Below are 57,299 nucleotides of genomic sequence, written 5' to 3' on the forward strand. Positions count from 1 at the left end.
ACAAAAAGCCAAACCAGAAGATTTTTTAGGCGTAACCGTGCAGCAAATGGTCAAAACTAGCGGTTATGAATTGATAATTGGTAGTAGTTTAGATCCGCAGTTTGGACCAGTATTATTATTTGGTGCTGGGGGAGAATTAGTCGAGGTTTTCCAAGATAGCGCCATAGCTTTACCACCTTTAAATACTACCCTAGCACGGCGAATGATGGAACAAACTAAAATCTACAAAGCTTTAAAAGGAGTGCGGGGTAGACAAAGTATAGATATGGCAGCTTTGGAGGAATTGTTAGTAGTATTTAGTCATTTGGTAGTAGAACAACCAGCGATTAAAGAAATAGATATTAATCCTTTATTAGCTATTCCTCCCTCTCCTGATCATCCGGGTGGTTTAATAGCATTAGATGGGAGAATAGTTTTACATTCTCCTAAAATAGAACCAACGGAATTACCCAAATTAGCAATTTGTCCCTATCCTCACCAATATGTTAGTGATTGGACATTAAAAAATGGTACACCAATTACTATCCGTCCGATCCGTCCAGAAGATGAACCATTAATGGTAAAATTCCATAAAACACTATCAGAGGAAAGTGTTTATTTGCGGTATTTTCACATGGTTAAATTAAGTCAAAGAATAGCTCATGAAAGACTGACAAGAATTTGTTTTATTGACTATGATCGAGAAATGGCATTAGTCGCAGAACATCACAACCCAGAAACTCAAGCAACGGAAATTTTAGCCGTAGGAAGATTGAGTAAATTACATGGTAATGATGGGGCAGAATTTGCTATGCTGGTGAGCGATCGCTATCAATGTAATGGTTTAGGTACAGAGTTACTCAAGAGATTAATAGAAGTAGGTAAAAACGAGAAAATATCCTCTATTTCTGCTGATATCTTAGCTGATAATTTAGGAATGCAAAGAGTATGTGAAAGACTCGGTTTTAAGGTGTCACATAGCAATGATGCAACGGTGTTAAAAGCTGAAATTGATTTGTAATCAGTCAGTATACTGTAGGGGTTTAGCATTGCTAAACCCTTACTATTTTTACTTCCTTAACACTCAAAGCTTACTAATATTTTTTTCTGTATCCTCTGTGTCTCTGTAGTTCGTTATTAAAAAAATATGCTGCAAAACAACATTAATCAAATTTGGCAAAATCTGGAAAATACCAAAACAGAAAAACAGCCATTTACCCAAGATGTAATTAATAACTTACCAGAACCAGTACAACGTTATTTCTTACACGCTATTACTCTGGGAACACCCTTAGCAACTGGTGTGAAGTTAAAAATGCAAGGTTATTTTCAACCTAGTAAAGATAAAAAATTACCCATGCAAGCTACAGAAATTTTAACTACTAAAGGATTTGTTTGGCAAGCAGTAATGGGTAATAAATTTTTTAATATTAAAGGAGCAGATTATTATTATAATAATTCAGCAAAAGTAGAGTTTAAAATTTGGGGGTTAATCCCATTAGTCAAAGAAGAAAATCCTGATATTAACCGTTCTAGTATTGGTAGATTTGCAGGTGAATTATTCTGGTTGCCATCTACTTTATTACCACAAAATCAGGTAAGTTTGCAAGCTATTGATCACAATACAATTCAAGCAACTTTCAATATTGAGGGTGAAACAGTTAATCTCACTTTTATCATTGATGAAAATGGTAGAGTTTTAGAAGTAAAATTACCACGTTGGGGAAATCAAACCATAGATAAAACCTGGCAATATATACCCTTTGGGGGTAAATTTGCACAAGAAACTAGTTTTCAAGGTTATACTATTCCTTCCCAAATAAATGCGGGATGGTGGTTAGGAAGCGAACAGTATAATGGTTTTTTTCAAGCAAGTATTGAGGAAGCGGAATTTTTTTTAAGTTGTTTTTAAGCATTTGGGAAAGTTTAGATGTTAAAATATTATCAAAGAGCCAAATTTATGGAAATGTAAATACTCAACTATGACTAAGATTATTTTAGAAGATTTAGATCCCATGATCATCGAGACTTTAAAAACTCGCGCCGAAAAACATGGTAACTCTTTACAGGCAGAAATAAAGACAATTTTACAACAGGTAATTCAAGCAGAAGCGGAAAAAATAAAAAGTTCCGAAGATGAGATAATTCAGCAAAAATCTGTTTTAATGCTGCAACAAATTGAAAATCATGCTCGTCTAAATGGTAAAGAAATTAATTCATTTAGCAATGTTGCCACCATCATAAATGAACCTGAATTACTAGAAATTAAAAATCAATTAAAAGAATTAAAACAAGAAATGTCTCTGGGGGAATTATCCATTAGAGAAGCAAGAGAAGAAGGAAGAAGATATTAATGTTATTTGTTTTAGATTGATCCGAATGTATAATAATTTTGATTTTAGATGTTTTTTTAAGAGCTTATTGGGGTAATTTCTCTCAAATCTCCCTCGTAATATTCGCCCGATATTCATCTTTATATTCAATAAATATATCTAATGCTGTTTGTAAATTTACCCTCGCTTCTTGATCATTTTCCTGTAAGTGTGCCAATATACCTAAATTTTGATAAGTTAAGGCTTGAGAATAGCGATCGCCATATTCGATTTTGATAGCTAAAGCTTGTTGATAAAATTCCCGTGCTTGGGCATATTCTCGCATTTCTTGGGCTACTCTTCCCAACTGGTGGTAAGTTCCAGCTGTTTCATATCTATCCTCATATTCGATATAGATAGCTAAAGCTTGTTGATAAAATTCCCGTGCTTGGGCATATTCTCGCATTTCTTGGGCTACTCTTCCTAACTGGTGGTAGGTACTAGCTTGAGAATAGCGATCGCCATATTCGATAAGCATAGCTAAAGCTTGTTGATAAAATTCCCGTGCTTGGGCATATTCTCGCATTTCTTGGGCTACAATTCCCAACTGGTGGTAGGTTCTAGCTTCGTTATCGTGATCATCTAATTCTTGATCAATTGTTAGACAGAGTTGATAATACTTTCTAGCTGCTGAAAAATGCCGTAAATTCAAATAAGCATTACCTAATTTAAATAAAACATAACCTTCACCATTACGGTTTTCTAATTCTTGGGCAATATCTAACCCTTGTTGATAAAAATCAATCGCTGTTTCACACTTCCTTTCCTCACTATAAGCATCACCAATTTTATTTAAAACCTGACTTTTAAAATTTACATCTGCTAATTTTTCCGCAATTTGTAAAGCTTCCTCTAAATATTCCCTCGCTGTTTCCGGTTGATGCTGACTAATATAAGCTGTTCCCAACTCCAATAAAATATTCCCATACCTGCGTAAATTACCATCATTTACTTGCTCACAGGTAGGCTTATATTCCATCAATAACCGTTGTAAAATCCCAATCCTTTCTTGCTTTTCCGGTGGTTCTACTCTGTCAATTTTGATTTCAGCTTGCAAAGTTTGAGCAATGGCATTTTCTCTGGTTTTTTCTAAAGTTTTAAATCTAAACACACCAGAACGCCAAGCCCAAAAGTCAGGGGCAAATTTAGCTAATCTATTAATAGCGTAATCAGGTAAAATAAATAAAATAGGATGAGGTACGGTTTTTTTATAAGCATCCCGGACAAAATTTAAATCTTGTAAAACTGGCGGATATTCCCCAGAAAGACCAATAGATTTTTCTAAACCTTGAATAATTAATACTAACTTTTTATTTGCTTCTTTTTCAACTTTTGGCAATTCCTGAATAATTACATCTCGCAAAAATCGCAAATTCGGATCAGGAAAATTGAGAGTTACAAATTGAACTTCCTGACATTTATAATCGGTTTTTAAAGCATTAATTAATAACTCTGCATCGGGAGGAAAGTTAATTTCAATAAATCCCAAAGTTAACTTTTCGGAAAAGTCCACGAAAGTCAACAATTCCGCAAAAATATCCTCATTCAAAGCGATAAATTGCCCCAATTCAAAATTAAAATCAGGTTGTGATTTCTGCCAGTGCTTGTTTGAAGAATTCATTTTGCATTACCACTGGGTTAGGATAATTCCATCGGTTATCACCGTTATATTCTAAAACCGAAGTATTAAACAGCATTAACTGTCCAATATCATCTTTACTCACATCTTTATTAATACAAACTTGCACTAACAATGGATAATGGTCATTGGGAATAAATCTTTCAAAACTAAATTGTTGTTGTTTGACAGCATAAACAATATCTTGAGCTTGAATTTTATCATGATCATTAGTGCTGGCACGTAAACAAGCAGCCCTCATGATTTGCATAAGTTGACGTACATGGCCACCACTAGCCTTTGCTAATTCTAGCAATTCATTACGGGAATTAAACACAGCATCAATATCTACTCTTTTTTCAATTAAACTAGCTACTGCCTCCAGTCCTGTTTGATTATCTTGTAAATGGGAACTTTGCCGATCAAATTGGTAAATATTCACCATTGGTACAATATGAGGATTACCATCAAACAAAGATAGGGGATTTTTTGGCGAACACAAAACCGAAATAGGAACTGTATAAATAATTGTACAATGCAGTTCTTGTAATTGTGCCGCATATTCAAAAAATAAATGATCTGCAACTCCAGGAGGAACACGATCTAAGTTATCAAAAATAATCAATAAACCTTTATAGTCTGGATATTTTTTCCGCAATTTAGCATAAGCGTCATCTAGCAAAAGGTTAATATCTGCTTTGAGTCGAGAAATATCTTTTTCTAAAGTTTGCCGAATAGAAGTTTTTTGTTTATCAGATGCTTTAATCTGTGCCAACAATTTAACCATTAATTTAGCAATAAATGGCGCATCTGCGCCTAAGCTGGCTTCTGATTCTACACTTACAGATTTTTCTACACTTTCTTCATTTTCTTCGGTAATTTCTTTAAACCAATTTTCAAAACTTTTTAATAATCTTTCATCAAATTTTAAACCTAATTTCCGCAAAGCAAATTCAACTTGTTTAATGACTATTAAATATAAATCTGTGAAGTTAGCATCATTAATATCTGTTTCTTCATTCACTTCTAAATAAATCACATGATAATTTTCCTCCCAGATATTTTGAATCCTTTTTAACTCTGTACTTTTTCCTGAACCACGATGACCGGTAAATAAAATAGTAGTGTAATTTCCTGCTTCCTGAAAATCCAAAATTGTACTTACACCCTTAACGGCTGAAGATTTTCGCACTGCTGATAAATCAACATAGTATTTTTCTATATCTGGACCTTCTAGCGGTTCTAAACTACAAGCATTATAAGCAGCTTTGAGAGTATTAGCACGTTGAAAATTAAGCTGATTCATAGATATTTTTATTGATTTTATCATATCAATATAATTTTACAAGCCTAATATCTTAGCCTATTTTTAAAATAAAAGCAATATAGCAATCTTGAATTAAGCTGTTGGACATTTAACTTGCATATTATCTAAAATTGAAACTCTTGTGGGGTGGGCATCCTGCCCGCCTTGGTGCAAATTAAAGGTTTAAGCTGATGTGCAGCTAAACTGTATAATTAAAAAACCTGAAGTTACAGTAGCACAAGCATCTTGCTTGTATTAATTATTCAAGTTAAAGGCACAACAAACAGCTTATTTATAAACACGAAAATACCCAACTTATTCAAGAAGTCAGAGATTTAAAAATATCATCATTTGTTATCCCTTAACTGAAAGGTATAGAAATATTGCCTTCTGCCGGATTTTGTCTATTTACGGGATATTTCATCCACTGATAAGCCACAAAAATCAACAATAACCCAATCAAAAATAAAAACACCATCAAAGCAATTTGATACCAAATAACTTGGGGTAAAAGTAAATCTAAAACTAGGTGGATTAAATTCATTACACCATAAAAAATAGTTAAGCCAAAATGAATAACTCGATAACGTTTATTTTCTGTAAATGTATTCCCAATAATTGCTAACATCGGCAATATAAAGAAGCCTAACATTAACCAAAAAATACCCGATACTTCATTAAGTGATGTTGCTGGTTGGGATTCTACTACATCTAACCCGTGAAATAATGGCATTAAACCCAACTGTGTATGAAACAACGTACCTAATAAAAAAACTATCCATAGATTAATAATTTTTTGTCTATAATTAATTGCCATTTTTCTTGCAAAATTACTACATTTTATAACCAAATTTACGCAGTAAATCATGACGTGATTTTATCTCCTCATTTCCTTCTACACCCTTGGGTAAAAATCCATCAATCACACCAATAATACCCCTTCCTTGTTCGGTTTCTGCTAAAATTACTTGTACAGGATTAGCAGTAGCACAATAAATATTGCAAACTTCTGGACATTGTTTAATAGCATTAAGAAAGTTTATCGGATAAGCATCTTTTAACACAATTAAAAAACAGTGTCCAGCACTTATAGATTTGGCATTTTTAGTAGCTACTGCTTGCAAAGTATGATCATTGCCAGCCATTCTAATTAAACAAGCGGCGGATGCTTCACAGAAAGCAATACCAAATTTAACCTGTGAGGATATTCCTACCATGATTTCATATAAATCCTCTACGGTTTTGATAAAGTGAGTTTGTCCTAAAATCAGGTTACAACCTACAGGAATTTCTAAAGTTACGGTTTTTAGTTCCATTTTGGGTTACAATTTGATTTGTTAAGTGTAGCAAAGTATCAGTTTATGGAACGTCAAGCATTGAAAGAAAAATTACAAGTATTAATTAAGGAACTTAAAAAACAGGATGATGGTTCTCCTATTACTAATTTAAAGATTGACCCAAAGAAAGCCGCAGAAATAGAAAGTTTAACAGTTGAATTAGAATATCTCAATCCCCATCCTCAACCACTCCAGAATGCTATTAATTTATTAAATGGAGTCTGGCAATTACAATACTCTACAGCTAGAGAAATTCGCGCTTTGGATTCTCTCCCATTAGGATTAAGAATAGGTAAAGTATTTCAAGTAATTAATGTTGCTGATGCACAATTTTTTAACCTTGCTTATGTCAAACATCCCCTAAAATTTATTTCAGGATATGTAAAAGTAACAGCTAGATTTGAACCTGATTTACCTCAATCTAACTTACCAGATAAGAGAATTAATGTTTATTTTGATAAACGTTATTTAGCGATTGATAAAATTATAGGTGTTAACACTCCTCAACTAAATCCTTTTAAAGTTGTAGATGCTAAAGGTCCAAAAGGTAGAGTTGCAACTCTGGATATTACTTACTTAGATGAAACATTAAGGATTGGTAGAGGAGGTGATGAAAGTTTATTTATTCTCCAGAAAGCTAATGATTTACCTGATTTACAGCAGATTTTTTGACAATCTGCGCCCTCAAGGGACGCAGATTGTGGGTTCAAAGAGTCTACTTAGATTAGATTCCCAATTTTTCTAACACTGGTTTTGTGGAAACAATGTGACGCTCTAAACCCAGTAATTCAGGACTAACTCCTAAAGCCAAAGCAATTAATTGTGGTAAATGTAAAATAGGTAAACCTAATTTTTTACCAATCACCTTTTCTACCTCTGGTTGACGAGAATCTAAATTAAGATGACACAGGGGACAAGGTGTAACAATACAATCAGCACCACTTGACAAAGCTTCTTGAATGTGCATACCTGCCATTTGGAAAGATTCGGTAGTAGCATAGCTAGAGAGAGGCCAACCGCAACATTGGGTGCTGCCACGATAATATATGGGTGTTGCTCCTATAGCCCGAAACACATTTTCCATTGCTTCTGGTTGGAATGGATCATCATAGGGCATGGATTTTTGAGCGCGGAGGAGATAACAGCCATAAAAAGCTGCACACTTGAGTCCGCTTAACTTGCGGGTGACACGCTGGCTGATTTTGTCTAAACCATAATCTGTAACCAAAGCGTAAAGTAAATGTTTGACTTCTGTACTACCCCGATAAGGAGAACAACCTTCTTTTTCTAGTAAGCCATTAACTTGATTAATATAAGCAGGGTTAGTTCCTTGGCATTGCTTGAGACGTTCATCAACATGACCAATCACACCTTGACAGGTGCTGCAATGAGTAAGAAGAGGTAGATTTAATTCTTCTGCTAAAGCTATATTCCGAGCGTTAACTGTATCTTCTAACAATTGAGAATCTTCTTTAAATGTACCAGAACCGCAACAAGCAGCTTTTTTAAGTTCAATGAGTTCAATACCCAAAGCTTGGGTAAGTGATTGAGTAGACAGATAAAGCTCCCGACAAGCTCCTTGAGCAACACAACCGGGGTAGTAAGCGTATTTTAAGGTTTGAGATAGCATAAAATTAAGTTTTGTTTACAGGCGTAGCGATCGCCCTGGTAAGACAAATTTAGCAGTTTCATTATCTCCCAACATAAGGCAGGGGAGCAGGGGAGCAGGGGAAGCAGGGGGAAATATTTGTATTTTCCCAATCACCAATCACCTTTTTCTGATAACTGTACTCAGGAACACCCTTTCCGATAAGATGTATATGCTCAAAGCAAGATTGCCCATAAAGAGCAGATCATAGCAACTGGTTAAGGACTTTTATATATGAGTGAAACAAAAACTACTTTTGACCGGGTTAAAAAAGTTATCGTCGATCAACTAGAGGTTGATGAGGAGAAAGTTGTACCAAACGCCTCATTTACAGATGATTTAGGGGCTGACTCTCTAGATATCGTGGAACTGGTAATGGCTTTTGAAGAAGAATTTGATATTGAAATTCCCGATGAAGCCGCCGAAAAGATTTTAACGGTTCAAGAGGTAGTAGATTACATCGAGAAAAACGCTCCTTCTGACTGAAAAATTTCTGAGTCCTGATGAGCCAGTGCATTGATCAGGTAACGCAGTCCTGGGAAACTCTCCTGTCAGGGACTGCCTAGCCATCACCCTCAGCCAAATTGTAGCAACTAAATTTGCTCTGTGCTGAGTATGTATATTTCTGTGAAAAGCACTAAGCATAAATGTAATGCTGGCTCAGGACTCAAAACTCAACACTCTATAAATTGTTCTGCTTGCTGCTTTTTCGTCACCTTTAACTGAATCATGACAGACTATAAACGTAAACGCGTTGTTGTAACAGGTGTAGGCGCGATTACACCTCTTGGTAACAATCCATCTAAATATTGGGAAGGACTGTTAAGCGGACGTAATGGCATAGACTACATCACAGCTTTTGATGCTTCTAAGCATGATTGCCGCATTGCGGGGGAAGTGAAGAACTTCGATCCGCATGAATACATGGAGCGCAAAGAAGCCAAGCGCGCTGATCGTTTTGCCCAATTTGCGATCGCATCTGCTAAACAGGCTATATCAGACGCACAATTAGTTATCAATGACCTCAACGCCGAGCAAATAGGTGTCATGATCGGTTCAGGCGTTGGTGGCATTAAAGTATTAGAAGACCAGCAAACAGTCTATCTAAACAAAGGGCCAGACCGCTGTAGTCCATTCATGATACCGATGATGATTGCCAACATGGCAGCAGGATTAACAGCAATTCATACTGGTGCAAAAGGTCCAAACTCCTGTTCTGTGACAGCTTGTGCCGCTGGTTCTAACGCTATCGGTGATGCCTTTCGCTTAATTCAAAATGGATATGCCCAAGCAATGATTTGTGGCGGAACGGAAGCAGCCGTTACACCATTGTCTGTAGCTGGATTTGCCGCAGCCAGGGCGCTATCCACAAAAAATGATCCAGAAAAAGCTTGTCGTCCCTTTGACAAAGATCGGGATGGCTTTGTCATGGGTGAAGGTTCAGGAATTTTAATTCTGGAAGAATTGGAACACGCAATCAGTCGTGGTGCGAGAATTTATGCAGAAATGGTCGGCTATGGGATGACCTGTGACGCTTATCATATTACTTCCCCCGTACCTGGTGGTTTAGGTGCAGCTAGAGCAATGGAACTGGCACTCAAAGATGGTCAGCTGACACCAGAAATGATTACCTATATTAATGCTCATGGAACCAGCACCCCAGCCAATGATGTCACAGAAACGGCAGCTATCAAAAAGGCTTTAGGCGATTATGCCTATAAGATAGCAATTAGTTCTACCAAATCCATGACAGGTCATTTGTTAGGTGGTTCAGGAGGAATAGAAGCAGTAGCTACAGTTTTGGCGATCGCTAATGACCACATCCCTCCCACCATCCACTTGGATAATCCTGATGAGGGTTGTGATTTAGATTATGTACCCCATACCAGCCGCGCTCAAATCGTAGAGGTGGCTTTATCCAACTCCTTTGGGTTCGGTGGTCATAATGTCACTTTGGCGTTTAAGAAATATCGCTAATGGTGACTGGTGATTGGGGATTGGTGACTGGGAAAATACAAATAATTTCCCCCTGCTCCCTGCTCCCTGCCTCCTGCCTCCTGCCTCCTGCCTCCTGCTCCCTGCTCCCCTGCCTCCTGCCTCCTGAAGTGACCCTGTGGAACATATTATATATATCATTCCCAGCTAAACCAAGGGTTTGGCATGACCAAATTATTAGCTCTATTCATCACCTAAAACTCAGAAGATCCCGCTTGTCCTTATGCTAGTAGGAATGGGATGATGTAAATTGTGGGATCACTTGATAATGAACCCAAAAACAGAAAGCTACAAAGAGTCCTAACCCATCGTTAACAATAAAAAATTATGGCTGTTGCAACCAAATCCATCGAAGAACTTTGTATTAACTCAATCCGTTTTTTGGCTGTTGATGCCATAGAAAAATCCAAGTCGGGACACCCCGGACTACCTATGGGCGCTGCTCCTATGGCGTTTGTCCTGTGGAACTCCTTCATGCGGTATAACCCCAAAAATCCTAAATGGTTTAACCGCGATCGCTTTGTTCTCTCTGCTGGTCATGGCTCAATGTTGCAGTATGCCTTGCTGTATCTGATGGGCTACGATAGCGTTACCATAGACGACATCAAGCAATTTCGTCAATGGGGGTCTAAGACCCCAGGCCACCCAGAAAACTTTGTGACAGATGGTGTGGAAGTAACTACTGGTCCCTTGGGTCAAGGTATTGCTAACGCAGTTGGTTTAGCTTTAGCAGAAGCACATCTAGCAGCTAAGTTTAACAAACCCGGTGCGACAATTGTAGACCATTACACCTATGTAATTCTGGGTGATGGTTGCAACATGGAAGGTATTTCTGGTGAAGCTGCTTCGATCGCTGGACACTGGGGATTAGGTAAATTAATCGCCCTGTACGATGATAACCACATCTCTATTGATGGTTCTACCGATGTAGCTTTTACAGAGGATGTTTCTAAGAGATTTGAAGCCTACGGTTGGCACGTACTTCACGTTAAAGATGGTAACACCGATTTAGAAGGAATTGCCAAAGCGATCGAAGCAGCAAAAGCTGTCATCGACAAACCCACCATGATCAAGGTGACAACCACCATTGGTTATGGTTCTCCCAACAAAGCAAATACCGCAGGTATTCACGGTGCTGCTTTAGGTGCAGATGAAACAGCATTAACCCGGAAAAACTTAGGTTGGGATTATGCACCCTTTGAAATTCCTCAAGACGTTCTTGATCACACCCGCAAAGCAGTAGAACGCGGTGCTGCTTACGAAGCAGACTGGAAAAAAACCTTAACTGAATACAAAGCTAAATATCCCCAAGAAGCGGCAGAATTTGAACGTTTCCTCAGTGGTGAATTACCAGAAGGTTGGGATCAAGTTCTTCCCACCTATACCGCCGAAGACAAAGCACAACCCACCCGCAAACACTCAGAAATCTGCCTCAACAAACTAGGGGTTGTTTTACCTGAATTAATTGGTGGTTCTGCTGACTTAACCCACTCCAACCTCACCGAACTCAAAGGTGCTGGAGACTTCCAAAAAGGACAATTCCAAAACCGTAACATTCACTTTGGTGTACGGGAACACGCAATGGGCGCGATCTGTAACGGTATAGCCTTACATCGCTCTGGTTTAATACCCTACGGTGCAACTTTCTTAATTTTCACAGACTATATGCGGGCTGCTATTCGTTTAGCTGCGCTCTCTGAAGCTGGTTCAATTTGGGTAATGACTCACGACTCCATCGGCCAAGGTGAAGACGGTCCTACTCACCAACCCATTGAAACTTTAGCTTCTCTGCGTGCTATTCCTGATTTAACAGTAATTCGTCCCGCAGATGGAAATGAAACTTCTGGTGCTTACAAAGTAGCGATCCAAAAGTCTAAAGAAAATGCTTCCACTCTCTTAGCTTTCACCCGTCAGAACGTCCCCAACTTAGGTGGTACATCTGTTGATGGTGTGGCTAAAGGTGCATACACCATTGTAGATTGTGCTGGTACACCAGAAATCATTTTAATTGGTACTGGTTCAGAAGTGAGCCTCTGTGTAACTGCTGCTGAGAAACTAACCGCCGAAGGTAAGAAAGTCCGCGTTGTTTCTATGCCTTCTACAGAATTATTTGATGCTCAAGATGCAGCTTACAAAGAATCTGTACTACCAAAATCTGTTACAAAGCGTTTAGCGGTAGAAGCTGGTTGCAGTTTTGGCTGGCATAAATATGTTGGTACTGAAGGCGATACCGTCAGTATTGATAGCTTTGGTGCTTCTGCTCCTGGTGGTACTTGTATGGAGAAATTTGGCTTTACCGTTGATAATGTGTTAGCTAAAGCTAAGGCATTGTTAGGTTAATTAACAAAAGAATATTTCTCTTATTTTCTGGGGTGGGATGAAAATCCTGCCCTTTTTTTGTTTTTGTGATTTGCAATACGAATTGACACTCTGCGTCCTAAAGGAGCGCAGATTCTTGATTCAACGTTTTCATATTCATTATTGCCAAAATTACCAAAAAAATAGTCGGCTTCAGCCGACTTTTGTTATGAGACTGGGAATTCATTCCCAGACGGTTATTCATTTTCAAACAGTTAGATTAGGAAGATTGGCGATCGCAGAGAAAACACTTTTTCCTTGGTTTTTAGCTCTTTCTAAAGCTGCTTCTCGATAACCTTCTTGTCCTGGTTTAATACTAATACCATCATCTCTCCTAATAGTACCTTCGTTATCATCTGTAGAAAAAATACCCAGTTCATTAACAACATTGAAGGTGTTGGAAACAAGAATTACTTTGAGTTTGACGGTTTCGCCAACTCCTCTAATAGTAAAAATGTTGTTGTTGATATTAGGAGCTAGTGCGATTTTACCGTATTGAGGGACAATGTTTTTTGATAATTCTAAAATCCCTAATTTTATAGGAATTGTTGTACCACCGACACTGAAATCATTATCATTAAGTAAAGCTAAAGTATTGCGATCAACTAAAGCTAAACCCTCTAACTTTTCAACTCCTGTATAACCTACCTCAGCAGCATTAACAATCAGTTGTTTACTAACAACAGAAATCCCCGCAGCAATTAATTCTGCTTCTGTTAACTGCTCAATTGTTTTACCATCAGGTAAGTTAAAGTTAGCAGGATTATTAATATTTGTCGCCCCTGCTAAATCAATTTGATAGATGAGTTTGTTAGAATTTTCATTACTTAAATCATCTCTTTCGACAACAGCAAATTTGCCACCACCCAAGGAAACAGCATCACCAATTTTATCAGTTCTGGCGTTACCAGTTCCAGTAATATCATCAAGTAAATAGAGATATTCACCAGTTACCTGTTGAGTAGCTACATCAAATTCTAAAATTCTTAAATTTCGAGAATTTCTAGAATTTGCATCATTAGTAACATCCGGATTATCAATTGCACTTTGAATAAAAGCATAAAGCTTATTACCTGCCAAAGCTACAGCTTCAAAACCCCCTACTTATATCAATTTGTAGGTTGGGTTGACGTAAGGAAACCCAACATCAACTAATAATAAATGTGTTGGGTTGCATTTGATTTAACCCAACCTACAAATTACTATTAATTTTCAAAGATACCAGTATCAATAATAGCTTTGCACAATTTATCAATGACGGGGACTGAAACACTATTTCCAATTAGTTTCATCCATCTTGATCTAGACTCTGGTAATTTAAAATCATGGGGAAATCCCTGTATTAAACAGGCTTCGCTTTTAGTAATTTTTCTAAATTCTCTTGGTTCATAAACTTCTTTGATGAATTTGTTTTTAAAATCATCATGATTTATAGCTGCAATTGTTTTTAAGGTGATAAAATCATTTGTATCACTGGCCACTAAAGTGGGGAAAATATCAGAAGTTGGCAAAAAAATACGACTAACACCAAATAATCCTGTACTGATTTTCGTATTTTTAAAATCATAGCGAATTTCCACACACTCAATAATATGCTTTTGTTTGAGAGAATCAATTGTTTTTTGGATTGATATTTTTTCTAATTTAAACACTTTTTGGATTTTTAAATTATCAATTATTATTTCTCCATTAGTAGTAAATGAAAGCAGTATTTCTTCAGCTTGAGTCAAATTCTTAATATTATCTTTAATATTAGACCGTTTGATCATAAAACGATATTCTTCTGATTTAAAAATTTCTAATGCTACCAGTTCATCAATTTCTGGTTGTGTAATTGATGAATCTAGACTTTGAAAATGTGCTAATGATAATGGGTTTCCGTCTAATTGTCCGTAATTACTTTTGCGTCTGTTTTTAAGTAGTAATAAACAAATATTTTTCTGTCTTTCAGTAGTTTCAATAATATCCCATGAGTGTATTGTGGTATGACCATTTCTCAGGTCATTAAATAAAAAGTAATCATTAAATCCGAAGCATTTTACTAAAAATGTTGTATGGATCTGTTTTTGCTCCCTCTTTCCGCAACGTATTTTCATCATTTATCCAAGCATAAATAATGACTTTTTCCGTACTACTATAACGAAAAAATAAACGAAATCTTCTATTAAATTTCGCTCGAAACCAATGCTTTTTATCTGTTCCTAATGTTTTACCTTGCCTAAATTCTGGTGCGCTGGGATCTTCAGGTATTCTCCTAAAAATAAGCTCATTAATGTTGTTGAGAAACTTTGTAACTGGATTTTGCTGATATCCTTCAGGGTCTTTTTCTTTAAGTTGCTCAACCTTAATGATCAATTTATTATATTTCTCACCAAAGGCAGGATGAATTTTTAATGTCCACCCATTAACATTCATACAAACATGAAATCCTCTGGTAATTCTTCATCCAGATCAGTTTCCATTCCTTCTGTAAGCATAGATGCACGATGATATATTTCTTCTGTAAGTGGTTCAATATTACTGGGATTTTTTTTGATATCTCTAGCAAGGAAATTTAAAAACGCCTTGACAAAATAATGCTTTGCCATAGTTGGTGACAATATTCTATTCATTCCTGGTGTTTCTCCTTTTTTCTGATGAATAATTATGTACTTACTGGAACGATTTACACCAGTGCGAGAAGCGCGTATATTTTTGCGAACCCTCAGTTTCATGATTCTAATTCGTTTGTGTTGAGGTAATGATATTGATACATATATTCTTAATGATACCATATTTTTTAAAGACTGGGAATTAATTATGTAGGTTGGGTTGACGCAAAGAAACCCAACATCAACTAATAATAATCAATCTGTTGAGTTGCATTTCATTTAACCCAACCTACAAACTAATATTTTCAGAATCTTCATCTGAAAGCAAATATTTTTCAATTTTTTTACGTTCTTCTTCCAGCGATTCAGAATAAATAGGTTTTTTCCATTCTTGTCTAGAAGTCATTACATAAAGAATTTTTTTACCCTTGTATTTAATTTTTCTAATTAATCCTAAATCACAAAGATTTTTAACTGAATATTGAGCCTTACGAATACTCATTTTGCATATATTTTTAATGTTTTCAAAATTTGATTCACAAGAACCTCCACAAGCTGCTATATGAGCATAAATTCTAAAATCATAAGGATTTAGCCCATATAAGTCTAGTATTGCATGAACGAAAATTGGTTGTGATTTTTCAGTTTCTATTTTCTCCATTTCTTCTAATTTTAATGGTGTTGTATTTTCAGTTTCTATTTTCTCTATTTCTTCTAATTCTAATGGTTTTATGCTTTCAGGTTGTTTCCATTTATCTGGTGATTCTATGACATAAATATCAGTGGTTAATTTACGTTTTGTTTTTTTAATTAATCCTAATTCACAAAGATTTTTGAGCGAATACTGCGCTTTTCTTACGCTCATTTGGCATATTGTAGCTATTGTATCTAGTCTTGAGTAACATTCACCTCTATGAGATATATGAGCGTATAATCTAAACTCATAGGGATTTAAGCTATATACGTCAAGTTCTTCTGATACTAGAATAATTGGTAGTTTTTGTCTTTTTTCCATTCTCTTCTTGGGAAAACAACATTATGCACATTATACATCTAAAGTAAAAATCATAAATTATAATTTACTTCTAAATAGTAAACATTTTACTTTATATGCAGGAAATGCTTTTTATAAAATTTTTTTGCACAAATACCTTGACACCTCAAAGTAACTCTGTTAACCTAAAATTCAGAGACACCAGAAAGCCACTGGTTGCCTATCACAGATGAAGCCATTATTCAATGTAATTCGTTAAGCTTAAATGCTTTTAAATCTCTGACTTTTGCTTTCAGATAAAATTTAACTTGTTACATGGAGTGGGGAATTACTGCAAAAAATAGTCGTATGAGTGGCTTGACAAAAATCGTATAGTGATTTAGTCTCAAATAAGACAAGATAGCAAAAAGGCTACCTGGTCTCAACAGGTAGTCCTTCACGAGAAGCAGAGCTTCTAGCTAATTGTTTGAAAATAAAAAATTAAACTTCCAATATAAGGAGTCTAACTGCTATGAATTATAGCATTAACTTTGAAGATAATCAATATCAAAATCAAGATATTGAAAGACTTCGCTTGGTTAATCAATACCTGGAAAAAATCACTGAAATTGATCCCAGTAACAAACTCAGAAGTTTGCAAAGATTAGATCATTTGATTGGTCTTAATAATGCAAATCAAGATTTATCCGAGTCAGTTGAATCACAGAAATTAACTAATCTGTTGCATCAAGCAAAAGAAGCAGGATTAGACATTAACGAAGATTTGATAACAACAATCAAAAATGCACATCCTGATGATGTCTTATTTGCAATCAAGTCTCTAAAGCGTAAAAGCCAAAAAGAACCAGTCAATTATCCGAACCTCTATTTTGAGAAAGTTCTAGAAGACAGACAATCAAAAAGATTTCCGGGTAATATGGCTGCATAAGTAGTTTTTGGTTTTGCGCTTTAGTAGTAAGTAAGTTGGGTTTAGTTTTTGAACCCAACCTACAATTTTTTAATTCATACCTTTGTGATTACTCAAAAAAGTAGTCACAACCAAAAAATAAAAGGTGGGTTAAACTTTCGCCAACCCACCTCAAAAAACTCTCCGCGCCTCTGCGTCTCTGCGTGAGAAAACCTAACCCAAAACGAAATTCACCAACTTACCAGGAACAACGATCGCCTTCTTAATTTCCTTCCCTTCAATATAACGCTTCGCCACCTCAGACTCCCGCGCATACTTCTCCATCTCAACCTTATCTAACTGCGAAGGAACTTGAATAGCACCGCGAGTTTTACCCATAATTTGAATTACCAAAGTAATTTCATCAGCTATCAAAGCAGCAGGATCAAAACTCGGCCAAACTTGAGTATGTACCGTTCCCTTATTCCCCAACAAATGCCATAATTCATCAGCAATATGGGGCGCAAAAGGCGCTAACATAATCACCAAAGTTAGAATACCTTCCGCATAAATTGGCGAATTATTACACTTAGCATCAGTCAACGCATTACTTAACTTCATCAATTCGGAAATTGCGGTATTAAATTGATATTCTTCCTCCACATCTTCCGTAATTGCTTGAATCGCTAAATGAATCGCTCTCCTTAAATCTTTTTCCTCTTTACTTAACTGATCCAAATCAGCTTGTTTCTTACAAACTCCCGCCGCAGCGTAATCAGTAACCAACCGCCAAACACGGTTTAAAAATCTAAATTGTCCCTCAACATCAGCTTCATCCCATTCTAAATCTTTTTCTGGAGGTGCTTTAAATAAAATGAACATCCGCGCTGTATCAATGCCATATTTATTAATCACATATTCCGGTGCAACACCATTTCCTTTTGATTTAGACATGGTAGCATAAACCCTTTCTAAAGGTTCTCCAGTTTGCGGATCTACAGGATTATTTGCATCAACTAAATTTGAAGGAATCCATTTATCTTTACCGCTTTTTTTCGGGTTCATGTATGTTAAACCCTGTACCATTCCCTGAGTTAATAACTTTTGAAATGGTTCATCAAAATTCAACAAACCTCTATCTCTTAATACTTTGGTAAAGAAACGAGAATACAACAAATGTAAAATCGCGTGTTCAATACCGCCCACATATTGATCAACCGGCATCCAATCATTTACTCTACCACCATCAAAAATTTTCTCTGCATTTGTGGCATCAGTAAACCGCAAGAAATACCAAGAAGAATCAATAAAAGTATCCATTGTGTCGGTTTCTCTTTTTGCTGGATTACCGCAACTTGGACAAGGAACATTTACCCAACTTTCTAACTGTGCTAAAGGTGAACCACCACGGCCACTTAATTCAATTTCTTCTGGTAATTGTACAGGTAAATCTTTTTCTGGCACTGGGACAATTCCACATTCAGGACAATGAATAACAGGGATAGGTGCGCCCCAATAACGTTGACGAGAAATTAACCAATCTCGCAAGCGATATTGTACTCTTAATTTACCAATGTTTTGTTTTTCTGCATATTCAGTAATTGCCTTTTTAGCATCTATTGAATTAATGCCATTAAATTCACCTGAATTAACTAAAATTCCCGGTTCTGTATAAGCTGATTTTAAATTTTCATCCGCTCCAATTTCGGGAACAATTACCACTTTAATAGGTAAATTTTGCTCCTTTGCAAATTTGAAATCTCGCACATCATGGGCGGGTACACCCATCACCGCACCTGTACCATATTCATAGAGTACATAATCTGCAATCCAAATCGGTACTTCTTCCCCAGTGAAGGGGTTGATAGCTTTCCCCCCGGTAGGAATACCCCGTTTTGGTTTGTCTTCTGCGGTTCTTTCTAATTCGCTTTGGTTGCTTACTTCTTTGATAAAAGCTTCTACCGCTGTTTTTTGGTCTGAAGTGGTGACAAGTTGAGTTAAAGGGTGTTCTGGAGCTAATACGACGTAGCTAACGCCATAAACGGTGTCGGGACGGGTAGTATAAACAGCGATTTTTTCATCTAAACCGACTATGGGAAATTCTAAATATGCACCAGTGGATTTTCCGATCCAGTTAGCTTGCATTACTTTAACTCGTTCTGGCCAACCAGGTAATTTATCCAAATCATTTAATAATTCTTCGGCATAATCGGTAATCTTTAAAAACCACTGACGTAATAATTTACGTTCTACAATTGCTCCGCTACGCCAAGAACGTCCTTCACTGTCTACCTGTTCGTTAGCTAGTACGGTTTGATCAATGGGGTCCCAATTTACAGCCGCTTCTTTTTGATAAGCTAAACCCGCTTCTAAAAATTGTAGAAAAATCCACTGTGTCCACTTATAATAATCGGGGGAACAGGTAGCCAATTCTGCATCCCAATCTAAGGATAAACCCAGACGCTTTAGTTGCTGTTTCATCTGGTCTATATTTTTATATGTCCATTGGGCAGGAGGTACACCTCTATCAATGGCGGCGTTTTCTGCGGGTAATCCAAAGGCATCCCAACCCATAGGATGTAATACTCTATACCCTTGCATTTTTTTGAGGCGGGCGATTACATCTGTAATGGTGTAGTTACGGACGTGACCCATGTGTAAGCTACCAGATGGGTAGGGAAACATGGAAAGCGCGTAAAATTTAGGTTTGGTTGGGTCTTGATTGGTTTTATCTAATCCCAATTCTAACCATGTTTGCTGCCATTTTTCTTCAATTGCGGCCGGGGTGTATGATGCTTTTGGGGTGGACTCCACAATTAAAAACTCCTAATATTTTTCCTAGTTTCGCTATTGTGGCATAATCCTAGATATCAAGTCCGGCTAATTTATGCAGTAGTTATAGTTGTTCTAGACTTTTGATTAAGTCTTCCTTCTCCAAAACACGATCATACATCTCTGGTCTGATCTCTCGGCTGTGAATGTCTTTCTTTACAGACAAAATGAACTTTACACTACAGCAATTATTTTTATACTACAGCATAGTGACTTTTTGGCTGAAGTGCTAAATGTATAAAAATTTTCTTAATCCCTCATCTACCTGTGCTTGTAAATGATTTGATAGCTGAAACTGTCACCTGTCACCTACTTCAATTTCCCATAGGCATAACGAGTTAAACTACCCTCATTCAGATTATTCCACGCATAGATACCATCTCTAAAGGGTTTCCAAATTTCATAAACCGCTTTAAAATCTGCATCCTTCGCCGCAAACTCATCATACAAAGCAAAAGATTCTTTTTCCGCTGCTTCTAATATTTCCTGACTGTAAGCACGCACTTGTACCCCTGCTTTTAATAGTTTATCTAAAGCTTCACTATTACGTGCATCATAACGAGCTAACATTGTGGTATTTGATTGATAGGCGGCTGTTTCTAAAGCTGCTTGATATTGAGGAGGTAGCTTTTTCCACTCATCTAAATTAATTTGTACTTCTAAGGTTGGACCCGGTTCCCACCAACCAGGATAATAGTAATATTTAGCAACTTTATTTAAGCCTAATTTCTCATCGTCGTAGGGTCCTACCCACTCAGCAGCATCAATAGCGCCGGTTTGTAAAGCTTGGAATATCTCTCCCCCTGGAAGTGTCTGTACTGTTACCCCTAGTTTGGACATGACTTGTCCGCCTAAACCGGGAATACGCATTTTTAGTCCCTTGAGGTCATTCAGTGTTTTCACTTCCTTGCGAAACCATCCCCCCATCTGTGTACCCGTATTTCCCGCAGGAAATTGAATCACATTAAATTTACGGGCGTAAATTTCCTGAAGTTTGGCTAAACCGCCTCCTTCATATAACCAAGCGTTTTGCTGTTGGGCATTCAATCCAAATGGTACGGATGTTCCAAAAGCTAAAGCCTGACTTTTCCCAATGTAGTAATAAGCTGCTGTGTGTCCTGCTTGGACTGCACCTTGAGAAACTACATTCAGAACTTCTAAACCAGGGGCTATTTCTCCTGCTGCACGGGGTTCGATGATAAATTTACCATTGGTTAGGGCTTTGACCCGTTCTGCCAAAACCTGCGCTCCGCCAAAAATTGTTTCTAAGGATACTGGCCAACTGGTGGCCATTTGCCATCTAATGGTGGGTAGGTTGCTAGTGTCTGCTTGTCCTTTTGTAGCTGGGTTTGTGGCTTTTTGACAACCACCAACTATTGCCACTCCTGTAGCAGCGATCGCACTTTGAGATAATCTGTTAACAATAGCTCGACGTTTCATAACAGTTAATACTATTGACCTAAAATTAAGATGTTCCCACAATATCATAATGATGCAACAATATGATGCAACAATTCAGAAATTCCGATCAGATTTATTATTTCTGATAATTTTGTCAATTTCCCATCATTTCATATTAGTATAAAAATATTAAGTAATTTCTAACTAATATTTAACAGCTATGTTAGAAACTGTTTTGGCCAAGCCTAGCATTAAACTGCCACCCACCCAGGCAGAACTTCCTTGTGATGATGGTATCCCGATGGAGACACAAAGACATAAATTACAAATGGATATTTTAATTGATACGATTCAGCCTTGGTTAGATCAAAGGGCTGATGGATATGTAGGAGGCAATATGTTTGTTTACTACAGTTTAGCACAATTAAAAAATCAAGATTTTCGCGGTCCAGATTTCTTTGCTGTTTTAGGTGTGCCGAAAACAGAAAGATTATCTTGGGTGGTTTGGGAAGAGGGAAAACCGCCAGATGTTGTAATTGAATTACTGTCAGAAAGTACAGCTAATAATGATAAAAATGCGAAAAAATTGATTTATCAAAATCAAATGCGGGTATCTGAATATTTTTGGTATGACCCTTTTAAACCAGATGATTTTGCAGGTTTTGATCTAAATAGTGGTGTATATCAACAAATACCATTAAATGATCAAAAGCAACTGGTAAGCAAAGTCTTAAATTTGGCTTTAGTGCGTTGGCAAGGTAAGTATAGAGGTGTTGAAACAACATGGTTACGCTGGGCAACTTTGGATGGTGAGTTATTTCCTACTTCTCAGGAAATCGCAGAAATTGCAAAACAAAAAGCAGATGAAGTAGAACAAATTGCAGAACAAGAAAAACAACGTGCAGAACAAGAAAAACAACGTGCAGAACAAGAAAAACAACGTGCAGAACAAGAAAAACAACGTGCAGAACAAGCTGAACTGCAATTAAGACAAGTTGCGATGAATTTATTACAGAATGGAATGTCTGTAGAACAAGTATCACAGTTAACAAATTTGGATATTTTCGATGTGGAAAGATTGATTAATTAAATAGTAGGGGTTTAGCAGTGCTAGACCCCTACAGGACTGATAAATAGATTAAATATTGTGAAATATCATCTTGTAAAAAATTTTTTATAACTGAATTTTGAACAATATTTAAAGGAGGCAGGAGTTGAAAGGCAGGAGGCAGGAGGCTGTCTTAGTGGGGGATTTAAACCCACCTCTAATCGTAGACCGCCCTTGCGGGTTCGCTAGTCACCTACAGAAGAAAACCTTCTTGCAGTGCTGGCTCACCAAATCACCAGATTATGGCGGTGGACTTAAACCCAAATGGGCGAGTCAAAAAGGCTTTATTCTTAATTCAAAAATTTTCCTTCTGCCTCCTGCCCTCTGCCTTCTGCCTCGCCCGATAGCGCAGCGTGGCGTTAGCCATAGGGCAGTTAAAGTATTATTGAGACTTAATCCTGCATTCTCAATTCTTACCCTGAATTTATTATGTTCTATGCGTAACTCAAGAAGATTCACCTTCATCAGCAAGCTGTTAAAAGTATCCCAGTTTATTGACAAATGTGCTGATAAATTGGGATGGTTATCCAATTGGCTAGTTTTACTCACCATTGGCGTTGGTTTCTTTAATGTTGTCGCCCGTTATCTAGGGCGCTTCATCGGAGTGCAATTATCTTCTAATACCTTATTAGAGCTACAATGGTATCTATTTTCTCTCACTTTCTTACTAGGCTTTGCGTACATTTTACGTCATGGCGAAAATGTGCGGGTTGATTTTCTCTATACTAATATGAGTGAAAAAAGACGCGCCTTAGTTGATTTTTTAGGAACAATTTTATTTTTAATTCCCTTTTGTTTAATTGGTATTTGGGTGACATTTAACCCAGTTTTACAGTCTTGGGGAAGACTAAGTGATGGTACTTGGGGAAATTGGGAAGTATCTTCTGATGCTAATGGTTTACCCCGCGCTCCCATTAAAACAATGGTTCCCATAGGTTTATTATTTCTGCTTTTACAAAGTATTTCTCAAACAATTAAATATGTAGCCGTACTATTAGGCTATGAAGAAGTAGCAGAAAAAATTCGTTTAGAAACTTCAGAAAATATCAATATTGAGTAGGTAAAATTATGGGTTTTCAATGGTTATCCATTTTCATGTTTGTTGGCTTTTTCGTTATCTTAATGAGTGGCTATCCTGTAGCTTTTTCCTTTGCCGGTACAGCCATTGTTTTTGGAATCATTGGTACAGCATTAGGGGCTTTTAATCCTGCCCGTCTCCTACTATTACCCAATAGTTGGTTTGGAACAATGTCCAATTTTACTCTACTAGCTATTCCGTTTTTTGTGTTTCTGGGTGCAGTATTAGAAAAATCAGGATTAGCGGAAGAATTATTAGAAACTATTGGTATTCTTTTTAGTCGTGTCAGGGGTGGTTTAGCCTTAGCAGTCGTTTTAGTAGGAACTGTTTTAGCCGCCACAACTGGAGTTGTAGCAGCTACGGTAATTGTTATGGGAATGTTATCTTTACCTGTAATGATTCGCTATGGCTATGATAAAAAATTAGCTGCTGGGGTGATAGTTGCTTCTGGTACTTTAGCCCAGTTAATTCCTCCAAGTTTGGTATTAGTAATTCTCAGTGATCAAATTGGTGTTTCTGTAGGAGATTTATTTTTAGGGGCATTAATTCCTGGTTTAATGTTATCTGGTTCTTATATTCTTTATATATTAGGATTAGCTGTTTTTAATCCAGAAAAAGTTCCCTTGATTCCTGCGGATGTGGAAATTCCTCAAGGTAGTCAATTAATTAAAAAAGTTTTTAAAGCAGTTATTCCCCCTATTTTCTTAATTCTTGCAGTATTAGGAAGTATTTTCTTTGGTGTTGCTACTCCCACGGAAGCAGGGGCAGTAGGTGCAGTTGGAGCTACTATCCTCGCAGCTTTTAATAAACGTTTGACTCCCCAATTAATTCGTGATGCGGCTCATTCTACAGCGGTAATTACTGCTTTAGTGGTAATGATTTTATTTTCTTCTTCAATGTTTAGTTTGGTGTTTGATGCTTTGGGCGGAAAAACTCTGATTACTGAATTATTAACTGGTTTACCAGGAGGATATTGGGGGTTTATAATTGTTAGTAATTTAGCAATTTTCGCTCTGGGTGTTTTTCTAGAGTTTATGGAAATATGCTTTATTGCTATGCCTTTATTTGTACCTGCTGCCCAAGCTTTAGATATTGATATGGTCTGGTTTGGTGTGGTAATGGCAATTAATTTACAAACTGCTTTTATTTCGCCACCAGTAGGATTTTCTTTGTTTTATTTACAAAGTGTTGCCCCTAAAGAGGTGAGTACATTTGATATTCATAAAAGTGCAATTCCTTTTATGATTTTACAGTTTATTGTTTTGTTAATTGTGATTAATTTCCCCCAAACTGTTCGCTGGTTAATTGATGTTTCCGCAACTACGGGAACTTGAAAAAATAGAAGCGGGGTGCGGGATGGGTAACAGAGGTAGGTATTTTACTTTGTCGTGAGGGCAATACAAGGAAGGACGGTGGACAAGGGGGTAAAAATGTGATTAAAAATTCAATTCTGGAAACTGTTCCCTGTTTCCTGTTCCCTAGCCTCTAACGATCACTTTTTCGGCAAGCCCTAACTAAGCAACCACAGTAATGAATGTTTTTGTATACGGTACTCTAAAACCATTTGAAGCTAATTATCACCTGTGTGAACATAAAGTATTAACATCAAAAAAAGCGATCGCGTTCGGTAAAATATATGCTTTACCAATGGGATATCCGGCGATGACACTCGGAGATGAGAAAGTTTACGGTTATTTGTTGTCTTTTGCTGACTCCCAGATTTTACCCGCATTGGATGATCTAGAAGATTACCAGCCCACAAAACCAGTGTCAGAAAATCTTTACACTAGGGAATATATCGAAATTTTTGATTTAGACCGCTTGTCTTTAGGTTGGGCTTGGGTGTACTTGATGACGATAGAAAAGGTTTACCAACTCCGTGGTATTCCTCAACTTGATGGTTGTTGGAATAGTTAACTTCACAGCTTTGAAGCTGTAATCTGTTACCTGTTGCCTGTTCTGTAATCTGTCAACTCATTAGTTAATGTTTAACTCTGAATCTTTTTTGAGAGTTTTTGACTCAGTAACTGGTTTTCTTGGAGAAGCTACTGCTGTTTTGGGAATTTCAATGACTGGGTTATTCAAAGCTACCATTAACGGTGAGGTAGGAACTGCTGGCTGACTTGTTACCGTTATTGGCTGTATTTTCTGTTGTGCCAGTTGCAACTTGGATGTATTACCGGGAATAAAGCCAGAGATTGAGCCGATGATACAAGCCGCTACAGCAGCACCTCCAAACATCCAACCTAGTTGGTAACGGTAGCTCAAGCGTTTCCAGACTTGTTGGAATGTCGCTTCTGGAGACTGTGCAGATGCTGGTATGGGCATCGTTTTTACACCCTGCCGCAGTTTTAAAAGTCGTGCATACAGACACTTAACTGATTCATCTGTGGACAGCCATTGTTCCACTTGCTTACGTTCGGCAGCGGTAACTTCGCCATCTAGGTAAGCACTTAATAACTCAAAGCAGTCAGTTTCGTTGTGTTGTCGGCAATCACGTTTCTCCATATCCTTAGTACCCGTTGATTCATTGGTATATTTAGCCATTCCATTTGCTATATCACTAGGGAATTGGGAGGGGGAACGGTCATCAAACTGAGAATCAGTATTCATTTTAACGTTTTTACCAAGTCATACACGGGTAAACACAGCGGATAAATTTGAGAATTTAAGCAATTTTACTGCCAAATGGTAGAAAAAAATTGAGATTTCACCACAGTTCTTGTTCTTTTAAAATTCTACCATTGAATTAAGGAAAGATGTTGTAAATTTACTTAACCATCTAGATAACTTTGCAACTGGGTTTGCAATCTGGATCTAGCCCTAGCTATTCTCGATTTTACAGTTCCTAGAGAAACGCCAGTAATTTCGGCAATTTCTTCATAGGGTAATCCTTCGATTTCTCTCAGGACAATAGTAGTACGGAACACCTCTGGTAAATCGGCGATCGCATCTCGCAGTTGTTCGTAAAATTCTCTAGTTGTGAGTTCTTCCTCTGGTCCTGGTGTATCACCAGCAATTTCCCAATCCATCTCGCCGTCGTCTACCGAGCGGGGAGCATCCAATGACAGGGGGCTGACAACCCGTTTGCGTTTACGCAACTCGTCATAAAACAAGTTAGTGGCAATACGGCTTAACCAACCCCGAAATTTAGCAGGTTCTTGTAAACGGTTAATATTCCGATAGACTCGAATCCACACTTCCTGAGCCAAGTCGGCTCTGTCAGACCAATCAGGAGCCAGATGGTATAAAACCCTATCGACCTGAGTCTGATAGCGCCGCAACAGTTCTGCAAAGGCAGCTTTATCTGGGCGCAGTCCTGCTTGACAGCGTAAAATAAGATCGTGGTTTGAGAGTTTGTCAACTTGCACCGATGCTTGTGAATAATTGGCATCAACAGTTGACCAGGATACAGTAATCGATTGACTCATAGATCGTACTGGCTGTAAATCATCCCCTCCTATTAGACTAGATAATTAGATAGATGTTCCTGGGTTAAGTGACGGATTTATGAGATCAACACGGAAATATAAATCAGGAATTATAAAAAAAGTGTTGAGTCTACAATGCCGAGTCTTGAGTATAGGGAAAAAAATCAGTAGGATGTATTCACTTGAACAACTGACTACTACCCCATTGACAATTGGGACTGGTAACTGGTGACTGGTGACTGGGAAGAAATATTTACCCTCTTCTTCCTGACTCCTGCACAGGCGTTCGCGAAGCGTGCTGGAAGCATCAGCATTCGGGCGACCAATTATCAATTTTATGAAAAAGCTATTTTCCTTTAAGGGCGAAGCATTCGGGCGATAAATTATCAATTTTTATCACAGGTTATTTTCCGAATGCTTCGCCCCTACTTCGCCCCTACGACTCCTGACTCCTAAAACTTCTAAATTATAAAGATATTGTCAGGGTAATGAGATAACTGATAATTATTGATAAATTCTTTGCTAATTGGCTGCTGTTGGCAGTCCATAATTAATTTTAATGAGCCAGATATGTCAGGGATACACAATAAGCAATGGCAATGGCAAGAAATGAATCTGTAGCACGGATGGTAATGTTCCTCTGTTTTGGCACAGCAATTTTATCTCTGGCTGTCCATTGGCACAGTATGAGAACAACAGCCCAGTTAAATCCGTCGGTATCCACTACATTAAGGAAAAATTCTACTTCCCCGACTGACTCTAGTAAAAATATTTCTCCAGGTATTAGCATTGGGGAAACCGCTTTCGGCGCGTCTTTTCCCTCTTCTCCATCAAATTCTACTGCTGGGAAAAAATATGTAGCTAGTGCTGCGGATACACCAAAAAATACAAAGTTGGTGTTTCCAGAACAGATCGAGAAGCAGAAGACAAACAGCAAACCAAAGGGCTTTTTCTTTCGCGGTGTGGATGATTCCACGTCTGTTCAAGGTTCTCAATCTACTCAGACAGAAGTGGTAGTTGATTTAAGCGATCGCCGGGTTTATGTTTACCGCTATGACCAAGTTATAGCTAGTTACCCCATTGCTATTGGTAAAAAAGGCTGGGAAACACCCACAGGTAGTTTTCAAGTCATACATAAGGAGCATCATCCCATTTGGAAACATCCAATTACAGGGAAAATATATGAAGCTGGTACTGATAGTCCTTTAGGAGACAGATGGATTGGTTTTTGGTCAGATGGCAGAAACGAAATTGGCTTTCATGGTACACCTGATACTGATTTAATAGGTGCAGCCGTGTCTCATGGTTGCTTGAGAATGCGTAACCCTGATGTGCGAATGTTATACCAGCAAGTAGATTTAGGCACACCAGTATTAGTGCGCGACTAAAATAGCAGTGGTCAGGAGGCAGGAGACAGGATTCAGAATAATTTTAGATTTTAGATTTTAGATTGAGTTGACAGAAACAATCCAAAATCCTAAATCCTAAATAGGGCTTGCTGAATAAACCCAAAATACTCGTAAATCAAAGGTTTGAGGCTGATCAGGAGGAAAGAAAGTGCAAGATTTTTGAAGGGCATACCTTAAAAACTGTGCATTTTGGGTCTGATAAATTAGAAAATCTGGGGATAACAGATAGCTAAAACTATTCCCTATTCCCTATTCCCTATTCCCTGCCTCAACGAAGGGACTTTTTCAGCAAACCCTAATTATGAATTATGAATTAGTAATTCTTAATTACTAATCAATTATCTTTGTTTTCCAAGATGAAGGATCAATAGATTTTCCATTGACATATAAACCCCAGTGTAGATGAGGTCCTGTAGAAGCACCTGTAGAACCTACTGCACCAATTAGTTGACCAGCTTTGACCATATCACCTTCTTTAACATTAATCCGACTGAGGTGCATGAAAATGCTGGTTACTCCTTGACCGTGGTCAATGCCAACTACATTACCATGAACTATGAAACCTTGGGATACTGTGCCTACTAAAGCCACTCTTCCTGCTGCTGGGGCAACTACAGCTGAACCTGCTGCACCAGCGTAGTCCAGTCCTCGATGGTAGTAATCCTTGGCAAAGTTACCATTATAGTAGCGCCTTACACCATAGGTTGTGGTCATCCGTCCTTGATTTGGTCTCAGGAAAACACCGTCCCAATATTTGTCAGGTGTTTGTAGGGCTTTAAACTCTTTAACTCGTTCTAGTTCATATTCTGTTGCTTTAACTCCGGCTTTTCCTGGGGGTAAATTAATACGTTGGATGGGAAATTTGCGATCGCCTACGTACACAGCCAAATTTCTTTGTCGCTGTCCCTCTCCTGACACAGTAACTTGTCTTACTCCTGGTTCTTCTAATGGAGTGGTAGGAATAAAAGCACGGTATTTATTGGGGGCAATTTCAAAGGCTGGATAGGTTTGTTCTCCAACTGTTACCGTAGGAATACCACGCTGTTCTCCACTTTCTGGTTCAATTAATACGGAAATTGTATCTCCCAATTGCACTTTTTCCGGTAAAATCTGTACTTCTAAAGCCTCTGCTGGCAAGCTTAGTGCTATGGGAACAGCCGCAAAAATTCCCATTAACATCTTAGTGACACTGCTGACACCAACACGCTGTAACTTATCCTGAAAATTAATAACTTGAGCTTTGGTAGTCATAGGTTATAAAGAAATTGAGTGAGCCAAAACCACGCCCGATAAAGTATCATAGCAAGGCGTTGATACTTTATCGTACTAAGGAACAGTGGATGTAGGCGAACGGATTGCCCATGCGTGGGGCAGTCATGATATATTGTTTTCAACAGGAACGGTAATTAACCTGTATAAAAACCTAACTGCCTAACGGCAATCTGTACCTTGACAACTAAATCTATGGGGTTCTACTTCTTAGTTCTAGTATTACCTGGAAGTAGGTAAAAGATTTACAGGTACTAGACTTGTGTTGAGCGCACTTGTACTGAGCGCAGTCGAAGTAAGTCGAAGTAGTCGAAACACGACAGAGAATTTAAACTCAAACAAAATTTGGAGTAATCCAAACTACCTCGCCCGCAGGGGGAAAGTAACGCTTGGGGAGAGAACCACCTCTGGTTTATAAACTGCAAGGGATCTAAGCTAAGTGGACTCGCTGAACCAAGAATCTGCTCTCCTTTAGGACGCAGAGTGTCAAAAAAATCCTCGCTTACCATTAGGGCGCACTGTCAACCAATTAATTTTTGCTAATGCCAATTGCTCATCTGTCACCTTAGCACCAGTGAGATTAGCACCACACAAATTAGCACCTCTAAGATTAGCATGACTCATATAAGCATAACTCAGGTCTGCACCTCTCAGGTCTGCTCCTTCTAAATCTGCATGACTCAAGTAAGCTTTGCTTAAATTCGCATCCTTAAGATTTGCTTCTTTGAGATTAGCTCTACCAAAGTCACTATTTTCCAGATTTGCTTCTTTAAGATTAGTTTTTGTGAGTTGGGCGCTGTGGAAATTAGTTCCCGATAAATCTGCACTTTGTAGGTTCAACAAACTGATGTTGTATGAGGCAAAATCCCGCCTTCCCTTCATATAAGCTGTAAGCAAAGTTTGGGAACTTAATTTGCGTTCAGCTTGAGAACCAGTGCTGTTACTATTAAGCAGATTGGGAGATTGGGACATCAACTGCTTACGCTCTCTTCGTCCAGCCTGTAATGCTGAATTTTCTCCTAACTTAGCTCGTCTAGCACGAATCGCATCTGCAACCTGAGATAGACCATTACCATTATTGCTATTATTGCTACTGGAAACCGAATCATTAAATAAAACCGCAGAATTGTCTGGGGTGTTATAGGTTCGCTCTTTAATATCAGTATCAGACTTTACATCTGGTTTAACTATTAATCCCTTGGCTAAACTTTCCAGATATGGTTCCATCTCCAACGCTCTCAGTACATCTGGGGCTGACTGGTAGCGATTGCGAACGGAAACTTCCAACATTTTTTTTAACACGCTGGCGAAATGCCCACTCACATTTACAAGCTGTTCCCACAACATTTCTCCCGTTGTGGGATTATATGGCAAATCTTTAGGAGTTTTCCCTGTTAATAAATAAATGCAAGTAACACCTAGCGCATAAATATCACTGGCGTACACTGGACGCATAGCCATTTGTTCAGGAGGCGCAAAACCAGGAGTACCAATGGCATAGGCTGTTAACGCTGTCTGTCCTGATGGGTTAGACGCAACTTGCCCAACTTGGTTTTTTACAGCACCAAAGTCAATCAGTACCAGCCTAGCATCTTGAGAGCGACGAATTAAATTAGCTGGTTTAATATCACGATGAATTACTTTTAACTCATGAATGTATTGCAGTAGTGGCAGAATCTCACTTAAAAACTGTTTCACTCCCACTTCGCTATAGCATCCAGTTTTTTTCACTTCCTGTTGGAGAGTAGCACCACTGATATATTCCTGAACCAAGTAAAATTGGTTTTCCTGTTCAAAATAGTCTAGTAGTCTTGGTATCTGTGGATGATTGCCAATCTTACCCAGGGTTTTAGCTTCTCTTTCAAATAAGTCCCGTGCCATTTCCAAGATATGTGGGGCTGTTCCTGATGGACGTAGTTGCTTGATGACACAACTCGGTTCTCCTGGTAAGACTTCATTCTGGGCTAAAAACGTTGCTCCGAAGCCTCCCAAACCTAACTGTTTGATTGCTCGATATTGACCACATTTACCGATCAACAATAATTGATCGCCACAAGATAGACACCTTTGGCTAGATGCCGAATTTTTGGGCTGGGGACAGGTAGGATTGAAGCAGTAGCTCATGCACTCTTAACTCGCTGCACGAAGAATAGGTAAGAAAATTTGACTCTTATTACATTAATGTTAGCAAATGGTAAATTATCAAAAGCTATTGCCGATATGGGCTTTTATGAATTATTTAGAAGGCAGCTAGAATAGTAAGACTTGCTCCAGATGTGGTGAGAAGAAAACTTCACTGTCATTGGTTGTGGACATAAAGGATGTGGTTGTTAAAAAATAGGGAATAGGGAACAGGGAATAGGTACAAGGCAAAAGTAAGAATTTAGTTTTTACCCAATCACCAATCACCAATCCCCAGTCCCCAGAAATTAGAGACTAGAAAGCACGTCCTTTGCAGCGGCTAAAGTTTGCTCAATATCTTCATCTGTGTGGGCTAAAGAAGTAAACCCAGCTTCAAACTGAGATGGTGCTAAGTAAATACCACGCTCTAACATCCCACGATGGAATCTTCCAAACTTGGTTGTATCAGACTTTTTCGCATCTTCGTAGTTGTGAACTGGACCACTGGTGAAAAATAAGCCAAACATGGCGCTGATATGACTACCACAAGCAGCATGTCCTGTTTCTTGAGCAACTTTGAGCAAACCATCAGCTAGTTTTTTGGTGATGCGCTCTAGCTGTTCATAAGTCCCTGGTTTTTGTAATAATTTTAGTGTTTTAATTCCCGCAGTCATCGCTAAGGGATTTCCAGAAAGAGTACCAGCTTGATATACAGGACCGGCGGGGGCAATCATTGACATGATATCCCGACGACCACCATAAGCGCCTACGGGTAAACCACCACCGATGACTTTACCCATTGTGGTTAAATCGGGAGTGATGCCAAACTTCTCTTGAGCGCCACCGTAAGCAATACGGAAGCCTGTCATCACTTCGTCAAATACTAATAAAGCTCCATGTTCGTGGGTAAGTTCCCGTAAACCTTCCAAGAAACCAGCATCGGGAGGAATAAAACCTGCATTACCAACAACAGGTTCAAGAATTACACCAGCTATTTGATCACGGTTTTCTTCAAATAAAGCTTTGACAGCTTCTAAATCGTTGTAAGGCGCAGTTAAGGTACTGCTGGTTGCAGATTTAGGTACTCCTGGGGAGTCGGGTAAACCGAGTGTAGCTACACCAGAACCGGCTTTAACCAGGAACATATCAGCGTGGCCGTGATAGCAACCTTCAAATTTAATGATTTTTTCGCGGTTGGTAAAAGCTCGCATCAACCGGAGGACGGCCATACAGGCTTCAGTTCCAGAGTTGACAAATCTTACCATTTCGATGCTAGGAACTGCATCTATTACCATTTCTGCTAAGACATTTTCTAGCACGGAGGGAGCGCCAAAGCTAGTGCCTTTTTCTAAAGCTGCGTGTAATGCGCTGATTACTTCTGGATGGGCATGGCCACAAATCGCAGGACCCCAAGTACCAACGTAGTCGATGTATTTGTTGCCGTCTACATCCCAAATATATGCTCCGTTAACACGATCAAATACTATGGGTTGTCCACCAACAGATTTAAAAGCACGCACGGGAGAACTAACGCCTCCTGGCATGAGGTTTTGAGCAGCAGTAAAGATTTCTTGTGATTTTGTGGTTTTAATTGTGGTGTTTACCAAGGTTATCTCCTATAGGTGGTAATTAAATTGAGCTTCTTTAATTAGGATAGGACTAAATGGGTAATGGGTAATTGCTAATAGCTAATGGGTAATATTTTTCCCAATCATCAATCATCAATCACCAATTACCAATTACCACTTTCTGCTAAACTCCTGTTAGCATCTGCAATTGATTAATAATTGTTAACTTACTCTAGTTTTTGTATGTCTTCTCCTGAACTACTAACGCTCCAATCTGCCATCCCTGTGGAAAAAATTCGTTACGATGACAAAGGTTTAGTACCTGCGATTATCCAAGATTATCTAGATGGTACTGTATTGATGATGGCCTGGATGAATCAGGAGTCTCTGCAAAAGACTTTGGAAACTGGAGAAACTTGGTTTTGGAGTCGTTCCCGTCAGGAGTTTTGGCATAAGGGCGCTACTTCTGGACATATTCAGAAGGTGCAAAGTATTCGTTATGATTGTGATAGTGATGCTTTACTGATTGGTGTTGAGCAGTTGGGAGATATTGCTTGTCACACTGGGGAACGCAGTTGTTTTCATCAGGTTGATGGCAAGGTTCAACCACCTCCAGCAGATATGTTATCTCAGCTTTTTCAGGTAATTTGCGATCGCCGTGATCATCCTCATGAAAATTCCTATACCTGCAAATTATTGGCTGGTGGTGATAATAAGATTTTGAAAAAGATCGGTGAGGAAAGCGCCGAGGTTGTCATGGCTTGCAAAGATGATGATGCTGAGGCGATCGCCGGAGAAGTTGCAGATTTGTTTTATCATACCCTGGTGGCTCTAGCACATCATCAAGTTGATTTAAAAGCTGTTTATCGGAAATTACAAGAACGCCGGAAATAGGGACTGGGGACACTTCGACAAGCTCAGTGCATCGCTGGGGACTGGGGACACTTCGACAAGCTCAGTGCATCGCTGGGGACTGGGGACTGGGTAAGAGTTTTTACCAATTACCAATTACCAATGACCCATTTATTAACGTAAGTTGCTAGTTCTGCAAGAAAGGCTCTCAAATCTAAGTCACACTGAGCTAAATTGTTACTAAACCTTGATATTTTTGTAATTCTTATTATTTGCAGCTATTATCCTCTTTAGTTCCACAGAATTTCCACAGGAAGTTTGCCAGTTTTCCACAGATGCTTGACGAACTAACAAAGCCTTGCTGGCTTACTGGGGATTTTATGCTTTGATGACTGAACTACATCACCAACTGAGTTTTTATTAAATTAAGTAACAAAAATATAGCTCTAGCCCTGATTATTTCGTGAGTATTTATTTTTTAACTACCGATTTTTAACATTTCGCAGCATTGACAAACCCACCCCCTCTGAGCGGACAATGATTCGGCTTGCTTTTTTATTCCGTTCCGACATGAGCATCAATTTTGCACAGTGAACTCAGGTATGAGTGGGGATTTTATGGCTGGTGACAATACTTGACCAATAATTCCTTGATGGTATGCCCCTGATTTATTTGTGGGTCGATCCAAAATCCAAAATTCGGATAAATGCAAGCAAAATTTCTTGATAGACCGTATAGAAGGGAAATCTTATGAACACAACAGTTAGTATCTTTACAGTGATTCCCGAAGCACTCCACGAATCCCTCAAAAACTATTTAGAAACCCATCCTGAGTGGGATCAAAACCGAGTATTAACTGCGGCGTTATCGTTGTTTTTGCTGCAAAATGGAGAGAGCGATCGCTATGCTGCTCGTATTTATTTAGAAACTTTGTTTCATCAAGAACAAAAATTTCTTTGATCCAACTCTTGAAACTATTCCCTGTTCCCTGTCTCTAAGAAAAGACTTTTTCAGCAAACCCTAAGTATTAGCACTGTGAGAGGTTGGTGATAGGGTGATAGGGTGATGTAATACAGCAGACACCCTACACGCAATACCCTTAGAGTTATTCGTTTTGTGGATTGGTAGTAGATTCAAATTTGTAACCTACACCACGTACGGTCTGAATTAATGCTGGTTGACTAGCATCAATTTCAATTTTCTTGCGAATTTGACCGATGTGAACATCGACAACTCGCGGATCTCCTACATATTCATAGTCCCAAACCTCTTGTATAAGTTCTGATCGCCGCCAAACTCGACCTGGATGACTGGCTAAAAAATGCAATAAATCAAACTCTAAAGCGGTCAAGGGTACTGGTTCGTCATTAAGTGTTACTTCTCTCCGCACCGGGTCAATCATGAGTTTGTCAAAAATAAGGCGTTTTTGTTCTGCGGTGGTAACAACCCGCTGTCGCCTCAAAATTGCTGCTACTCTGACCTCTAGCTCTCCCAGTCCAAAGGGTTTGGTGAGATAGTCATCAGCACCTTTGGAAAAACCGCGAATTTTGTCAGTTTCATCTGTGCGACTGGTGAGCATAAGGACAAAAACGCCATTTCGGCTTTGCATCTCTTGGCACAGGTTAAAACCAATCGTATCTGGTAGGTTTACATCTAGAATTACCAAGTCTGGGTTAAATTGCTCAAATAAGGTGAGGGCAGTCTTACCATCTTCGGCAGCTTCTACTTGATAATTCTGTTGGATCAAAAAGCGTTGAATTAAATTCCGAACGGCAGGGTCGTCATCAACTACAAGAATCTTGGCAGGAGCCATGACCATTACTTTGCACAAAAATTCATTATGATTAACAGAGATATTACGTAAAAACGCATTTTCCCCTTTGGCTGTACTGAAAAATCTACAAGGAGTAGATACGAGTATCCTGATTGTTCCAATAAACTGTGATGACAATTATGAAAGATGTAGACACTAATTTTACGAGTATCAGGTCTGCATTTCAGAATATGTACTATATCTACCGTATGGTTTTCTTGACCCTATTTGTAGCTTTCTGTTTCAGTTTGCATAGTGTGTACTTAGCTTAGTGAAACAGCAATTTCAAACGATTTCATTTTAAATCAATATGCGATTTTATATCATTAATCAATATGGTTATCAGAAAATAGGTTGAAAACCTTTGATGGATGTCTGTGATGGCAATATGTTAAAGTAAATATGGTTTAAATTCTTGAGTCGAATAAACTCAGCTGTGCTAATATCCTGATTATGAGGATAAAAATCGGCCGAAAGCACTGTTTCGATTATCATAGAACTTAAGGTTGTTTTTTCTTCAACAAAAGACTGCTGCTGACTAGGCCTGAAGTAACACACTGCCATGAGCGATCAAAATCCCTACCAAAAACTTGGGGTATCAGAAGATGCTAGTTTTGATGAAGTTCAGGACGCTCGCAATCGCCTGTTGGAGCAACATGGTGGTGATAGCAAGGGTCGGGAATTAATTGAAGCAGCTTATGATGCGATTCTAATGGATCGCTTACGAATGCGCCAAGAAGGTAAAATTAAAGTACCAGAGCGTATCCGCTTTCCAGAAATGCGAGTTCCATCTCCACAAAAAGAAAGTCCGGTTACTCGTGATCAGTCACCTGCATGGCTGCAACGAATATTGGATCAACCGAGTCTATCAGATGTACTCGCACCAGGAGCTTGGTTCCTGGGTTTAAGTGCTATTAGTTTATTTGTTCCTGCTGCCAGTGATCAGGTTTTGCAACTGGGATTGGTGGTTGGGGTTGGAGTCAGTATTTATTTTCTCAACCGCAAGGAAAATAAATTTGGTCGAGCAGTTTTGTTTACCCTGGCAAGTCTTATTATTGGCTTAATAGCTGGGGGATTGATTGCAGTACCTGTATTACAGCAACTAGCTTTGATCAATATTACAGCAAATCAGTTTTCTACGGTTCTGACGTTTATTTTAATGTGGTTAATTAGCAGCTTTCTGCGTTGATAAGGCAAGAGGCAAGAGGCGAGAGGCAAGAGGCAAGAAAAAATAAATTAATTCTCAACTCCTGACCCTTTGATCTCCTGACTCCTGCTATATATTTTACCCTATAGGATAAACTAATTCTCTAACACTGGTGGCTGAATCTTGTTGTAATGCCACAGATGCGATCGCTTGGGCTTCTGAGATGGTTAAGTGGGCAATAGCTTGTTTTAATGATGCTATAGCTTGGGGATTGACACTTAATTCATCTAATCCCAAACCTAATAAAATGGGTGCTACTAAGGTTTCTGCGGCCACTTCTCCACATAACCCCACCCAAATATTAGCAGCATGGGCAGCTTGTACTGTTTGCTGAATCATACGTAATACCGCAGGTTGCAAAGCATTGGCTAAAGTTGCTACTTTGGGATTAGTGCGATCGCCTGCCATCACATACTGACTTAAATCATTTGTACCTATACTAAAAAAGTCCACTTCCTGAGCTAACTGATCAGCTATAGCTACTGCTGCGGGTGTCTCTATCATCATTCCTACTGCCATTTTTTCATCAAAAGCTATTCCCTCTGCTCGCAGTTCTGCCTGCACTTCGGTTAAAATTGCTTTAGCGGCTCGTAATTCTGTTAAAATGGCAATCATTGGCCACATAATTTTGATATTATTACCGTAACTGGCGCGTAAAATTGCCCTTAATTGAGTTTTCAAGAATTGAGGATTTTCTAAACAGAAACGTATTCCCCGCACACCTAAGAAGGGGTTGGTTTCTTCACTCAAGGAACTCAGATAAGGAAGTGGTTTATCTCCACCTACATCCAGGGTACGAATAATTAAGGGACGCTGGTCTAAAACCTGAGCTATAGCCTGATAAACTTCTAATTGTTCCTCTTCTGTGGGTGCTTTTGTCTTTTCCAGATACAAGAACTCTGTACGCAGTAAACCCACACCTTCTGCACCATGACTGACAGAGGTTTTGGCATCGGCAATACTACCAATATTAGCAAAAATTTGTATTCTCCGACCATCACGGGTAATTGCCGGCTGATGTGCTTTAGCTTTCGCTTCGGCTTGGGCAGTTTGCCATGTTTGACGTTTGGCTTCTAGGGCTGTTAATGTTTCTGCTGGTGGTGCTACCCAAACTTTGCCGCTTTCGCCATCAATTGCCATCAAAGTGCCACTTTCTAAGGTTAACACTTGAGGAGCTACACCCACAACCGCTGGAATGCCTAATGTGCGGGCAATAATAGCACTATGGGAAGTTGCACTCCCAGAAGTCATACAAATGCCCATTACCTTAGCTGGATCGAGTTTAGCGGTATCTGAAGGACTTAAATCTGTACCGACAATAATTGATGGTTCTGTGATGTGCAAGTCAGTGGGCAGACTACCAAGTAAAATTCTTAACACCCTACGCCCGACATCAACTACATCGTCTACTCGTTCTTGTAAATAAGCATCTTCTAGTTTACGGTAAGATTTTGCTACTTCATCGACTACAGCTTGCCAAGCTACTTCTGCATTAAGGCGTTTTTCCACAATATGTTGACGTGCGGCTTCTAGCATGACTGGATCTGCTAAAAATAACAGATGGGCATCAAAAATAGCCGCTTCCGCATCACCAATTTGTATTGATGTATGGGAAAGTAAAGAAGCAATTTCCTGTTTAGCTATTTGGATAGCAGATTGTAATCTATGCCACTCGATTTCAACGTTTTCTATGTGATATTCTGTAATTGGGATGGTGACAGATTGATAATAAATTAATGGGGCGATCGCTATTCCAGAAGAAGCAGCAATTCCTATGAGTTCTCCTTCCGTTGGTGATGTAACTTCCTCACGGGGGGCTGGTATTGCGATAATGCTATCATCTTCACCAAAGTTGTTAATAATCAATCCTTGTAAAGCTCTTAGCGCCTCTTGGGCATCCGTACCAGTGGCAGTTATCAGCAATTCATGTCCTTGACGTACTCCCAAAGTAGCAACTTGGTTAATACTGTCACCTCTGACCGCTTCTGTATTTCTAGTTAAATTTTGTACTTTAATTTGGGATTTAAACCGGGATGCCGTGGCTACAAACTGAGCAGCAGGACGAGCGTGTAAACCTAAGCGGTTAGTAATTTTGAGGCGAATTTCCTGGGTTGGAATTGCTGCTGTATTACCAGTTGGTGTACTGAAGTCTGATAATGGACTGGTGACTAAATTTAACTGAGTTGCTTTTGCTATTAATGCCCCTTGTGCTTCCGTGATCACTTGCTGGATGTTGTTGCCAGCAGCAGCAGCAACAACAGCAGCAATAGCGCCTTCTACTAATGGGGCTGCACATAAATATATTTTTTCTCGCTGTTCTGGGGGTAGAAACTCCAGAGCCATTTCCGCACTCATTAAAGCACTACCCAAATCCATCAGCACGAGAACACCATCATCTGAGAATACAGAGGCGATCGCTTCATAAACCTTGATCGCATCTGTACCTAGTGGGTGTTCTGGATCATCAACACCTGCAGCTACAGCGAGGGGAATTTTTCCTTGAACCATCTGTGCAGCTAGTTCCTGTACTCCCAGAGCCAATTGTTTACTGTGCGAAACAATAACAATACCAACCACTGTAATACCTTAGCCAGTTACCCATCCTATTATGAATTGTGAAATTGGAAAGACTGTATTTATTTAGGTTCTATTTAGGTTTGAGAGGAAAAAATTAATATTTCGTAACATTTTGCTAACTTGAAGATTTGAAAATATTTGATTATTCCTCAGAAGTTTGAGATTGTATTTGTGCTAATGCTATTTTAGCAGCTTTGCTGATTGTTTTATTTTTATCCGTTGAAGTAGAAAGCATTTCAACAGTTATAAAGTATGACCCAAGTAACAACAGATTGTACACCAAAACAGTTCAAATTCGAAAGAGAAAAAACCCGCCCAGTAGTAGTAAATTTCCAGGGTGGCAAAGTAACATTAGATGCAGGACTAAGTTTAATTGCTGAGATAGACAGAAAACTGCAAATCACATCAAGACTAGCAAAATGTGGCGTTGCTGAATCATGGGATGATTTCGCCCAATTTAGAACGAATTTTCAACGGTTTCAAACGCCAATTCATCCCGCATTTATGCAACGCGCTTGAAACTTACAGTAGTTGGATCTGATCAAAGTGTTCTACCCAGGGAAACCCTTGTGGATTGGTAGTTGCATTTCCAGGTCGCAGGGAAAAACAAGTTTGTAGCCCGGCAGTCTGGGCAGCCTGCAACTCCTCCACCACATCAGAAACAAACAAAACTTGACTAGGAGTCTCCCCTAATTCAGCTACAATAGTTTGATAACTTTTTGTAACTCGCTTTGCACCTACCTGAGTGTCAAAATAGCCGTGAATCCAAGGAGTTAAATCTCCCTCTTGACTGTGGCGAAAAATCAGAACTTGCGCCTGTACACTGCCAGAAGAAAAAATAAATACCCGCTTACCACCTTGATGCCAAACCTCTAGGGCGTGAGGAACATCGGCAAAAACCTGGGATTGCAGACTACCCGATTGATAGCCCTGATCCCAAATCTTACCCTGGAGGGACTTGAGACCTGTGGATTTGCGATCACAGTCCATAAGTGCCAAAAGATAGGGGATCGCACTCCTGGGGTCTGACGGCGACCAGGGATCTAGCCCCAGGGACTGCTCTTGTGCAAATTCTTGAGATAACTTATATAGATCCGCTTGTACATCTGGATCTAGAGCATGAGTAGCTAGGAAGGTTTCTAGGTGCTGTCGGGCAAAGGGAAATAGAACTCCAAACACATAGGAAACTGGTGTTGTTGTTCCCTCAATGTCCAGCAGGATACTCGTAATATTTCTAAAGGTAACCGTCATAAACTTTCTCAGAATCGCATTAGTAAAATTTGCACCGCGAATATCGGCCTTAATAAAGTCTGCACCTGTAAGGTTTTGACCACTAAAGTCATGATCTTGAAGATTTTTACCTGCAAAGTTAATCAACATCATTAATCAGTAATCAGTAAACCAAAAAGTTTTTCTCCGAAGAGCGATCGCTAAGTATTGTGCAGTGGATAGTAACTTAAAACAGAGAGATAGGCAACCGTATATATTAAAAATACTTATACACTACTAATTAACAAAAAAAAGATACTAACCGGAAGGAATAAAAATACCATCAACCACTTGATATTTACGCTCAATAGCTTGAGATAAAAAGGCTAACATCTGTTTGAGTGTAAAAAGTGTACGATAAATTAATCGGCTACCTTTCATCTTTCGACTAATTTTGAGCCATAGAAGATTAACCCAAATATTAACTAGAAGAAAGGATATACCAACAAATAATAACCTCAATACTGGATTTTTATTATTGGTTCATTCCTCCGTTGTAGGCTGACCATAGTAGCAGATTAAATTTAAATCACTAGCTATTTTTAGAGAATTGTTTTTTAACCCCAGAGGGATTCGGCTTTTTAATGCTTGATTTATTTGTGTTTCTAATTCACAGAAATTATCAATTTTTTTCAGATGGTATCTAATATCATTTGCTGTCGGTACATTTTTTAACTTTTTCGCTGTGTTCTCAATGCTATCCCCACTACTTGCTGCTTTTACTAAAATTTCAAATAACGTTTGTTGGTCAAATCCACCTTGAGTTTTAATTGAGAAGTTCTCTGCTAAACATTCAAGAACTTCTTCCAGGGTTTCCGAATCCGTTAAAGCCAAATGTTCTGATGGAAAAATCAATTAATTTCAACCAATATGTGACACACTACTTTCATTATCTCATCTTTGGATAACCCTGATAGCACTATAAGCATTATTTATGTTTAATGTACTTTATCTGACAACATATACGTGGATAGCCATTAGCGATCGCTCTTCGGAGAAAAACTTTTTGGTTTACTGATTCTGGTCATAGAGATTCCCAAGGAAAATTTTCCCATCTGTACACAACCGCTAGGCAGGGTTGCTACCATAAGTAAAGGTTAAGGAATAAATCAAATCATATCTAAAATGTCAACAGCTTTAATTACCGGTGGGTCAGGTGGAATAGGAAAAGCTTTTGCCGAGGGACTTGCTGCACGTAAAACTAATCTTGTTCTTGTTTCTCGTTCAGAGGAAAAACTTAACCAAATAGCCGAAAAATTAGAACAACAACATCAAGTAAAAGTCGAAGTTATACCCAAAGATTTGACAGAAACTAATGCTACTAATGAGGTTTTTGATTTTATTAAAAACAAAGAAATAACAATTGATTTGTTAGTTAACAATGCTGGTTTTGGTGACTATGGAGATTTTGCCGAAAGAGATGGAGAACGGCAACAAAAAATTATTCAATTAAATATTATGGCATTGGTAGATTTAACTCACAAATTTCTACCTTTAATGCGTCAACGTCGTTCTGGTAGCATTATTAATGTATCCTCAATTGCTGGTTTTCAACCAATGCCTTATATTTCTGTTTATGGGGCAACTAAGGCATTTGTTATGAGTTTTAGTGAAGCTTTATGGGCTGAAAATAAAGATTATGGAGTGAAGGTTTTAGTAGTTTGTCCAGGTCCTACAGAAACAGATTTTTTCATTGAAGCTCAGTTTCCTGAAACTTTAGCCAGTGCAAATAATAAACTAGCTACTCCTGAAGAAGTTGTTAAAGATGCTTTACAAGGTTTAGAAAAAGGTGATTTAAATGTAGTTAGCGGTGGTTTAGCAAATAAAATCATTGTCAATATGCACCGCTTTTTACCAAGAGAATCTTTGGTAAGTGCAATAGCTAAACAGTTTAAACATGGGTAATTGGTAATTGGTAATTGGTAATTAGGTTATTCATATTCCCTATTCCCTCTTTGCTGTCACCTGTCACCTGTCACCTCATCCTACATATATCTGGTTAATTGTACGCGGTAACGTTCTTTTTTAGTCACGGCAATTTCGCCAACTTCTAAACGTCCTTTACCGCGAATTGCTATTAAATCTCCGGTTTTGACTTGCGAACTCGCTTGAGTAATTTCTTTCCAATTTACCCGCACATCACCAGAGTCAATTAAATCAACCATTTTATTACGAGACATCCCAAAACCAGCAGAGGCGATCGCATCTAATCTTAATGAAGCTTCTACTGTGGTTAATTCTTTCTTTTTCGGTTCTCTAATTTTTAATTCATTAATATCAATAGGTTGAGTTTTCACAGGAACAGAACGCACCTGTTTTAAATTCATTTCCAGAAATTCTACCAGTTCAGGAACTACAATTGCTTGCGCTCCTCTTTCCCCCAAAATAATAATATCTCCGGTTTTTTCCCTGACAATTCCTGTACCCAACATTGCTCCTAAAAAATCACGATGGGTAGCAGTATCAAACAGGAAATTACCAGCAATTTCTAAAGCAGTAATAACAACTTGAGATGAATCTAAAGGCAGTTCAGAACGAGCGATCGCCACTCGTTGACGTTCAGCTTGGGGATATCCACCCCAGGCTACTAAATGCACCTCTGTTAACCGACTAAAAACCCGTTGAATTTCTGCTAACTCCGGCGGAGATAAAAAATCCGTTACAACAACTTCCCAAGTCTTTATAGCCTGTTCTGCTTGGTCAATTACACGGGCGATACTATCGCGGTTTTCAACACCTTTTAAAAGTTCTTCTCTTGGTAACATGGTGATTGGTGATTGGTGATTGGTGATTGGTGATTGGTGACTGGTGACTGGTGACTGGTGATTGGGAAAAATTACGAATTATGAATTACCCATTACCAATTACCAATTACCTATTACCTATTACCCATTTTCTGCATAACCTTGGATATTTTCGGGGTCATACTGCCGTAAAATGCGGTTTGCTTGGCGAGTCAGAGTTTCTGAACCTTGAACCACAATTAAATATTTACCAGCATCCAAACGGTTACGGTAGGGTAAAGCATCACCACTACCAAAAACCAAACCCACACCACCACCAACAAAGACGCTACCCATAGCACCGCTACCAGCACCCAGTAACCCACCGATAACATGATTACCGATTTCACCAGCCCAAGCAAAGGTGTTTAAACCAGTGATGAGACTGAAGGTAAAACCAGCAAAAAAGCCGAATGGTATTAACCAGAATGCCATCAATCGTACTTGTTTTTTCGCTTCTTCTTTGGGGTCTATTAAACCAAACTCATCAGCGGTTTTGTATCCTCTACCCAGGATAGTGCTATTTATCCCTTCTTTTTCTAAGCCTAAGTAAGCAGATTCAGCTTGGATACGGTCTGGTAATACGGCTACAAGGTAATTCATTGGTCTAAAAAAGTTATATAAAACAGGGTTTCTTTAATTACAGCAGGAGTCGTAGGGGCGAAGCATTCGGAAAATAGCTTTTTCATAAAATTGATAATTGGTCGCCCGAATGCTTCGCCCGTACAGAAGTCAGGAGTAAAACTCTCTTTCTGTCTAGGTTTCAAGTTAGATTCTGTACCTGATTGATCTGCAATCTGCTGTATCTTTAATCAACAGAATATCAGCACTGCTTCAACGACAGACTCAGCACTTATGAATTTCTCGTAGGGGTTTAGCATTGCTAAACCCCTATGCCCTATTTGTATCATGATTTTAAAGAATCTAAAGGTTCACAGAAATTATTTACACCTTGCTTGAGGACATATATCAAAACTGGTGTTGCCAAAATTTTGGGAAACTCAGGAATACTTCTCAGGTTTGACATCATCCCAGAAATTGAACCATTTAATAAATTATCTCTATATTCTTGTTCGCAGATAACAGCACGCCATTTTTTTGCTAAAGCGTCTAACCATTCGGAATTTGTTCTACCAGGTTCTTGTCCCGCTTTAATAGCCAGGGTCATGGCTGCATCTTCTAAGTCTCCCTCACAGTCTTCTATCAAGTCTAATGCTTCCATTGCTTGAATATCATCTGCTAATTGAGAGCGAAATTGGGCTATTTCTTGTGATGTGATTTTAGTCATAAAAGGAGATCAAGGAGTCAGGAGTCGTAGAGGCGAAGCATTCGGAAAATAGGCTTTTCATAAAATTGATAATTGGTCGCCCGAATGCTTCGCCCGTACAGGAGTCAAGAGTCAGGATAGAGCTAGTCCTAATCTGACTATTTGATAGACAAAACTATACTTATGTTGACAAGCATTGACATAAGTGAGTTAAGAAAATCGCCCACTTGATATATAATCCTACGATATCAAGTATTGAATTAAGACTATTGCCAACGCGAAAACCAAGCAATGATAGCGGTAGTCTTTCTTGTAAATCTTAACTTGAGAAATATCGCGTCTGGCTAAGGCGTGCAAGTCTACTGAGGGATAACCGCTCCCATGCTCCCGTTGAAGTAGAAAGTAAAGTCTAGCTTTGTCTAGGTTTTATATAGCAGAAGAAAGAAACATATTTATTCCCAATCACCAGTCCCCAATCACCAATCACCTGTAACAAATATAGCGTTTTTCACTAAAAAGCCTCATTTTACAGTCTAATAACTGGCAATGAGGCCTTTTGGGGTTTGTAAACAATTTTTATAGCCGGAGACAGAGTAGTTAGGACATCAATTAATCACGAAACTCTTACTACAAAAGGGTTTTACTCCTGACTCCTGACTCCTGACTCCTGCTATATTTGTTTACTTATTAAAAGCTCTGGAGGTGACGAAGCGTTGTAACTCTGTCAAAGCACGATTGTAATCCAAAATGGCGCGAATGCGATTACCTTCGGATCTGGTGAGTTCATTTTCTGCGTTAATGACATCGGTTTGAGTGCCTACACCAGCTTGAAAACGCAAACGCGCTAATCTGAGGGACTCTTTAGCTTGCTCAAGAGCCGCATTAGCAGTTTGTACGTTTTCCAAGTTAGCAAGCTGGGTAGAATAAGCTTGTTCTACTTGAAAGCGGATTTCGTTGCGTTGTTGTGCAAATCGAGTTTCCTCAATTGCCATGTTAGCTTTAGCCCGGGCTGCTCTTGCTCTTGCTGCGCCACCATCATATAAATTCAAAGTGGCTCGCACTCCCACAGAATAGCCGTCACTGACATTGACATCATCATTAAAAACATCTAGCAAGTCATAGCTGGCAACTAAACTAATTTGTGGTCCCAAAGATGCTAAAGCTTGCTTTCTTTGTGCTTCACTAATATTGCGTCGTGCCAACTGCTGTTGTAGTTCTGGACGGTTTTGATAAGCCAAGACAATGCTATCTTCTAAGCTTCTTTCCCACAGACCAGCTAATTGTACAGGATCAGCCGCACTAATATTTGCGGACTGGGGCAGATTTAAACGCACCGCTAACCGTCGCCGAGCAATGATTTGCTGAGACAGAGCATTAGTTAACTCTTGTTGAGCATTGGCTAAATTCACCTGCGATCGCAATACATCGAATCTTGTACCCACTCCAGCCCGTTCTAAAGCCAAAGCATCTCGCAAACTAGCCTGAGAGTTTTCGACTGCTGATCGAGAAATCCGCACATTTTCATCTGCTCGTTGCAAACTATAGTAATCTGTGGCTATATTTAAGCGTATTTCTTCAGATTGCCTTTCTATATCTAATTCCTGAAAACGCACCTGTTCCTCAGCTTCTTTAATCGCTGCGTTCCGTCTCCCAGATGTGTAAAGGTCATATCTCAGTTGCGCTTGACTATCGAATGCGGTATTAGCTTCAGCGTCAGATGCATTAGGATTTAACCTCTGTGCTTGTTTAGCTGCCAGTGTGCTGTTAGTGCTACGGCTGTTAGTGACATTACCACTCAAACTGACAGTGGGCAATAAAGCAGCTTGAGCTTCTTTGAGAGCAGCTTTACTGCTTTCCAACTGCAAAACAGCTACCTGTAATTCATTACTATTACGCTTTGCCAGTTCTAGAGCCTGTTCTAAGGTAATCGGCTGAGTTTCCTGAAGTTTTACTTCCTCTGGATTCGTAGGAAAGAGCAGGGGATTAGAACTGGGACTCAGGTTTTCCAGTGTTGTCTCCGTAGAACCTGTAGGAGTAGGTGTTACATTTTGTGTATTCTGAGCAGGTAGCTCTGTATTTGGAGTTCCTGATTCAGTAGGAACATTTACCTGGGCTACCTTTTGACTATCCTTATCTACATTTTTTTGTAAACAACTACTTGTGGACAGGAGCAAAGCTGCTTGGCTTTTCTGTTCTGCCTGTAAACACTTATTTAGTGCTGTTAACTGTGATACTTTTGTCACAGAAACTGGTAAAACAGTTTTCAGGCTTTTTACTGCTGGCACATTGGTATTATTAGCAGCAGTAATTTCTGTCACACTCTGATTCACCATAGCTGGAAAACTGAGTTGACTAAAATCAAGATTAGGTAAAAAGGCTGGAGAATTGTCAACCGCATTAATAGGCAGTTGCCTATTGATGTCCACAACGGAGGTTTTGACATCGGTTGCAGCCAAGACACTAGGAGAAGACACCAGCTTTACCTCATCAACTTTGATAGTTCCAGCCCAAGCTGATTGAGTTGTTAATACTGCTGCTGTTACACCAGGTAAGAAACTATGAAATAATATTTGCTGTCTTTTCACCGCATCCCCTCACACGAAAAACCATTTAGCGGCAGAAAACTTGTCTTCTCACAGAATATAACATGATGCTAAATGAAGCAAATAATATACTATATACCGAATTTAGCTTCTTTCGGGATTTAGCAGTTTACTTGTCTTCAAAACGTTTAACAATGCGAGAAAGTTCCGCCTTTTCGTCTATGCTAACGCGGCTAGGCGCTCCACTGACAATTCTCTCGTAATTACGGAAGGAATCTTTAATATTAGGTCCATCAGCCGTAATATTGTACTCCCTAATCCCTTTATCGTGCCACGAACCCCGCATTTTAAAGACGTTTATTGCCCGTGACATTTCTCCATGAATTTCTACGTACTGCAACATAATAATTGTGTCAGTGATGGTAGAAATATGAGAATCTGTAATGGAATGTGATCCCATAAATTGGTCACTGGTATTGGTAAAGAAGCCTGTAATTTCTTCTTGTTTGGCATAACCTGTTACCCCAATTACAAATTGGCGAAAAGCATTATTACTTACGCCTCTAGCTAATGCGGAAAGGGAGTCAATAGCAATGCGGGCTGGTTTAAAATCGGCAATTTCTGATTTAATAATTTGTAAGTGATCTTCTAACCCTGTGGATTCGGGATAGGTACAAATTATTTTTAATAAACCTTGGTGTTCTAATTCCTCAAAGTCAATTCCCCAAGAATAAGCATTTCGAGACAGTTGAGCGCGGGATTCTTCATAAGCAAATAATATTGCTCGTTCACCGCTGACACAACCATCTTGAATAAATTTGCTGACTAAGAGAGTTTTACCAGTACCTGTAGCTCCTGTGGCTAAAATAATCGAATCTTTAAAGAAACCACCACCACACATTTCATCTAGGGTGCTAACTCCTGAAGATACACGGACATTTGAGGACCTTTGTGTTAAACGCATTGCTCCCAAGGGGAAGATGTTAACTCCAGCATTAGTAATTGTGAATGGATATTCACCTTTCATGTGGGTTGTACCGCGCAATTTGAGAATTTCTATGGTGCGGCGGCGGCGTTCTCCTTCTAAAACGTTGCGAACAATTACCACGTTGTCAGACACAAATTCTTCTACCCCAAAGGAAGCTACAGGTCCATATTCTTCTCCTCGTTCTGTGGTAATGATTGTGGTGACGTATAATTGTTTAAGACGCGCTACGAGGCGGAATATCTCGCGCCGCACTACTCCCACTGCTTCATATTGTTGGAAGACTGCGGTAATGGAGTCGATTGAAACACGATGGGCTTTGTATTTACGAATCGCATATTGTAATCGCTCAATTAAGGCGGAAAGGTCAAAGTTACCCACAATATCTTGCCCTTCGGGATCGGGGGAAGCGTCGAGAATAAACAGTTTGCCTTCTTCAATTAGTTTTTGTAAGTTCCAGCCAAAAATATGGGCATTTTTAATAATGTCGCTAGGTGATTCTTCAAAGGTAACAAATACTCCTGGTTCATCAAAGTAGGTGATACCATTATAAAGAAATTGCAGGGATAATAAGGTTTTCCCAGTACCAGATGTACCGCTGACTAAGGTTGTTCTGCCCACTGGTAAACCGCCATGACTAATATCGTCAAAGCCCTCAATCATGGTGCGAATTTTCTCTACACCACCACTTGCTGGTTTTTGTTGTTCTTGTTGCTCTTGGTCACTCATTGTTGATTATATAGGTCTTTAACCCGATTTTTTAAATTCCTAAAGTCTGTACAGAGTTTTTATGAAAAAATGTTCTTTACTAGGGTCAAGAGTTTTAAAAAGCTGAATACTGACTGCTGAATACTGACTGCTGAATGCTGACTGCTATATGTTACTGTTGCCAGTCTTCTTCATTTAATTCTTCATAAAGTAAGTCTAAACCGATTAAAACTCTTTCTCTGTCTGAAAGATCACCTATGATTTTGCGAACGGGAGGCGGCAAAATCTTTGATAATGTCGGTGTGGCTAAAATTTTGTCTTCTTCTGCCAATTGTGGGTTTTTGAGAACATCAATTACTTTTAGGGCATAAACTCCTTGAAACTCCTGTTCTAAGATGTTCTTCAGTGTGTTTAATGCTCGCACGGAGTTGGGTGTGTTCCCTGCGACATATAGCTTGAGAACATAGGTTTTTTTGGCTTTATTCATAAATGTACAGTTTAGATATGAGAATAGGAATACAAAATAGGCTGACGCATTTGTTGAAACTAATAACAGATGCCTGTTGCAATAGGATTAATCTGAAAAAATTTAAAAATCAATCCTGTCAATTTTTGATTCTTTAACTCATGAGTCACAATCCAAGATAGCATGAATTTATCTCAGTTCATTTTAGACATAGAACATCTATATACTTCACACAAATGTGCCAGAATATCTATCAAGGTCAGCCTGTAATCTAGTAATGTTTCATCGCTCCTGCCTTCTAATTTTAGCTGTTTGGAAAATTCGTCAATCAGTTCTACATGAATTTCTATAATTTGTGGCACAGGAATATTAGCATAAAATAAGGTGTTGATGAATTTATCAATTGCAGTTTTGAGAGTTGTGTCTGTGATAAAATAATTGATGAGAATTTTCCGGTAATCAGATTTGAGGTTCGCTAATAGTTCCTGCTTTTCCGATGGACTCATTTCTTGAAACCATTGCTGGCCTTTCTGTTCATTACACGCCAATACATGATTATTCTTATTAAGATGCTTTCCTGATAGATTGTTATTTAACTGCATCCTATTGTGTAAAAATTGTCCGTTGATAGGAGTGGTAGCAGTCAGCGGCAACCCAAAGAATTGAGAAAAAATCTCATCAATCAAATTCCTGCACTGCCCGATTAAACCAGCTTGGGTATTTGCCGTATCAGCATTATATAAATATTTCTTAAGAATTGCTGGACAAATCAATAATATAGGTAATAACATTTATTGTTTATATATATTGTTTATATATGATGAACGCTGAGAGTGTCGCTTCAGTGCTGATTGAGTTTGATAAAAACTTTTCAGTAAAATCAGGGTAAAGAACGCCTTTTGTCAAAAATTATTGAGAAATTACCAATTCCTAACTGGTTTTGTCCCTCAGTGATATAACTTGGTAGGTAATCGGTGAAGCGTTCAACAGAGAATGTGTGGTAGCTAATCTGATGATCTATAAATGTCTATCTATCGGCATATAGATTTTTCCATTGTACTCCTTGATAAGATGCATAAACAAATTTAAAGTATGGTTTCATTTTAAATCATTATAATTCCTCAAGGTTCTAAAAGAATCTTTGGAGCGATAATTGTTTTAGCTGTAACTATCGATCAGGAGTTTCCATACCAGTAAGATGCTGGTTGTTTACTCATTCACAAGAGTGGCACATTCAAGTATAACTGCTCTGGGAATGATGAAATTCGGAAATTGCCGATCAAAGTGAGTGAATCGCTGGGATAGATTTACAGTAGTATCTCTAGGAAAGATTTTATGCGTCTTTTAGGAGGATATGGCTTCAGGCCTGAAAAATATCAGCACTTTGGCAGATGTTGATGCCAGAGGCAATTACAGGAAGAAAGATCCCCTAAGCCTTATGTTAATGCTACAGTACCCGCTTTATGACTTTCTAGCAACCGTACCCAGTTGCTCCCAAACAAGCACTCTGGCAGTGGTGCTGGAGATTTTGGAGAAAGAACAGTGCGATCGCTTGGTAGTGGTAAATCAACAACAAAGTCCCATAGGATTATTGTATTCTGCCCGTTTAATCCCAAAATTATTAACAGCAGCCAGTGGTGAAACGTTTTTAAATCTACAGCAATCAATTTCCACTTTGAGTCCTAGTCTGATTTCGCCCATCAAAACCATACCAGCTTCTGAACCACTGGATAAATTAAGTTTGTTTTTACGTCACCAACAAAACCAAAAAAATAAAAATTTAGATTGGGCATTGATTGATGCAGATGGTAAATTTTTAGGTCTGCTAGATAACCTACGCCTACTCAGCTTTTTAGCTAAAAATAAAGTTACAATTGCCTCTAAAGTTGCTGGGACGACGGAAAATAATACTAGAAGAAAAAATCGCTCTTATAAGCAGAATCAACATCAATCACCGAGATATAACGCTTTAGTGCAGTTATTGGAAAGACTGCCTTGGCCTTTAATGTTGCAAACAAGCACCGGTGAAGTTTTAACACAAAATCCTGCTTGGTGGCAACAATTAGGAGTTTTGAAAGATCCAGAAGGAATTAGGCTACAAGTAGAAACTATCCTATCTCCTGTCAGGCGTGAAGACCCAGAATATATCCATCGACAAACATTCAAGGCTTATTCTGATATTAACAAGGGTGCAAGTGAAGATGCTGTGACGCTGATGCCAGAAGCCAGAGGTCATAACTTGCATACAAGCAGTCAAGCACCTCACTCCACATCGGTTTTAGCAATGATGCAGGAGCAGCAAGGAAAAGCAAATGTTACATCCAGTCATTGCTATTTGGATGCTCAACAAGGTACTTGTACTTGTGTTGTTCAGGTGCAAAATGGTCAAGAGCAAATTTGGCAGTTTGCTAAAATCCTCCTGGATAGTCCTGAATTAAAAGTTGGGGGTAGTGATGCAGAAGTTGTCAACTCAACTAATAATTCAGCAAATTTCACTGATAATCTGTGGTTGGTTTTAGCTACGGATGTGACCGAACAACAACAACTTTTTAAAGAATTGGCAGCTAAAAATGCTGATTTAATTCAACTTAATCGGTTGAAAGATGAGTTTCTAGCTTGTATTAGCCATGAATTAAAAACGCCCTTGACAGCAGTTTTAGGCTTGTCAAGATTACTGGCAGATCAACAATTAGGAGAACTGAACGAAAGACAAGCACGTTATGCGGGTTTGATTCATCAAAGTGGCCGTCATTTGATGAGTGTGGTCAATGACATTTTAGATTTGACGCGGATGGAAACGGGACAGATGGAACTGACTCCATCGCTGGTACAGATTCGGGAAGTGTGCGATCGCGCTTTATCAGAAGCCAGAACACTTCACAGTCAACCGAGCAAAAGCACCGATTTTTCAAATGATCACCAATTCAGCCTGACCATTGAACCTGGTTTAAAGGAGATGGTAGCAGATGAATTACGCTTGCGGCAAATGCTGGTACACTTACTTTCCAACGCCTTTAAATTCACTGAAACCACTGGGAAACTGGGGTTGCGGGTAAATCGCTGGGAAGGATGGATTGCTTTTACAGTGTGGGATACAGGTATTGGTATTCCTGAACATCAACAACATTTAATCTTTCAAAAATTCCAACAGTTAGAAAATCCCCTAACTCGCCAATTTGAAGGCACTGGTTTAGGGTTAGTATTAACAAGGGCTTTAGCTCGATTACATGGTGGAGATGTGAGCTTTTTGTCTCGTGAAGGTAAAGGTAGCCAGTTTACATTGTTATTACCTCCTTCTCCTCCCAAAACCAGTTTTTCTGAATCAGAGGGGGGAAATTTAGAAGTACATCAACCTATTTCTTCTCAAAGGTTAATATTAGTAGTTGAGGCAGTAGCGCGATATATTGAAGACCTGACCCAAAATCTCAAAGGTTTAGGTTATCGGGTGGTGATTGCGCGTTCAGGGACGGAAGCATTAGAAAAAGCGCGGCGCTTGCAACCAAAAACGATCTTTTTGAATCCCTTACTACCCCTGCTTTCCGGTTGGGATGTACTGACTTTACTAAAATCTGATAGTGCAACTCGCCATATTCCTGTGATTATCACCGCTACGGGGGCAGAAAAAGAACACGCTTACGCTAACAGGGCTGATGCTTTCTTGAGTTTGCCAGTGGAACATCAAGCTTTAGTACCCATTCTAGAAAGATTGTGTGCTACACCAGAAGTTCAGCAGGTAGGTTTAACAAATAGCGATATTGTACTGGAAAAAACTCCGTTGCGGATTCTGCGGTTGGTGAATCCAGAATTAGAGTCTGTTAATCCCCAACCCTCCCTGCGTGAACATCGAGTCATTGAAGTAGATGATTTAGATCAGGCAGAAATTTTAGCGCGGGTGTGGCAGTTTGATGTGATTTTGTTGGATGTTGACAATTCTAATGCCCAACATTATCTGCAACACTTGATGAAGTACCAAAGGTTAGCAAAATTGCCTTTGGTGACTTGTGATGTAGCCACAACCTTGGCAGCTTCCCAAATACCAGGATTGGGTGTATTTCCTTGCTTAACGCCATTGGGTAGGGAAAATGAGCATGGTCACGGCAAACCAGATCCTTTATTATCAGTGTTGGAAATTGCTTCTAATATTGGTTGTCCTCCTAATATTTTAGTCGTAGATGTGGCTAAGTTGGGTGATTTGCCACAGGTAAAACGCAAGTCAGCTAAGGGTTATAGGTTACAAAAGAAATCTGCTGTGCAAGATGTTAACCAAACACTCACAAATGATCAGGAAATGGGTTATTCTGCACAGAATAATGAAAGGGGATATGAGTGGTTTCAAGCTTTAATTCAGTATTTACAAACTGCTGGTTTTAAAGCTGCTATGGGTAACTCTTGGACTGAAGTTTTGCAACAAATTCGCCATCAAAGTGTTGATTTACTATTAATTGGTTTGGGAGAATCTGCTGCTGATAAAGAAGTACAAGAAGCGTTAAAAGCCTTGTCAGATTTATCTTTTAATTTACCTCCAATTTTGGTAATTGATAAAAAATTAAATCAGGTAAATACAGCCATTGATCAAAACCAAAATAACCAAAATAATGATTATTTGTTGTTGGGAGAAATACCGGAAAGTATCGCTATTCAGAGACTGCCTCATTCGATTTCAATGGCAGACTTATTAAATCAAATTAATCAAGCATTAGGAAAGGGGTAGTTGATAATTGACAATTGATAATTGACAATTGACAATTGTCAACCTATTCCCTTGTTGACAAATTACGAAATTTTCATTTTTTCCTTTTTATCTTGTTTCATGCGTTGGAAGGGTATGCGAATCAAATTATAAGCTCCTTTAGTGGCAATATCTTTGTAATTATCTGGTGGTAAGTCCATTTCCATCAACTTTTTATGTTCGGCTAAAAGTAGTAATGATGGTGGATTGTTTTTTTTGGATGCTTGAGTGTGAATATAATCTAAAGCTTCTTGTGCAGCAGAAAGGTAAGTGACTTTTTTTTGTGAGTAGAAAGTTACTGTTGGTTTTTTGAAACCTACCATCACTAATTCTTCATTAGGTTGTTTTTCTTCAACTGCAAGTACAGATAATTGTCTTAAAGGTGCTTGTCTTTGTGCATCCATCATAAATAATGCTGGCATTAAAACAATTGCCAAAAATGCTACAAATCCCACAATATTAATAGCAATGATGGGACGGAAACTACGAATTAATATGAAAGCGGCGATAATAATCGCAGTAACCAGCCAAATTATCCCCCCCCAATTTGTTAAACCTGAATTTTGAATTTGCTGGTAAAGTTCCGGTGCTGCGGGATCTGTTCCTACTAATTTGAAGAGGTTAAATAATGCGACTGCTATTGTAGATACAAAGGCAACGTTTACCCAACTGCTGATGCGGAAAGATTTTTGTGTTTGGGTGTGGTAAAATAGATCACTCCAAAATAAAGCTACCAGAATAGCTGCTGCTGGCATTAAAGGTAATACATAACTGGGAAGTTTGGTGACAGCGATGGTGAAAAACCCAAATACACCTAAAAACCAAAAACAGACAAATAAACCTAAGTGTTGAGAACGTTCTTGGTTGAGAAAGTGGGAACGCCGCCAAAATTTTAGTCTAGCTATAGATGCAGGGATAAAAACTGAATATGGTGCAAACCCCAATAACACGACTAAAAAGTAAAAATACCAAGGCGCTGAGTGACCGTTAACTACTTCTGTAAAGCGTTCTATGTTGTGATAGCCAAAAAAGGCATTAATGAAATTCCAGCCATTGCGCCAAGCCACTAAGATGTACCAGGGAGCAGATACGAGGAAAACTAGGAATAGTCCGAAAATTGGGCGCATTTCTCGCCATAGTTGCCAGAATTTGCCTAAGTATACGGCAAAGGCGATCATGATGAAACCTGGTAAAACTATGCCGACTGGTCCTTTGGTTAAAATTGCTCCACCCATCAACACATAACTAGCTAAATACCATTTATTAGGGAAGCGGGAAGGGGTGGAATTTTGAGCGTATCCCAAAAAGAAACATAGTAAGGCGGAGGCTATACAACCGGTGAGTAACATATCAGATACACCGATTCTTCCCCAAACTATCATTTCTGGGTTGAGTGCCATGATGGCTGATGCTAGGGCGGCTGTTAGGTAACGACGGGTGGGGTTTGCTGTTTGTTCTAGTTGATCTTTTTTGGCAAAATACCACTGCACAACGTAGAACGATAAAGCTGTGACAGCAGTTGCGGCTAGTGCTGAGGGTATACGTGCTGCCCATTCGTTTACGCCCATAATAGAGTAGGCGATCGCTTGACACCAATAAATTAACGCTGGTTTGTCAAACCGAGTTTCACCATTAAAAAAGGGTGTGATCCAATCTCCTGTAACTAGCATTTGCCGGGAAGCTTCGGCGAAAAGTGGCTCTGTTTCGTCAACTAAGCCGATACTACCCAAATTCCAAACAAAAGCTATGAAGTTAATCAACAGCAACCAGAGGATAGCAATAGTCACAGCAGGGGCTGGATGCTGTTCTATGTTTTTAAACCATTGGTCAATAGGAGGGCGATCGCTCAATTTTATCCTCATAAATCCATATTTACAGACACGGTAAATTGTGTCTTTCCCATAAACACAATAATTCAAAAGTCGTTTATTAGTTATATTTTGTTCTCAGATCACAGCTAGAGTGTGGGGTGTGGGTAAACCTACCGTATTTGCGACAATAAAAAACTTAGGTAATAGGTGACAGGGTACCCATTAAGGAATTAATATTAATTCCCATTCTTCGGTTTGAGGATTCCATTTTGGTGAGGGAGTTTTCCCAACAACATAAGGACCCCAATAGCGTCGAGAGCCATCTTGGGCAAAGGCCACTAAAATATCTCCTTGATCTAGTTTTAAATTACCCTCTGGCAGAGATAAAATTAAACCTTTTTCACTACCTTCTTGGGGATCAAAATCCCAATGTGCCGGAATATTATATTTATTTTTATTGGCTGAGGTATTTTTAACTGTTGAATGTTGCCCTAAGAGGACCAAACGCACAGGCTGATTTGTTTTATTACTCATTCGCAAACTGCCAAAGTTTGTAGTTTGATCAGTTTGGGCAGGTGAATTTTCTGTAGTGGGTTTTTCTGTTTGCTTGCTGGTTGCACTGGCAACATTAGTTGTACTAGCAGATAGAACTTGCTTTGACGCACTTGGTGAGTTTGTCTGTTTTTCTAATGTAGCGGTTTGATCTGTCAGTGTTGATAAAATGTCTGGCTGCTCAGGCTCAAAGGATACACTCAGTCCTAAGCATCCGGCTACAAGTCCTAGTAATCCTAATGCAAAAGTTATCACTGCCAAATTGCGATACATAGAAGATTTCATAATCATACTTTTTAGAGATAAGATTTTTTTCAGTTGTGATTGGTGATTGGTGATTGGTGATTGGTGATTGGTGATTGGTGATTGGGAAAAATATAATTAATTACCTATTACCTACTACCTATTACCCAGTCCCCAGTCCCCAGTCCCCAGT

At 38.8% G+C, this 57,299-nt stretch carries 51 protein-coding genes and 1 pseudogene (1 of these 52 only partly in view); 19 read left to right on the plus strand and 33 right to left on the minus strand.

Annotated elements, in window-relative coordinates:
* The 3 genes from acs to H5968_RS25410 all read left to right on the plus strand — a co-directional run.
* A protein-coding gene (gene acs / locus H5968_RS02655; protein ID WP_187038698.1) for an acetate--CoA ligase alpha subunit crosses the window boundary here: on the plus strand, positions 1-1,000 show its 3' end. It extends 1,769 nt beyond the left edge of the window; only the last 1,000 of its 2,769 coding nucleotides appear in the window; its start codon lies beyond the left edge, outside the window; its stop codon occupies positions 998-1,000.
* 126 nt (positions 1,001-1,126) lie between these two features.
* A complete protein-coding gene (locus H5968_RS02660) occupies positions 1,127-1,891 on the plus strand; it encodes a DUF6544 family protein (protein ID WP_222620529.1) in 765 nt (254 codons plus the stop codon).
* A gap of 70 nt (positions 1,892-1,961) precedes the next feature.
* Positions 1,962-2,333, plus strand: a complete 372-nt coding sequence (locus tag H5968_RS25410) for a hypothetical protein (protein ID WP_255427028.1) — start codon at positions 1,962-1,964, stop codon at positions 2,331-2,333.
* Between the two features lie 82 nt (positions 2,334-2,415).
* On the opposite strand, the gene H5968_RS02670 is transcribed toward H5968_RS25410, so the two are convergent.
* The 4 genes from H5968_RS02670 to H5968_RS02685 form a co-directional block, all read right to left on the minus strand.
* The gene (locus H5968_RS02670; RefSeq protein ID WP_187038699.1) at positions 2,416-3,972 is read right to left on the minus strand and encodes a lipopolysaccharide assembly protein LapB; all 1,557 of its coding nucleotides are present in this window, start codon (positions 3,970-3,972) and stop codon (positions 2,416-2,418) included.
* Complete coding sequence (locus H5968_RS02675; protein ID WP_187038700.1) at positions 3,932-5,275, minus strand: P-loop NTPase fold protein; 1,344 nt, start codon at positions 5,273-5,275, stop codon at positions 3,932-3,934. The genes H5968_RS02670 and H5968_RS02675 overlap by 41 nt, the downstream gene beginning before the upstream one ends.
* Before the next feature lie 361 nt (positions 5,276-5,636).
* A complete protein-coding gene (locus H5968_RS02680) occupies positions 5,637-6,092 on the minus strand; it encodes a hypothetical protein (RefSeq protein ID WP_187038701.1) in 456 nt (151 codons plus the stop codon).
* Between the two features lie 16 nt (positions 6,093-6,108).
* Positions 6,109-6,591 carry an adenosine-specific kinase gene (locus tag H5968_RS02685; protein WP_187038702.1) on the minus strand — a complete coding sequence of 161 codons (483 nt, stop codon included), beginning with the start codon at positions 6,589-6,591 and terminating at the stop codon, positions 6,109-6,111.
* Between the two features lie 45 nt (positions 6,592-6,636).
* Between H5968_RS02685 and H5968_RS02690 the strand changes: the two genes are divergently transcribed.
* Complete coding sequence (locus H5968_RS02690) at positions 6,637-7,284, plus strand: PAP/fibrillin family protein (protein ID WP_187038703.1); 648 nt, start codon at positions 6,637-6,639, stop codon at positions 7,282-7,284.
* 52 nt (positions 7,285-7,336) lie between these two features.
* Here the strand turns inward: H5968_RS02690 and H5968_RS02695 are convergent, their stop codons facing one another.
* Positions 7,337-8,242, minus strand: a complete 906-nt coding sequence (locus tag H5968_RS02695) for a CoB--CoM heterodisulfide reductase iron-sulfur subunit B family protein (protein ID WP_187038704.1) — start codon at positions 8,240-8,242, stop codon at positions 7,337-7,339.
* Positions 8,243-8,494: 252 nt separating this feature from the next.
* Between H5968_RS02695 and H5968_RS02700 the strand changes: the two genes are divergently transcribed.
* The 3 genes from H5968_RS02700 (at position 8,495) to tkt (ending at position 12,595) form a co-directional block, all read left to right on the plus strand.
* Positions 8,495-8,746, plus strand: coding sequence for an acyl carrier protein (locus tag H5968_RS02700; protein ID WP_187038705.1), 252 nt, complete (start codon positions 8,495-8,497; stop codon positions 8,744-8,746).
* A 243-nt stretch (positions 8,747-8,989) separates the two neighbouring features.
* A complete protein-coding gene (gene fabF, locus H5968_RS02705; protein WP_187038706.1) occupies positions 8,990-10,237 on the plus strand; it encodes a beta-ketoacyl-ACP synthase II in 1,248 nt (415 codons plus the stop codon).
* 345 nt (positions 10,238-10,582) lie between these two features.
* Positions 10,583-12,595 carry a transketolase gene (tkt, locus tag H5968_RS02710; RefSeq protein ID WP_187038707.1) on the plus strand — a complete coding sequence of 671 codons (2,013 nt, stop codon included), beginning with the start codon at positions 10,583-10,585 and terminating at the stop codon, positions 12,593-12,595.
* A gap of 522 nt (positions 12,596-13,117) precedes the next feature.
* Here the strand turns inward: tkt and H5968_RS02715 are convergent.
* The 5 genes and pseudogenes from H5968_RS02715 to H5968_RS25025 form a co-directional block, all read right to left on the minus strand.
* Positions 13,118-13,711, minus strand: a pseudogene (locus tag H5968_RS02715) (esterase-like activity of phytase family protein); the annotation flags it as partial.
* A gap of 107 nt (positions 13,712-13,818) precedes the next feature.
* Positions 13,819-14,712, minus strand: a complete 894-nt coding sequence (locus H5968_RS02720; RefSeq protein WP_187038709.1) for a DNA cytosine methyltransferase — start codon at positions 14,710-14,712, stop codon at positions 13,819-13,821.
* The gene (locus H5968_RS02725) at positions 14,636-15,028 is read right to left on the minus strand and encodes a type II toxin-antitoxin system YhaV family toxin (RefSeq protein WP_187038710.1); all 393 of its coding nucleotides are present in this window, start codon (positions 15,026-15,028) and stop codon (positions 14,636-14,638) included. The genes H5968_RS02720 and H5968_RS02725 overlap by 77 nt, the downstream gene beginning before the upstream one ends.
* On the minus strand, positions 15,025-15,327 hold the full coding sequence (locus H5968_RS02730) for a type II toxin-antitoxin system PrlF family antitoxin (RefSeq protein ID WP_137668334.1): 303 nt from the start codon (positions 15,325-15,327) through the stop codon (positions 15,025-15,027). Before H5968_RS02730 ends, H5968_RS02725 begins: the two co-directional genes overlap by 4 nt.
* 166 nt (positions 15,328-15,493) lie before the next feature.
* On the minus strand, positions 15,494-16,219 hold the full coding sequence (locus tag H5968_RS25025) for a helix-turn-helix domain-containing protein (protein WP_222620530.1): 726 nt from the start codon (positions 16,217-16,219) through the stop codon (positions 15,494-15,496).
* Between the two features lie 490 nt (positions 16,220-16,709).
* Here H5968_RS25025 and H5968_RS02740 point away from each other — a divergent pair, with 490 nt between their 5' ends.
* Positions 16,710-17,126, plus strand: coding sequence for a hypothetical protein (locus H5968_RS02740; protein ID WP_187038711.1), 417 nt, complete (start codon positions 16,710-16,712; stop codon positions 17,124-17,126).
* 192 nt (positions 17,127-17,318) lie between these two features.
* Here H5968_RS02740 and leuS read toward each other — a convergent pair whose 3' ends face one another.
* Positions 17,319-19,898, minus strand: a complete 2,580-nt coding sequence (gene leuS / locus H5968_RS02745; protein WP_187038712.1) for a leucine--tRNA ligase — start codon at positions 19,896-19,898, stop codon at positions 17,319-17,321.
* A gap of 327 nt (positions 19,899-20,225) precedes the next feature.
* The gene (locus H5968_RS02750) at positions 20,226-21,356 is read right to left on the minus strand and encodes a TRAP transporter substrate-binding protein (RefSeq protein WP_096571682.1); all 1,131 of its coding nucleotides are present in this window, start codon (positions 21,354-21,356) and stop codon (positions 20,226-20,228) included.
* 181 nt (positions 21,357-21,537) lie between these two features.
* Between H5968_RS02750 and H5968_RS02755 the strand changes: the two genes are divergently transcribed.
* From H5968_RS02755 to H5968_RS02770, 4 genes are all read left to right on the plus strand, one after another.
* The gene (locus H5968_RS02755; RefSeq protein WP_096571683.1) at positions 21,538-22,407 is read left to right on the plus strand and encodes a Uma2 family endonuclease; all 870 of its coding nucleotides are present in this window, start codon (positions 21,538-21,540) and stop codon (positions 22,405-22,407) included.
* Positions 22,408-22,861: 454 nt separating this feature from the next.
* The gene (locus H5968_RS02760) at positions 22,862-23,485 is read left to right on the plus strand and encodes a TRAP transporter small permease subunit (RefSeq protein WP_187038713.1); all 624 of its coding nucleotides are present in this window, start codon (positions 22,862-22,864) and stop codon (positions 23,483-23,485) included.
* An 8-nt stretch (positions 23,486-23,493) separates the two neighbouring features.
* The gene (locus tag H5968_RS02765) at positions 23,494-24,837 is read left to right on the plus strand and encodes a TRAP transporter large permease subunit (protein ID WP_137668339.1); all 1,344 of its coding nucleotides are present in this window, start codon (positions 23,494-23,496) and stop codon (positions 24,835-24,837) included.
* A 196-nt stretch (positions 24,838-25,033) separates the two neighbouring features.
* The gene (locus H5968_RS02770) at positions 25,034-25,420 is read left to right on the plus strand and encodes a gamma-glutamylcyclotransferase (protein WP_096571686.1); all 387 of its coding nucleotides are present in this window, start codon (positions 25,034-25,036) and stop codon (positions 25,418-25,420) included.
* A 60-nt stretch (positions 25,421-25,480) separates the two neighbouring features.
* On the opposite strand, the gene H5968_RS02775 is transcribed toward H5968_RS02770, so the two are convergent.
* The 3 genes from H5968_RS02775 to H5968_RS02785 all read right to left on the minus strand — a co-directional run bounded on the left by H5968_RS02775 (position 25,481) and on the right by H5968_RS02785 (position 27,324).
* Positions 25,481-26,116 carry an anti-sigma factor gene (locus H5968_RS02775; protein ID WP_187038714.1) on the minus strand — a complete coding sequence of 212 codons (636 nt, stop codon included), beginning with the start codon at positions 26,114-26,116 and terminating at the stop codon, positions 25,481-25,483.
* 161 nt (positions 26,117-26,277) lie between these two features.
* Complete coding sequence (locus H5968_RS02780; protein WP_187038715.1) at positions 26,278-26,934, minus strand: sigma-70 family RNA polymerase sigma factor; 657 nt, start codon at positions 26,932-26,934, stop codon at positions 26,278-26,280.
* 45 nt (positions 26,935-26,979) lie between these two features.
* The gene (locus tag H5968_RS02785; RefSeq protein WP_187038716.1) at positions 26,980-27,324 is read right to left on the minus strand and encodes a hypothetical protein; all 345 of its coding nucleotides are present in this window, start codon (positions 27,322-27,324) and stop codon (positions 26,980-26,982) included.
* Between the two features lie 203 nt (positions 27,325-27,527).
* Here H5968_RS02785 and H5968_RS02790 point away from each other — a divergent pair, with 203 nt between their 5' ends.
* Positions 27,528-28,322, plus strand: coding sequence for a L,D-transpeptidase (locus H5968_RS02790; protein WP_187038717.1), 795 nt, complete (start codon positions 27,528-27,530; stop codon positions 28,320-28,322).
* Between the two features lie 351 nt (positions 28,323-28,673).
* Here the strand turns inward: H5968_RS02790 and H5968_RS02795 are convergent, their stop codons facing one another.
* From H5968_RS02795 to hemL, 3 genes are all read right to left on the minus strand, one after another.
* Positions 28,674-29,594, minus strand: a complete 921-nt coding sequence (locus tag H5968_RS02795) for a M23 family metallopeptidase (RefSeq protein ID WP_187038718.1) — start codon at positions 29,592-29,594, stop codon at positions 28,674-28,676.
* A 504-nt stretch (positions 29,595-30,098) separates the two neighbouring features.
* Positions 30,099-31,736, minus strand: a complete 1,638-nt coding sequence (locus H5968_RS02800; protein WP_187038719.1) for a serine/threonine-protein kinase — start codon at positions 31,734-31,736, stop codon at positions 30,099-30,101.
* 305 nt (positions 31,737-32,041) lie between these two features.
* The gene (gene hemL, locus H5968_RS02810; protein WP_187038720.1) at positions 32,042-33,340 is read right to left on the minus strand and encodes a glutamate-1-semialdehyde 2,1-aminomutase; all 1,299 of its coding nucleotides are present in this window, start codon (positions 33,338-33,340) and stop codon (positions 32,042-32,044) included.
* Between the two features lie 204 nt (positions 33,341-33,544).
* On the opposite strand from hemL, the gene hisIE reads away from it, so the two are divergent.
* Positions 33,545-34,195 (plus strand): bifunctional phosphoribosyl-AMP cyclohydrolase/phosphoribosyl-ATP diphosphatase HisIE, encoded by a 651-nt coding sequence (gene hisIE / locus H5968_RS02815; protein WP_096571692.1) that lies wholly within the window; start codon positions 33,545-33,547, stop codon positions 34,193-34,195.
* On the opposite strand, the gene H5968_RS25415 is transcribed toward hisIE, so the two are convergent.
* On the minus strand, positions 34,175-34,309 hold the full coding sequence (locus tag H5968_RS25415; protein ID WP_255427029.1) for a hypothetical protein: 135 nt from the start codon (positions 34,307-34,309) through the stop codon (positions 34,175-34,177). The genes hisIE and H5968_RS25415 overlap by 21 nt on opposite strands.
* Before the next feature lie 594 nt (positions 34,310-34,903).
* On the opposite strand from H5968_RS25415, the gene H5968_RS02820 reads away from it, so the two are divergent.
* A complete protein-coding gene (locus H5968_RS02820; RefSeq protein ID WP_096571693.1) occupies positions 34,904-35,113 on the plus strand; it encodes a DUF2811 domain-containing protein in 210 nt (69 codons plus the stop codon).
* Between the two features lie 145 nt (positions 35,114-35,258).
* Here the strand turns inward: H5968_RS02820 and H5968_RS02825 are convergent, their stop codons facing one another.
* The gene (locus tag H5968_RS02825; protein ID WP_187038721.1) at positions 35,259-35,966 is read right to left on the minus strand and encodes a response regulator transcription factor; all 708 of its coding nucleotides are present in this window, start codon (positions 35,964-35,966) and stop codon (positions 35,259-35,261) included.
* Positions 35,967-36,528: 562 nt separating this feature from the next.
* On the opposite strand from H5968_RS02825, the gene H5968_RS02830 reads away from it, so the two are divergent.
* Positions 36,529-37,155: a CPP1-like family protein gene (locus tag H5968_RS02830; protein ID WP_187038722.1), complete on the plus strand. Its 627-nt coding sequence runs from the start codon at positions 36,529-36,531 to the stop codon at positions 37,153-37,155.
* 96 nt (positions 37,156-37,251) lie between these two features.
* On the opposite strand, the gene ptsP is transcribed toward H5968_RS02830, so the two are convergent.
* Positions 37,252-39,750: a phosphoenolpyruvate--protein phosphotransferase gene (gene ptsP, locus H5968_RS02835; protein ID WP_187038723.1), complete on the minus strand. Its 2,499-nt coding sequence runs from the start codon at positions 39,748-39,750 to the stop codon at positions 37,252-37,254.
* Between the two features lie 252 nt (positions 39,751-40,002).
* Between ptsP and H5968_RS25420 the strand changes: the two genes are divergently transcribed.
* Positions 40,003-40,269 carry a transposase gene (locus tag H5968_RS25420; RefSeq protein ID WP_255427030.1) on the plus strand — a complete coding sequence of 89 codons (267 nt, stop codon included), beginning with the start codon at positions 40,003-40,005 and terminating at the stop codon, positions 40,267-40,269.
* A 3-nt stretch (positions 40,270-40,272) separates the two neighbouring features.
* Here H5968_RS25420 and mtnC read toward each other — a convergent pair whose 3' ends face one another.
* From mtnC to H5968_RS25430, 3 genes are all read right to left on the minus strand, one after another.
* Positions 40,273-41,133, minus strand: a complete 861-nt coding sequence (gene mtnC, locus H5968_RS02845) for an acireductone synthase (protein WP_187038724.1) — start codon at positions 41,131-41,133, stop codon at positions 40,273-40,275.
* Between the two features lie 144 nt (positions 41,134-41,277).
* The gene (locus tag H5968_RS25425; protein ID WP_255427031.1) at positions 41,278-41,400 is read right to left on the minus strand and encodes a hypothetical protein; all 123 of its coding nucleotides are present in this window, start codon (positions 41,398-41,400) and stop codon (positions 41,278-41,280) included.
* Between the two features lie 102 nt (positions 41,401-41,502).
* Complete coding sequence (locus H5968_RS25430) at positions 41,503-41,874, minus strand: hypothetical protein (RefSeq protein WP_255427032.1); 372 nt, start codon at positions 41,872-41,874, stop codon at positions 41,503-41,505.
* A 270-nt stretch (positions 41,875-42,144) separates the two neighbouring features.
* On the opposite strand from H5968_RS25430, the gene H5968_RS02855 reads away from it, so the two are divergent.
* On the plus strand, positions 42,145-42,924 hold the full coding sequence (locus H5968_RS02855; RefSeq protein WP_187038725.1) for an SDR family oxidoreductase: 780 nt from the start codon (positions 42,145-42,147) through the stop codon (positions 42,922-42,924).
* 80 nt (positions 42,925-43,004) lie between these two features.
* Here the strand turns inward: H5968_RS02855 and H5968_RS02860 are convergent, their stop codons facing one another.
* The 7 genes from H5968_RS02860 to H5968_RS02890 all read right to left on the minus strand — a co-directional run bounded on the left by H5968_RS02860 (position 43,005) and on the right by H5968_RS02890 (position 50,562).
* On the minus strand, positions 43,005-43,784 hold the full coding sequence (locus H5968_RS02860) for a photosystem II S4 domain protein (RefSeq protein ID WP_096571698.1): 780 nt from the start codon (positions 43,782-43,784) through the stop codon (positions 43,005-43,007).
* Positions 43,785-43,904: 120 nt separating this feature from the next.
* The gene (locus H5968_RS02865) at positions 43,905-44,405 is read right to left on the minus strand and encodes a hypothetical protein (protein ID WP_096571699.1); all 501 of its coding nucleotides are present in this window, start codon (positions 44,403-44,405) and stop codon (positions 43,905-43,907) included.
* A gap of 304 nt (positions 44,406-44,709) precedes the next feature.
* The gene (locus H5968_RS02870; RefSeq protein WP_187038726.1) at positions 44,710-45,090 is read right to left on the minus strand and encodes a hypothetical protein; all 381 of its coding nucleotides are present in this window, start codon (positions 45,088-45,090) and stop codon (positions 44,710-44,712) included.
* Positions 45,091-45,749: 659 nt separating this feature from the next.
* Complete coding sequence (locus H5968_RS02875) at positions 45,750-47,654, minus strand: TolC family protein (RefSeq protein WP_187038727.1); 1,905 nt, start codon at positions 47,652-47,654, stop codon at positions 45,750-45,752.
* 127 nt (positions 47,655-47,781) lie between these two features.
* Positions 47,782-49,326: a circadian clock protein KaiC gene (gene kaiC, locus H5968_RS02880; protein WP_187038728.1), complete on the minus strand. Its 1,545-nt coding sequence runs from the start codon at positions 49,324-49,326 to the stop codon at positions 47,782-47,784.
* Positions 49,327-49,477: 151 nt separating this feature from the next.
* The gene (gene kaiB / locus H5968_RS02885; RefSeq protein WP_187038729.1) at positions 49,478-49,792 is read right to left on the minus strand and encodes a circadian clock protein KaiB; all 315 of its coding nucleotides are present in this window, start codon (positions 49,790-49,792) and stop codon (positions 49,478-49,480) included.
* Between the two features lie 173 nt (positions 49,793-49,965).
* Positions 49,966-50,562, minus strand: coding sequence for a KaiA family protein (locus H5968_RS02890; protein WP_187038730.1), 597 nt, complete (start codon positions 50,560-50,562; stop codon positions 49,966-49,968).
* 647 nt (positions 50,563-51,209) lie between these two features.
* Here H5968_RS02890 and H5968_RS02895 point away from each other — a divergent pair.
* On the plus strand, positions 51,210-54,482 hold the full coding sequence (locus tag H5968_RS02895; RefSeq protein ID WP_187038737.1) for an ATP-binding protein: 3,273 nt from the start codon (positions 51,210-51,212) through the stop codon (positions 54,480-54,482).
* A 62-nt stretch (positions 54,483-54,544) separates the two neighbouring features.
* Here H5968_RS02895 and H5968_RS02900 read toward each other — a convergent pair whose 3' ends face one another.
* Positions 54,545-56,362 carry a glycosyltransferase family 39 protein gene (locus H5968_RS02900; protein WP_187038731.1) on the minus strand — a complete coding sequence of 606 codons (1,818 nt, stop codon included), beginning with the start codon at positions 56,360-56,362 and terminating at the stop codon, positions 54,545-54,547.
* Positions 56,363-56,533: 171 nt separating this feature from the next.
* The gene (locus H5968_RS02905; protein ID WP_187038732.1) at positions 56,534-57,148 is read right to left on the minus strand and encodes a hypothetical protein; all 615 of its coding nucleotides are present in this window, start codon (positions 57,146-57,148) and stop codon (positions 56,534-56,536) included.
* Between the last annotated feature and the right edge of the window lie 151 nt (positions 57,149-57,299).

Source organism: Sphaerospermopsis sp. LEGE 00249, assembly GCF_014299995.1.
Taxonomy (GTDB): Bacteria; Cyanobacteriota; Cyanobacteriia; order Cyanobacteriales; family Nostocaceae; genus Sphaerospermopsis; species Sphaerospermopsis kisseleviana.

Coding starts and splice junctions, on each gene's coding strand:
- H5968_RS02660 (WP_222620529.1), top strand. CDS start 1,127: ATGCTGCAAAACAACATTAATCAAATTTGGCAAAATCTGGAAAATACC.
- H5968_RS25410 (WP_255427028.1), top strand. CDS start 1,962: ATGACTAAGATTATTTTAGAAGATTTAGATCCCATGATCATCGAGACT.
- H5968_RS02670 (WP_187038699.1), bottom strand. CDS start 3,972: ATGAATTCTTCAAACAAGCACTGGCAGAAATCACAACCTGATTTTAAT.
- H5968_RS02675 (WP_187038700.1), bottom strand. CDS start 5,275: ATGAATCAGCTTAATTTTCAACGTGCTAATACTCTCAAAGCTGCTTAT.
- H5968_RS02680 (WP_187038701.1), bottom strand. CDS start 6,092: ATGGCAATTAATTATAGACAAAAAATTATTAATCTATGGATAGTTTTT.
- H5968_RS02685 (WP_187038702.1), bottom strand. CDS start 6,591: ATGGAACTAAAAACCGTAACTTTAGAAATTCCTGTAGGTTGTAACCTG.
- H5968_RS02690 (WP_187038703.1), top strand. CDS start 6,637: ATGGAACGTCAAGCATTGAAAGAAAAATTACAAGTATTAATTAAGGAA.
- H5968_RS02695 (WP_187038704.1), bottom strand. CDS start 8,242: ATGCTATCTCAAACCTTAAAATACGCTTACTACCCCGGTTGTGTTGCT.
- H5968_RS02700 (WP_187038705.1), top strand. CDS start 8,495: ATGAGTGAAACAAAAACTACTTTTGACCGGGTTAAAAAAGTTATCGTC.
- fabF (WP_187038706.1), top strand. CDS start 8,990: ATGACAGACTATAAACGTAAACGCGTTGTTGTAACAGGTGTAGGCGCG.
- tkt (WP_187038707.1), top strand. CDS start 10,583: ATGGCTGTTGCAACCAAATCCATCGAAGAACTTTGTATTAACTCAATC.
- H5968_RS02720 (WP_187038709.1), bottom strand. CDS start 14,712: ATGATGAAAATACGTTGCGGAAAGAGGGAGCAAAAACAGATCCATACA.
- H5968_RS02725 (WP_187038710.1), bottom strand. CDS start 15,028: ATGAATGTTAATGGGTGGACATTAAAAATTCATCCTGCCTTTGGTGAG.
- H5968_RS02730 (WP_137668334.1), bottom strand. CDS start 15,327: ATGAAACTGAGGGTTCGCAAAAATATACGCGCTTCTCGCACTGGTGTA.
- H5968_RS25025 (WP_222620530.1), bottom strand. CDS start 16,219: ATGGAAAAAAGACAAAAACTACCAATTATTCTAGTATCAGAAGAACTT.
- H5968_RS02740 (WP_187038711.1), top strand. CDS start 16,710: ATGAATTATAGCATTAACTTTGAAGATAATCAATATCAAAATCAAGAT.
- H5968_RS02750 (WP_096571682.1), bottom strand. CDS start 21,356: ATGAAACGTCGAGCTATTGTTAACAGATTATCTCAAAGTGCGATCGCT.
- H5968_RS02755 (WP_096571683.1), top strand. CDS start 21,538: ATGTTAGAAACTGTTTTGGCCAAGCCTAGCATTAAACTGCCACCCACC.
- H5968_RS02760 (WP_187038713.1), top strand. CDS start 22,862: ATGCGTAACTCAAGAAGATTCACCTTCATCAGCAAGCTGTTAAAAGTA.
- H5968_RS02765 (WP_137668339.1), top strand. CDS start 23,494: ATGGGTTTTCAATGGTTATCCATTTTCATGTTTGTTGGCTTTTTCGTT.
- H5968_RS02770 (WP_096571686.1), top strand. CDS start 25,034: ATGAATGTTTTTGTATACGGTACTCTAAAACCATTTGAAGCTAATTAT.
- H5968_RS02775 (WP_187038714.1), bottom strand. CDS start 26,116: ATGAATACTGATTCTCAGTTTGATGACCGTTCCCCCTCCCAATTCCCT.
- H5968_RS02780 (WP_187038715.1), bottom strand. CDS start 26,934: ATGAGTCAATCGATTACTGTATCCTGGTCAACTGTTGATGCCAATTAT.
- H5968_RS02790 (WP_187038717.1), top strand. CDS start 27,528: ATGGCAATGGCAAGAAATGAATCTGTAGCACGGATGGTAATGTTCCTC.
- H5968_RS02795 (WP_187038718.1), bottom strand. CDS start 29,594: ATGACTACCAAAGCTCAAGTTATTAATTTTCAGGATAAGTTACAGCGT.
- H5968_RS02800 (WP_187038719.1), bottom strand. CDS start 31,736: ATGAGCTACTGCTTCAATCCTACCTGTCCCCAGCCCAAAAATTCGGCA.
- hisIE (WP_096571692.1), top strand. CDS start 33,545: ATGTCTTCTCCTGAACTACTAACGCTCCAATCTGCCATCCCTGTGGAA.
- H5968_RS02820 (WP_096571693.1), top strand. CDS start 34,904: ATGAACACAACAGTTAGTATCTTTACAGTGATTCCCGAAGCACTCCAC.
- H5968_RS02825 (WP_187038721.1), bottom strand. CDS start 35,966: ATGGCTCCTGCCAAGATTCTTGTAGTTGATGACGACCCTGCCGTTCGG.
- H5968_RS02830 (WP_187038722.1), top strand. CDS start 36,529: ATGAGCGATCAAAATCCCTACCAAAAACTTGGGGTATCAGAAGATGCT.
- H5968_RS25420 (WP_255427030.1), top strand. CDS start 40,003: ATGACCCAAGTAACAACAGATTGTACACCAAAACAGTTCAAATTCGAA.
- mtnC (WP_187038724.1), bottom strand. CDS start 41,133: ATGATGTTGATTAACTTTGCAGGTAAAAATCTTCAAGATCATGACTTT.
- H5968_RS25425 (WP_255427031.1), bottom strand. CDS start 41,400: ATGAAAGGTAGCCGATTAATTTATCGTACACTTTTTACACTCAAACAG.
- H5968_RS02855 (WP_187038725.1), top strand. CDS start 42,145: ATGTCAACAGCTTTAATTACCGGTGGGTCAGGTGGAATAGGAAAAGCT.
- H5968_RS02860 (WP_096571698.1), bottom strand. CDS start 43,784: ATGTTACCAAGAGAAGAACTTTTAAAAGGTGTTGAAAACCGCGATAGT.
- H5968_RS02865 (WP_096571699.1), bottom strand. CDS start 44,405: ATGAATTACCTTGTAGCCGTATTACCAGACCGTATCCAAGCTGAATCT.
- H5968_RS02870 (WP_187038726.1), bottom strand. CDS start 45,090: ATGACTAAAATCACATCACAAGAAATAGCCCAATTTCGCTCTCAATTA.
- kaiC (WP_187038728.1), bottom strand. CDS start 49,326: ATGAGTGACCAAGAGCAACAAGAACAACAAAAACCAGCAAGTGGTGGT.
- kaiB (WP_187038729.1), bottom strand. CDS start 49,792: ATGAATAAAGCCAAAAAAACCTATGTTCTCAAGCTATATGTCGCAGGG.
- H5968_RS02890 (WP_187038730.1), bottom strand. CDS start 50,562: ATGTTATTACCTATATTATTGATTTGTCCAGCAATTCTTAAGAAATAT.
- H5968_RS02895 (WP_187038737.1), top strand. CDS start 51,210: ATGTTAATGCTACAGTACCCGCTTTATGACTTTCTAGCAACCGTACCC.
- H5968_RS02900 (WP_187038731.1), bottom strand. CDS start 56,362: ATGAGGATAAAATTGAGCGATCGCCCTCCTATTGACCAATGGTTTAAA.
- H5968_RS02905 (WP_187038732.1), bottom strand. CDS start 57,148: ATGAAATCTTCTATGTATCGCAATTTGGCAGTGATAACTTTTGCATTA.